This window comes from Streptomyces sp. NBC_00078, from assembly GCF_026343335.1.
Lineage (GTDB): Bacteria > Actinomycetota > Actinomycetes > Streptomycetales > Streptomycetaceae > Streptomyces.
Map to the genome: position 1 here is coordinate 3,661,628 of NZ_JAPELX010000001.1, position 55,928 is coordinate 3,717,555.

At 70.8% G+C, this 55,928-nt stretch carries 53 protein-coding genes, 1 tRNA gene, 1 pseudogene and 1 riboswitch (2 of these 56 running past the window's edge); of the genes and pseudogenes, 23 read left to right on the forward strand and 32 right to left on the reverse strand.

Annotation, left to right across the window (positions count from 1 at the left end; genetic code table 11):
- From OOK07_RS17015 to OOK07_RS17040, 6 genes are all read right to left on the reverse strand, one after another.
- Positions 1-71, reverse strand: partial view of a hypothetical protein gene (locus OOK07_RS17015; RefSeq protein ID WP_406311850.1) — the start only. 1,246 nt of this gene lie to the left of the window's left edge; 71 of the gene's 1,317 nt are visible here — the first part of the coding sequence; its start codon is at positions 69-71; its stop codon lies beyond the left edge, outside the window.
- A complete protein-coding gene (locus OOK07_RS17020; protein WP_266797245.1) occupies positions 68-1,144 on the reverse strand; it encodes a hypothetical protein in 1,077 nt (358 codons plus the stop codon). Before OOK07_RS17020 ends, OOK07_RS17015 begins: the two co-directional genes overlap by 4 nt.
- Complete coding sequence (locus OOK07_RS17025; RefSeq protein ID WP_266797247.1) at positions 1,141-1,968, reverse strand: hypothetical protein; 828 nt, start codon at positions 1,966-1,968, stop codon at positions 1,141-1,143. The genes OOK07_RS17020 and OOK07_RS17025 overlap by 4 nt, the downstream gene beginning before the upstream one ends.
- Before the next feature lie 29 nt (positions 1,969-1,997).
- Positions 1,998-2,705 carry an LPXTG cell wall anchor domain-containing protein gene (locus OOK07_RS17030; protein ID WP_266683566.1) on the reverse strand — a complete coding sequence of 236 codons (708 nt, stop codon included), beginning with the start codon at positions 2,703-2,705 and terminating at the stop codon, positions 1,998-2,000.
- Between the two features lie 407 nt (positions 2,706-3,112).
- On the reverse strand, positions 3,113-3,637 hold the full coding sequence (locus OOK07_RS17035) for an ATP-binding protein (protein WP_266797248.1): 525 nt from the start codon (positions 3,635-3,637) through the stop codon (positions 3,113-3,115).
- 232 nt (positions 3,638-3,869) lie between these two features.
- Positions 3,870-4,247 carry an STAS domain-containing protein gene (locus OOK07_RS17040; RefSeq protein WP_266797250.1) on the reverse strand — a complete coding sequence of 126 codons (378 nt, stop codon included), beginning with the start codon at positions 4,245-4,247 and terminating at the stop codon, positions 3,870-3,872.
- A 237-nt stretch (positions 4,248-4,484) separates the two neighbouring features.
- Here OOK07_RS17040 and OOK07_RS17045 point away from each other — a divergent pair, with 237 nt between their 5' ends.
- Positions 4,485-5,414 (forward strand): RNA polymerase sigma factor SigF, encoded by a 930-nt coding sequence (locus tag OOK07_RS17045; RefSeq protein ID WP_266681121.1) that lies wholly within the window; start codon positions 4,485-4,487, stop codon positions 5,412-5,414.
- Between the two features lie 250 nt (positions 5,415-5,664).
- On the forward strand, positions 5,665-7,239 hold the full coding sequence (locus OOK07_RS17050) for a ricin-type beta-trefoil lectin domain protein (protein ID WP_266797252.1): 1,575 nt from the start codon (positions 5,665-5,667) through the stop codon (positions 7,237-7,239).
- A 54-nt stretch (positions 7,240-7,293) separates the two neighbouring features.
- On the opposite strand, the gene hutI is transcribed toward OOK07_RS17050, so the two are convergent.
- The 4 genes from hutI to hutU form a co-directional block, all read right to left on the reverse strand.
- Entirely contained in the window at positions 7,294-8,463 is a 1,170-nt protein-coding gene (gene hutI / locus OOK07_RS17055) for an imidazolonepropionase (protein ID WP_266681125.1), read from the reverse strand.
- Between the two features lie 26 nt (positions 8,464-8,489).
- Positions 8,490-9,842: a formimidoylglutamate deiminase gene (locus tag OOK07_RS17060; protein WP_266797253.1), complete on the reverse strand. Its 1,353-nt coding sequence runs from the start codon at positions 9,840-9,842 to the stop codon at positions 8,490-8,492.
- Positions 9,839-11,041, reverse strand: a complete 1,203-nt coding sequence (locus OOK07_RS17065; RefSeq protein WP_266797254.1) for an allantoate amidohydrolase — start codon at positions 11,039-11,041, stop codon at positions 9,839-9,841. Before OOK07_RS17065 ends, OOK07_RS17060 begins: the two co-directional genes overlap by 4 nt.
- A gap of 188 nt (positions 11,042-11,229) precedes the next feature.
- The gene (gene hutU / locus OOK07_RS17070) at positions 11,230-12,894 is read right to left on the reverse strand and encodes a urocanate hydratase (RefSeq protein WP_266797256.1); all 1,665 of its coding nucleotides are present in this window, start codon (positions 12,892-12,894) and stop codon (positions 11,230-11,232) included.
- Positions 12,895-13,065: 171 nt separating this feature from the next.
- Here hutU and OOK07_RS17075 point away from each other — a divergent pair, with 171 nt between their 5' ends.
- From OOK07_RS17075 to OOK07_RS17095, 5 genes are all read left to right on the forward strand, one after another.
- Entirely contained in the window at positions 13,066-14,445 is a 1,380-nt protein-coding gene (locus tag OOK07_RS17075; protein ID WP_266683567.1) for a type III PLP-dependent enzyme domain-containing protein, read from the forward strand.
- A 168-nt stretch (positions 14,446-14,613) separates the two neighbouring features.
- Entirely contained in the window at positions 14,614-15,030 is a 417-nt protein-coding gene (locus OOK07_RS17080; RefSeq protein WP_266681133.1) for a hypothetical protein, read from the forward strand.
- Complete coding sequence (locus OOK07_RS17085; RefSeq protein ID WP_266797258.1) at positions 15,027-15,839, forward strand: transcriptional regulator; 813 nt, start codon at positions 15,027-15,029, stop codon at positions 15,837-15,839. The genes OOK07_RS17080 and OOK07_RS17085 overlap by 4 nt, the downstream gene beginning before the upstream one ends.
- Positions 15,840-15,852: 13 nt before the next feature.
- Positions 15,853-16,416 carry a roadblock/LC7 domain-containing protein gene (locus OOK07_RS17090; RefSeq protein WP_266681137.1) on the forward strand — a complete coding sequence of 188 codons (564 nt, stop codon included), beginning with the start codon at positions 15,853-15,855 and terminating at the stop codon, positions 16,414-16,416.
- Between the two features lie 20 nt (positions 16,417-16,436).
- Positions 16,437-16,811: a hypothetical protein gene (locus OOK07_RS17095; protein ID WP_266681139.1), complete on the forward strand. Its 375-nt coding sequence runs from the start codon at positions 16,437-16,439 to the stop codon at positions 16,809-16,811.
- Between the two features lie 2 nt (positions 16,812-16,813).
- Here the strand turns inward: OOK07_RS17095 and OOK07_RS17100 are convergent.
- A pseudogene (locus tag OOK07_RS17100) lies at positions 16,814-17,258 on the reverse strand (hypothetical protein).
- On the opposite strand from OOK07_RS17100, the gene OOK07_RS17105 reads away from it, so the two are divergent.
- Positions 17,154-17,453, forward strand: coding sequence for a hypothetical protein (locus tag OOK07_RS17105; protein WP_266802330.1), 300 nt, complete (start codon positions 17,154-17,156; stop codon positions 17,451-17,453). The pseudogene OOK07_RS17100 and the gene OOK07_RS17105 sit on opposite strands and share 105 nt — an antisense overlap.
- Positions 17,454-17,520: 67 nt before the next feature.
- On the opposite strand, the gene OOK07_RS17110 is transcribed toward OOK07_RS17105, so the two are convergent.
- Together OOK07_RS17110 and OOK07_RS17115 are read right to left on the reverse strand one after the other, a co-directional pair.
- Positions 17,521-18,381 (reverse strand): MurR/RpiR family transcriptional regulator, encoded by an 861-nt coding sequence (locus OOK07_RS17110; RefSeq protein ID WP_266681143.1) that lies wholly within the window; start codon positions 18,379-18,381, stop codon positions 17,521-17,523.
- On the reverse strand, positions 18,378-19,895 hold the full coding sequence (locus tag OOK07_RS17115) for an aromatic amino acid ammonia-lyase (RefSeq protein ID WP_266681145.1): 1,518 nt from the start codon (positions 19,893-19,895) through the stop codon (positions 18,378-18,380). Before OOK07_RS17115 ends, OOK07_RS17110 begins: the two co-directional genes overlap by 4 nt.
- A gap of 142 nt (positions 19,896-20,037) precedes the next feature.
- Here OOK07_RS17115 and OOK07_RS17120 point away from each other — a divergent pair, with 142 nt between their 5' ends.
- From OOK07_RS17120 to OOK07_RS17140, 5 genes are all read left to right on the forward strand, one after another.
- Positions 20,038-21,072, forward strand: coding sequence for an ABC transporter ATP-binding protein (locus OOK07_RS17120; protein ID WP_266797260.1), 1,035 nt, complete (start codon positions 20,038-20,040; stop codon positions 21,070-21,072).
- On the forward strand, positions 21,069-21,710 hold the full coding sequence (locus OOK07_RS17125; protein WP_266797262.1) for an ABC transporter permease: 642 nt from the start codon (positions 21,069-21,071) through the stop codon (positions 21,708-21,710). The genes OOK07_RS17120 and OOK07_RS17125 overlap by 4 nt, the downstream gene beginning before the upstream one ends.
- Position 21,711: 1 nt before the next feature.
- Positions 21,712-22,374 carry an ABC transporter permease gene (locus OOK07_RS17130; RefSeq protein ID WP_266797264.1) on the forward strand — a complete coding sequence of 221 codons (663 nt, stop codon included), beginning with the start codon at positions 21,712-21,714 and terminating at the stop codon, positions 22,372-22,374.
- Between the two features lie 8 nt (positions 22,375-22,382).
- Positions 22,383-23,315, forward strand: a complete 933-nt coding sequence (locus OOK07_RS17135) for an ABC transporter substrate-binding protein (RefSeq protein ID WP_266797265.1) — start codon at positions 22,383-22,385, stop codon at positions 23,313-23,315.
- A 142-nt stretch (positions 23,316-23,457) separates the two neighbouring features.
- Positions 23,458-23,886 carry a hypothetical protein gene (locus OOK07_RS17140; RefSeq protein WP_266683568.1) on the forward strand — a complete coding sequence of 143 codons (429 nt, stop codon included), beginning with the start codon at positions 23,458-23,460 and terminating at the stop codon, positions 23,884-23,886.
- Positions 23,887-24,313: 427 nt separating this feature from the next.
- Here OOK07_RS17140 and OOK07_RS17145 read toward each other — a convergent pair whose 3' ends face one another.
- The gene (locus OOK07_RS17145; protein WP_266797267.1) at positions 24,314-25,702 is read right to left on the reverse strand and encodes a cystathionine beta-synthase; all 1,389 of its coding nucleotides are present in this window, start codon (positions 25,700-25,702) and stop codon (positions 24,314-24,316) included.
- Positions 25,703-25,851: 149 nt separating this feature from the next.
- Between OOK07_RS17145 and OOK07_RS17150 the strand changes: the two genes are divergently transcribed.
- From OOK07_RS17150 to OOK07_RS17160, 3 genes are all read left to right on the forward strand, one after another.
- Entirely contained in the window at positions 25,852-26,904 is a 1,053-nt protein-coding gene (locus OOK07_RS17150) for an SGNH/GDSL hydrolase family protein (RefSeq protein WP_266681149.1), read from the forward strand.
- Between the two features lie 342 nt (positions 26,905-27,246).
- Positions 27,247-28,467, forward strand: a complete 1,221-nt coding sequence (locus OOK07_RS17155; RefSeq protein WP_266681151.1) for an acetyl-CoA C-acetyltransferase — start codon at positions 27,247-27,249, stop codon at positions 28,465-28,467.
- Positions 28,468-28,738: 271 nt separating this feature from the next.
- Complete coding sequence (locus tag OOK07_RS17160; protein WP_266681153.1) at positions 28,739-29,524, forward strand: hypothetical protein; 786 nt, start codon at positions 28,739-28,741, stop codon at positions 29,522-29,524.
- A gap of 27 nt (positions 29,525-29,551) precedes the next feature.
- Here the strand turns inward: OOK07_RS17160 and OOK07_RS17165 are convergent, their stop codons facing one another.
- A complete protein-coding gene (locus OOK07_RS17165) occupies positions 29,552-29,863 on the reverse strand; it encodes a hypothetical protein (protein ID WP_266681155.1) in 312 nt (103 codons plus the stop codon).
- A 104-nt stretch (positions 29,864-29,967) separates the two neighbouring features.
- Here OOK07_RS17165 and OOK07_RS17170 point away from each other — a divergent pair, with 104 nt between their 5' ends.
- Entirely contained in the window at positions 29,968-30,198 is a 231-nt protein-coding gene (locus OOK07_RS17170; protein ID WP_266515704.1) for a DUF4287 domain-containing protein, read from the forward strand.
- 85 nt (positions 30,199-30,283) lie between these two features.
- Here the strand turns inward: OOK07_RS17170 and OOK07_RS17175 are convergent, their stop codons facing one another.
- From OOK07_RS17175 to OOK07_RS17185, 3 genes are all read right to left on the reverse strand, one after another.
- Entirely contained in the window at positions 30,284-31,195 is a 912-nt protein-coding gene (locus OOK07_RS17175) for a Bax inhibitor-1/YccA family protein (RefSeq protein WP_266681157.1), read from the reverse strand.
- A 227-nt stretch (positions 31,196-31,422) separates the two neighbouring features.
- Entirely contained in the window at positions 31,423-32,598 is a 1,176-nt protein-coding gene (locus tag OOK07_RS17180) for a 4-hydroxybenzoate 3-monooxygenase (protein WP_266797269.1), read from the reverse strand.
- Between the two features lie 132 nt (positions 32,599-32,730).
- Positions 32,731-32,817: transfer RNA gene (locus OOK07_RS17185), tRNA-Leu, on the reverse strand.
- Positions 32,818-33,220: 403 nt separating this feature from the next.
- Between OOK07_RS17185 and OOK07_RS17190 the strand changes: the two genes are divergently transcribed.
- Both OOK07_RS17190 and OOK07_RS17195 read left to right on the forward strand, forming a co-directional pair.
- Complete coding sequence (locus tag OOK07_RS17190) at positions 33,221-34,075, forward strand: ABC transporter ATP-binding protein (RefSeq protein WP_266797270.1); 855 nt, start codon at positions 33,221-33,223, stop codon at positions 34,073-34,075.
- Complete coding sequence (locus tag OOK07_RS17195; RefSeq protein WP_266797272.1) at positions 34,075-36,603, forward strand: ABC transporter permease; 2,529 nt, start codon at positions 34,075-34,077, stop codon at positions 36,601-36,603. The genes OOK07_RS17190 and OOK07_RS17195 overlap by 1 nt, the downstream gene beginning before the upstream one ends.
- Before the next feature lie 66 nt (positions 36,604-36,669).
- On the opposite strand, the gene OOK07_RS17200 is transcribed toward OOK07_RS17195, so the two are convergent.
- A complete protein-coding gene (locus OOK07_RS17200; RefSeq protein ID WP_266797274.1) occupies positions 36,670-37,965 on the reverse strand; it encodes a class I SAM-dependent methyltransferase in 1,296 nt (431 codons plus the stop codon).
- Between the two features lie 205 nt (positions 37,966-38,170).
- Positions 38,171-39,589, reverse strand: a complete 1,419-nt coding sequence (locus OOK07_RS17205) for an NAD(P)/FAD-dependent oxidoreductase (RefSeq protein WP_266797277.1) — start codon at positions 39,587-39,589, stop codon at positions 38,171-38,173.
- A gap of 539 nt (positions 39,590-40,128) precedes the next feature.
- Here OOK07_RS17205 and OOK07_RS17210 point away from each other — a divergent pair.
- The gene (locus tag OOK07_RS17210; protein WP_266681171.1) at positions 40,129-40,401 is read left to right on the forward strand and encodes a type II toxin-antitoxin system Phd/YefM family antitoxin; all 273 of its coding nucleotides are present in this window, start codon (positions 40,129-40,131) and stop codon (positions 40,399-40,401) included.
- Positions 40,398-40,667: a type II toxin-antitoxin system RelE family toxin gene (locus OOK07_RS17215; RefSeq protein WP_266681173.1), complete on the forward strand. Its 270-nt coding sequence runs from the start codon at positions 40,398-40,400 to the stop codon at positions 40,665-40,667. Before OOK07_RS17210 ends, OOK07_RS17215 begins: the two co-directional genes overlap by 4 nt.
- Before the next feature lie 4 nt (positions 40,668-40,671).
- On the opposite strand, the gene OOK07_RS43695 is transcribed toward OOK07_RS17215, so the two are convergent.
- The 5 genes from OOK07_RS43695 to OOK07_RS17245 form a co-directional block, all read right to left on the reverse strand.
- Positions 40,672-42,261: a DUF501 domain-containing protein gene (locus OOK07_RS43695; RefSeq protein WP_406311863.1), complete on the reverse strand. Its 1,590-nt coding sequence runs from the start codon at positions 42,259-42,261 to the stop codon at positions 40,672-40,674.
- A 25-nt stretch (positions 42,262-42,286) separates the two neighbouring features.
- A complete protein-coding gene (locus OOK07_RS17230) occupies positions 42,287-42,763 on the reverse strand; it encodes an FtsB family cell division protein (RefSeq protein WP_266681175.1) in 477 nt (158 codons plus the stop codon).
- A 124-nt stretch (positions 42,764-42,887) separates the two neighbouring features.
- A complete protein-coding gene (eno, locus tag OOK07_RS17235) occupies positions 42,888-44,174 on the reverse strand; it encodes a phosphopyruvate hydratase (protein WP_266683572.1) in 1,287 nt (428 codons plus the stop codon).
- A 289-nt stretch (positions 44,175-44,463) separates the two neighbouring features.
- Positions 44,464-45,144, reverse strand: coding sequence for a LysM peptidoglycan-binding domain-containing protein (locus OOK07_RS17240; RefSeq protein WP_266681176.1), 681 nt, complete (start codon positions 45,142-45,144; stop codon positions 44,464-44,466).
- A 3-nt stretch (positions 45,145-45,147) separates the two neighbouring features.
- Positions 45,148-45,333, reverse strand: a riboswitch (cyclic di-AMP (ydaO/yuaA leader).
- Positions 45,334-45,528: 195 nt separating this feature from the next.
- Positions 45,529-46,485 (reverse strand): LysM peptidoglycan-binding domain-containing protein, encoded by a 957-nt coding sequence (locus tag OOK07_RS17245; RefSeq protein ID WP_266797280.1) that lies wholly within the window; start codon positions 46,483-46,485, stop codon positions 45,529-45,531.
- Between the two features lie 205 nt (positions 46,486-46,690).
- Between OOK07_RS17245 and OOK07_RS17250 the strand changes: the two genes are divergently transcribed.
- Positions 46,691-47,929 carry a cytochrome P450 family protein gene (locus OOK07_RS17250; protein ID WP_266681179.1) on the forward strand — a complete coding sequence of 413 codons (1,239 nt, stop codon included), beginning with the start codon at positions 46,691-46,693 and terminating at the stop codon, positions 47,927-47,929.
- On the opposite strand, the gene OOK07_RS17255 is transcribed toward OOK07_RS17250, so the two are convergent.
- The 6 genes from OOK07_RS17255 to OOK07_RS17280 all read right to left on the reverse strand — a co-directional run bounded on the left by OOK07_RS17255 (position 47,894) and on the right by OOK07_RS17280 (position 53,872).
- Positions 47,894-48,907 (reverse strand): nucleoside triphosphate pyrophosphohydrolase, encoded by a 1,014-nt coding sequence (locus OOK07_RS17255; protein WP_266797283.1) that lies wholly within the window; start codon positions 48,905-48,907, stop codon positions 47,894-47,896. The genes OOK07_RS17250 and OOK07_RS17255 overlap by 36 nt on opposite strands.
- 68 nt (positions 48,908-48,975) lie before the next feature.
- Positions 48,976-49,623 (reverse strand): SurA N-terminal domain-containing protein, encoded by a 648-nt coding sequence (locus tag OOK07_RS17260; RefSeq protein ID WP_266681183.1) that lies wholly within the window; start codon positions 49,621-49,623, stop codon positions 48,976-48,978.
- 154 nt (positions 49,624-49,777) lie between these two features.
- Positions 49,778-50,605, reverse strand: a complete 828-nt coding sequence (locus tag OOK07_RS17265; protein ID WP_266681185.1) for a glycoside hydrolase domain-containing protein — start codon at positions 50,603-50,605, stop codon at positions 49,778-49,780.
- Between the two features lie 177 nt (positions 50,606-50,782).
- The gene (locus tag OOK07_RS17270) at positions 50,783-52,267 is read right to left on the reverse strand and encodes a serine/threonine-protein kinase (protein ID WP_266801967.1); all 1,485 of its coding nucleotides are present in this window, start codon (positions 52,265-52,267) and stop codon (positions 50,783-50,785) included.
- A gap of 38 nt (positions 52,268-52,305) precedes the next feature.
- Complete coding sequence (locus OOK07_RS17275; protein WP_266797285.1) at positions 52,306-52,944, reverse strand: hypothetical protein; 639 nt, start codon at positions 52,942-52,944, stop codon at positions 52,306-52,308.
- Between the two features lie 199 nt (positions 52,945-53,143).
- The gene (locus tag OOK07_RS17280) at positions 53,144-53,872 is read right to left on the reverse strand and encodes an HNH endonuclease family protein (protein ID WP_266681189.1); all 729 of its coding nucleotides are present in this window, start codon (positions 53,870-53,872) and stop codon (positions 53,144-53,146) included.
- A 189-nt stretch (positions 53,873-54,061) separates the two neighbouring features.
- On the opposite strand from OOK07_RS17280, the gene OOK07_RS17285 reads away from it, so the two are divergent.
- Entirely contained in the window at positions 54,062-54,247 is a 186-nt protein-coding gene (locus OOK07_RS17285) for an antitoxin (protein ID WP_266681191.1), read from the forward strand.
- A 130-nt stretch (positions 54,248-54,377) separates the two neighbouring features.
- Here OOK07_RS17285 and mfd read toward each other — a convergent pair whose 3' ends face one another.
- Positions 54,378-55,928, reverse strand: partial view of a transcription-repair coupling factor gene (gene mfd, locus OOK07_RS17290; protein ID WP_266797286.1) — the 3' end only. 2,022 nt of this gene lie beyond the right edge of the window; the window shows 1,551 of its 3,573 coding nt (coding positions 2,023-3,573); its start codon lies beyond the right edge, outside the window — the gene reads right to left on this strand; the stop codon is at positions 54,378-54,380.

The following is a 55,928-nucleotide window of genomic DNA, read 5'->3' on the forward strand; positions in this document are numbered from 1 at the left end:
AGCACCAGCACGGCGGCCGCCGCGACCGGCCTCCCCGTGCCGGCCGGTGTGACTCTCCTTCGCTTTCTCACGTGGGTCCCTTCCTGGTGGGAGTCGTAGGACTCGTCGGGCTGTCGTCGTGCGGTGCGGAGAGCCGGCCGGTCGTCCCCGGATCGGAGTCCGGGGTGAACCACGGCAGGGTCGTAGGGGTGGCGGGCGCCTCTTCCGCCCGGCCGGCGAACTTCGGTAGGTGAAAGGCGAGTTCGGGCAGGCGCAGCCCCCGGTGCCGGATCCCGCCGGCACGCCGTGGCCGTACCCGGTCCACGACGGCCATCCCGGTGCGGAACACCGCGGCGGGCACCACCAGGCAGACCAGGAACCAGAACAGGGTCACTCCCCAGGGCCGGCCCACGCCCCAGGGCTGTTCGGCGAGGACCTTGCCGCCGTACTTGAGTGAGACGGTGTAGTCGCCGTGCGCGCCCGCCGTGAGTTCGACGGGGAGCTTCATCCGTGCCTTCCTGCCGGGCTCGATGGTGCCGCGCCACTGCTGGTCGTCCCACTGCGGGGCGAACACGCCGTGGGAGGTGCCGACCTGGAAGACGGGGTTCCTGACCGGGGTCGTGCCCGCGTTGCCGACGGTGAAGACGAGCGTGCGCGAGGCCGGAGCGCCGAACCAGGTGAGCAGGCCGCCGGAGCCGTCGAGCCGGGTGTCCGTGAGGACCGACAGCCGGCCGCCGGACGCCACGGCGGGCAGCGGTTCGACCGCGTGCCCGGCCACCTGGAGGACCGCGTCGGCCTGCGCCTTCGCGCCCTCGACGGTCGCCACGTGCACCACGCACGGGCAGGGCACGGGCGGTTCGGTGACGGGCAGCTTCTTGCCGAAGGATCCCCCGGCATCGGTGGTGACGGCTCTTCCGTCGGCGTTGGCGCAGGAGTTGGTGCCGCCGATCACGCCCCGGGACGGCACGGACTGTCCGCAGACCAGCATCATCAGCAGGGCGTGCGAGCGCCAGCCGCTGCCGCTGACGGTGATCGAACCACCGGTCCCGGCCTGGGACTTGGAGAGCCTCACGCTCGGTCCGTCCGCCGCGGCCGTGCCCGCCAGAGGCAGCAGGAGCAGCGCGAGCACCGCCAGCAGCGCCGGTATCCGCAGCTTGCCGTTCACATCACCGCTCCCGTCAACTCGGCTTCCGTACGCGGGGATTCGAGCGCCTCGCCATCGCCCGTACGGCGCCTGCGGCCTCGTACGAGAAGCAGCGCGGCGCCTGCCGTCACCGTCCCGGCGGTCCCCGCCACCACGCCCCACGGCACGAACCGTGCCGATGCTCCGGCCGAGTCGTGTGCGCCGCCCGCCGCGGTCACGGTCAGCCGGACGTCGACCGAGTCCAGGGCGGGACGGCCGGGCCAGGGCTCGGTGAGCCGCAGACGGTGGCCGGGCGGAAGGCGGACGGGCAGGGTGCGCGGGGCGCGGTCGAGGACCGGGCCGAAGAGCCCGTCGGCGTGCACGGCGAGGCTCGGCACGAGGGCCGTGGTGCCGCGGTTGACCACGTCGTACGTGATGCGGTCGCCGCGCACCGCCACGTGCTCGACGGTGAGCGCGGACAGCGCGGGTCCGCCCACCCGCAGCCGGACCGGGACCGTGGTCCTGCGGCCGTCCTGGTCACGGGCGACGATCGCGCCGGTGCGGTCGTCGCGCCCGCTCACCGTGAAGGGGACGTCCGCCCGGGTGCGGGCGGGCACCCGGACCCGGCTGTCGGCGAAGACGACCGGGACACCGGTGCCGCTCAGCCGTACCGTGACCGCCCGCCCGCTCCGGTTGATCACCGACACCGTGTCCTGCTGAACCGTCCCGGGCGCCCCCTCGGCGTAGAAGGACGGGCGTGAGCCGCCGGCGGGCGCCAGGGACCAGCCGTCGGCGGCTGATGCCGACGGGGCGACGGTCAGCACCAGCAGCAGGGACACGAGCAGAACACGGGCGGCGGACGACATCCGGCGGCTCCAGCGGTGATGGCAGCGGTTCAGCGGCGGGCCGGCTGGTTCCTCCGCGTGATCCACAGCGCGCCCGCCGCTCCGGCGAGGAGCACCGTGCCGCCGAGCGTGCCGAGGGCGATGGCGGAGTCGTCGGGGCCGGTCTGCGGGAGGGAAGAACCTCCCGCAGAGCCGCTGTCGGATGCCGCGCCGCCGCCCTGGCCGGTCCCGCCGGAGGAGCCGCCGCTCGCCGCCGTCACGTCCAGCGTGAGGGCCGGGCCGGGATTGTTGGACGGCGTGCAGGTGGTCGTGGTGCCGAGCGCCTTGATGGTGAGGATGCCCGGGGTGAAGGTGACCTTGCCGGTCTTCTTCGGCGTGTAGGTGCCCGTCAAGTCGTTGATCTTGATGGGAGTGTTGGCCGGGATGGCGGCCTGGTTCGCCGGCCCGGAGACGGCCACGGTGCCGCTGTCGGCGCCGCCCAGCCTGATGGTGGCGCTCGGGCTCATCGCACCCTTGCCCAGTTCGACCGGGCTGGAGGAGACGCCCTTCTGCCACGACATGGTGAGCTTGTAGCCGCTGCCGCTCTTGACGCCCTTGATGTCGATGGGCGAGACGGCGCTCTTGTTCCCGATCGGCGTCTTGCACTGGTAGTTGACGTCGACGACCGATGCCTCGGCTGCGGGGGCGGCGAGCAGCACCGCCGAGCCGGCCAGGGCCGCGGCGGACGCGAGCGCGGCGGTTCGTTTCCGGTACGACACGGTTTCCGCTCCCTCTTCGAGTTCCTCGTCGAGTTCCTCTTCGACTTCCTGACGGCACATCAGATCGGGCCGTCAAGGTACGCCCGGGGTCTTGAGGAAGGAAGAGACGGTGCGGGCCGGAGTTGTGGGGATCCGGCGCGCACGAAAAAGGGTTCGCGTGGAGGGGGCAGCCAATGGGTAACCATCGGTAACCCGAGCCGCCCGGTCGAGCCGGCCCGACGGGAAGATGCCGGCCGGGCCGCGGCGGCCGGCCGGCGGCGCATGTCCTCCCCGCGCCCGGGAGGGGATTCGCTCCGGAGCGCGAGGTCTCGTTCACAGCGGGTGGCGGCTCGCGCGGGTTCGAGCCACTTGCCCGCGTCGGCGCGTGCGGACGAGGGCGGGCAGCCGTGGGTGCCCGGCAGAGCGGACTACGCGGGTGCGCCCAGCTCCGCCCACACGGTCTTGCCCGTCGCCCCGGGCGTCCGTACCACGCCCCAGTCCAGGCACAGGCGCTGCACGATGAACATGCCGTGCCCGCCGGGGCGGCCCGCGCGGTGCGGGGTACGGGGTGCGGGCTGGCCCGAGCCCTTGTCCGAGACCTCGATGCGGATCACCTTCCTGTCGCAGGAGATCCACAGCTCGTCCGGGCCCTCGGCATGGAGACAGGCGTTGGTGACCAGCTCGGAGACGACCAGCAGGACGTCCTCCGCGGCGGCCCGCTGGTCGGCGGTGGCGGCCGGCAGCCACTCCCACGCGTACAACGCCTGGCGGGTGAAATCTCGGGCGAGCGGCACGACGCCGCTCTCGCCGTCGAAGTTCAGCCTGCGGACCTGGCCGCTCCCGGACGACACGGGCGCAGCCGACGATTCGGCCGCATCACCCTCGGACCCCCCGGAAGCGCCGCTGGGCTTCGGGCCGCGGTCGCCCGGCGAGTATGGCCGGGTGGTGCTCATCAGCGCTTCACCTCACCGATTCACCAGTTCACGATGTAAGAGTCAGTACGTGGATCGACGGTGGATCCGTCGCCATGCTGCCGACATGTTCAGGGTGTCTCCTGCCCGACCGAACCGGCAGAACACCCCCTATTCGGCACGGAGGGCCGGACGCCCGGAAATTGCCGGTCCCGCAGGGGACCGCACAGGGGGTCTGGGGGCATGACACCGCCTCGGGGGCCGGCCGCCGCACTCAGCCGGCTTCGTCGGCCAGGGCCGCTTCGAGGGTGTCGTGGACGGTGAAGACCGCTTCCGCCCCGGTGATCTCGAAAACGCGCGCCACCAGGGGCTGCATCCCCGCGAGGTGCACCCCGCCTCCGGCGGCCTCCGCCTTGAGGCGGGCGCCGAGCAGCACATTGAGTCCGGTGGAGTCACAGAACTCCAGCCGTGAGCAGTCCACGACCAGCCGGTTGAAGCCCTTGGCAAGGCATGCCTCAAGTGGCTCACGCAACAGATCGGCGGTGTGGTGGTCCAACTCACCCGCCGGGGTCACGACGGCGCTGAGGCCTTCTTCCCTGACCTCCACCATTAGCCGGCCAGACTGTGCGCTGCCGACCGTCCCACGGTCCATGCCGTCTATCTCCCGACGTCGTGGCTGCTGACTCACGCCCTCGAACACTACGCCTTCCTCACACTCTCCGACACCCGAACAATCGCCCGCAAACGGACATATCCGCACGTAGCGCACTTGCGGTGGGTGCAGGAAAGCGGGTAGGGCTAGTAGAGATACGTAACCGACACGGCCGGCTTTGGAGGCGCCGCACACCGCAGTGCACAAACTGGCTTCGGCAGCCGTATGCCGAGAACGATGGAGGACATCATGTCACCCCGGCTCGACGCATCGCACACCCAGGAGGCGACGTCGACTCCCCCTCCGGAACATCTGGATCCCATCGAGAGCATCGAGAGCGACGACCCAGACGCGCTTGCCGGGCTTGCGGGTCTTCCGGAGATCCCCCCGTTCGACGAAGTGGGACCGGTGGACGCCCGAGCGCTGTCCAAGACCCTCTTCGAGCGGCTGGAGTCTCTTGAGGAAGGCACGTACGAGTACTCGTACGTGCGGAACACGCTCGTCGAACTGAACCTCGCCCTGGTCAAGTTCGCCGCCTCCCGCTTCCGCTCGCGCAGCGAGCCGATGGAGGACATCATCCAGGTCGGCACGATCGGCCTGATCAAGGCCATCGACCGGTTCGAACTCGCACGCGGGGTGGAGTTCCCCACGTTCGCGATGCCAACCATCGTCGGTGAGATCAAGCGCTTCTTCCGTGACACCTCGTGGTCCGTGCGCGTGCCGCGCAGGCTGCAGGAGCTCCGGCTCGACCTGGCCAAGGCCGGCGACGAGCTGGCCCAGAAGCTCGACCGGGCGCCCACCGTGGCGGAACTCGCTGAGCGCCTCGACCTCTCCAGGGACGAGGTCGTCGAGGGCATGGCGGCGTCGAACGCGTACACCGCCTCGTCGCTGGACGCCCAGCCCGAGGAGGACGACGCCGAGGGCGCGCTCGCGGACCGGATCGGGTACGAGGACCACGGGCTCGAAGGCATCGAGTACGTGGAGTCGCTGAAGCCGCTGATCGCCGAACTGCCGCCGCGGGACCGGAAGATCCTCTCGCTGCGCTTCGTCGCGGGTATGACCCAGTCGGAGATAGGCGACGAGCTCGGCATCTCGCAGATGCACGTGTCGCGGCTGCTGTCGCGGACGCTGGTGCGATTGCGCAAGGGACTGACGGTCGAGGAGTGACACCTCCCTGGTGGGGCAGCCCCTCGTGGGACGCCTCCCTCGTGGGACGCGTTTTCTGAGCGCGGCGCCGCCCGGAATGCCGGGCGCGCCGCGCTCAGCCGCGTCCGGACTGCCGGCGTGCTGTGCTCAGCCGCGTACTGGGTTACCCGCAGAAACCCTTTCCCCAGAGGTTTCCATCCCTCACTATGGGCCCCCGTACTCACCGGTAGGCCAGGACTCCGGCGGGCGCAGGGCGCAAGGAGGCGGGTGGATGGCTCGGGTCGACGGGACCGACAAAGGTGTCGAGACCGGGGGCGGCCGGGGGTCTGGGGGTATCCCCCAGAAAGCGGTGTATGCGGACGCGCCCGACGCGCGGCTGACCGAACTGCTGCGCACCAGCTCCGCCACCGTCTATCCGGCCCTGCAGGAACTCCGCGCCCGCCACCAGCCGGGCGTCCTCGCCTATGCCCGGCTGTGCACGGCGAGCGAGTCCGCCGCACGGCAGCTGGCCGCGCAGGCCTTCACCCTGGCCGCCCGGCAGACCGCGCGCGGCACCGAGCCCCTTGTCCCGCTGCGGCTTCAACTCCTGCTGCTGACCGGGCGGCTGGCCGCGTCCTGGGCGGGCGACGAGCGGGCCGGCGGCCTCGACCCCGGTCTGCTGCTGGTCCTGAGCACGGGGGGCGCCGCCGGCCGCGTACCGCCCATGCTCACCGCCTTCCAGTCGCTGCCCTCGCGCGTCCAGGGTCTGGTCTGGTACGGCGTCGTTGCGCGGGAGACGGACGACAGGACAGCCGGCTTTCTGGGCCTGACCCGCGAGGACGTGAGCCACGAGAGGGCGTCCGCACTGCAGGCCATGGGCCAGGCCTGTCTGCGGGCCCGCCTCGCCGCCTCGGACGACCCGAGCTGCGGCAACTTCGGCCGGCTCATCGCGGAGTCCGTGCGCCCGGACAGCCCGCGCGAGAGCGCCGACCTGCACGCCCACGTGGCCCGGTGCCCGCACTGCACCACGGCCTACGCGGAGCTGTCGGCCCTGCGGGACTCCCCGCGCACCGTGCTGGCCGAGGGGCTGCTGCCCTGGGCGGGCACTGCGTACGTCACGCGTGAGGCACCGCGCCCAGGGGCCCTCGCGGACGTGTCGGCCTGGCCGCCCTCGCGCCGCTACCTGCTGGCCTCGGTGGCCCTCGGCGTCGCCCTGACTCCCCTGCTCGTGTTCCTGCTCACGCAGGGCGGTTCGTCGTCCTCCCCGTCCCCGCAGGCGGCGGGCGCCCTCAGCACACCGCCGGGCCGGCCACAGGTCACGGTCACGGCGACGGTCTCGCCCACACCGTCCCCCTCGGCGACCGCCGAGTCGCCGGCCCCGACGAGGAGTTCCTCCCCCTCCGGCAGGCCGTCGGCGTCGCCGCGCCCCTCGCCCGCTCCGACCCACGCCCCGACCCACGCCCCGAACGGCGCCTACGCCCAGGTCGTGAACGTCGCCACCGGCTTCTGCCTGGACATCCGCGACGGCGACCTGGAGAACGGCACGGACGTGGTGACGGCACCCTGCTCCTCGTCCCGCACACAGCGCTGGCGCGTCGACTCCGCGCGCGGGGTCGTCCAGTCCTCCGCCGATCCCGGCTTCTGCCTGGACAGCCGCGGTGACGTGGACAAGGGCGCGGGCATCTGGGACTGCGGCTCGGTCGACGGCGACAACGGCCAGAACCTGAGATTCACCGTCGACACCGACGGAGTGATCCGCCCCGCGATCGCCGTCGAGACCGCCCTCACTCCGTACGACGGCGACGGGGTGGCACTGCGTCCACTGAGCGGGGGCGGACAGCAGAGGTGGCGGGCCGGGGCTGTCTGATCGCCTCCTGGCTGCCGTCCATTGCCCTCTGATCGCCGTCTGACTGCCGTCTGGTCAGGCCTGTTGTACGCCTCGGCGCCACACGGCGGTGACCAGGGGCACTCCCGGCCGGTAGGCGAGGTGTACGTGGCTCGGGGCGTCGAGGGTGATGAGGTCCGCGTAGGCGCCGGGCGTCAGCCGGCCGATGTCGTCGCGGCGCAGGGCCCGCGCTCCGCCCGCGGTGGCCGACCAGAGCGCCTCGTCGGGGGTCATCCCCATGTCGCGTACCGCGAGGGCGATGCAGAAGGGGACCGAGGAGGTGAAGGACGAGCCCGGGTTGCAGTCGGTGGAGAGGGCGACGGTGACGCCGGCGTCGAGGAGACGGCGGGCGTCCGGCCACTCGGCGCGGGTGGAGAACTCGGCGCCGGGGAGGAGCGTGGCGACGGTGTTGCCGTTCGCCAGGGCGTCGATGTCCGCGTCGGTGAGATGGGTGCAGTGGTCGGCGCTGGCCGCGTCGAGTTCGACGGCCAGTTGCACGCCGGGGCCGTAGGAGAGCTGGTTGGCGTGGACGCGCGGGTGCAGGCCCTTGGCCTTGCCTGCGGTGAGGATCGTGCGGGCCTGGTCGCCGTCGAAGGCGCCCTTCTCGCAGAACACGTCGATCCAACGGGCGTACGGTGCGCAGGCGTCGAGCATCTCGCCGGTGACGAGGGCGACGTAGGCGGCGGGGTCGTCGGAGTAGTCCGGGGAGACGATGTGGGCGCCGAGGTAGGTGACCTCGTCGGTGTGCGCGGCGGCGATGCGCAGGGCGCGGGACTCGTCGGCGACGGTGAGGCCGTAGCCGGACTTGGTCTCGAAGGTGGTGGTGCCCTGGCGGAGGGCCTCGGCGAGGTAGCGGGTGAGGTTGGCCTCCAGCGCCTCGTCGCTCGCGGCCCGGGTGGCGGCGACCGTGGTGCGGATGCCGCCCGCCGTGTACGACCGCCCGGACATACGGGCGTTGAACTCCTGCGTCCGGTCGCCCGCGAAGACCAGGTGCGAGTGGGAGTCGACGAAGCCCGGGACGACCGCCCGGCCGCCGGCGTCGACGCGGTTGTCAGTGGCGGGTGCTTTGCTTGATTCACCGGTCCACGCGATGCGGTCGCCGTCGATGACGAGCGCCGCGTCCTGGATCAGTCCGAGGGGACCGTCACCGAGGGAGGGGTCGTTGGTGACCAGCGTGGCGATGTTGGTGATGACGGTGCTGCTCATGGCGTCCTCAGGGATGACGGTGGGTTTCAGGCTCGCAGCGCTTCGACGGCGTCCGCGAGCGCTGTCGGCACATCCGGTACGAGTGTGTGGGCGCCGTCCCGCACGACGTGCCGGCCGCCCACGACCGTATGGCGCACGTCCGCCGCTGAGGCCGCGAATACCGCCGTCTCCGCGCCGAGTCGCGGCAGCGGCCCGGCCGTCCTGACCGAGTCGAGCGCGATCGTCGTGAAGTCGGCGAGCGCGCCCGGTTCCAGGACGCCCGCTCCTTCCCAGCCCAGGGCTGCATGGCCGTCCGCCGAAGCCGCGCGCAGGAGTGCCGCGGCGGTCCAGTGACCGCGGGTGCGGGTGCGCAGGCGCTCGTTGAGCTCCATCGCGCGGGCCTCTTCGAACAGGTCGATGACGGCGTGGCTGTCGGATCCGAGGGAGAGCGGGGAGCCTGCCTTCTGCAGGGCGACGGCCGGGCCGATGCCGTCCGCGAGGTCCCGCTCGGTCGTCGGGCACATGCAGGTGCCGGTGCCGGAGCCGCCGATGAGCGCGATGTCCTCGTTCGTGAGGTGCGTGTTGTGGACGCCGGTGGTGCGGGGCCCGAGCACGCCGTGCTCGGAGAGGAGCTGCGTGGGCGTGCAGCCGTGGGCGGCCCGGCAGGCGTCGTTCTCGGCGGTCTGCTCGGACAGGTGCACATGCAGCGGTGCCCGCCGCTCCTCGGCCCAGCGTGCCACGGTCGCCAACTGGCCGGCGGGCACGGCCCGTACGGAGTGGATGGCCGCCCCGATCCGTGCGTGATCCCGTTCCTTGAGAACTGAACAGCGTTCGGCCCAGGCCTCCGCGCTGCCGTCGGAGAAGCGCAGCTGGTGGGTGTTGGGCGCCTCGCCGCTGCGCTCGTTCAGGATTCCGGCCGCGAGATAGGCGGTGTCGAGGAGGGTGATGCGGATGCCGGCGTCGGCGGCGGCCTCGATGAGCGCTTCGCCCATCGCGTTGGGGTCGGCGTAGGGGGTGCCGCCGGGGGCGTGGTGGACGTAGTGGAACTCGCCGACGCTCGTCACGCCCGCCAGCGCCATCTCGGCGTACACGGCGACGGCGAGTGCGTGATAGGTCTCCGGGGTCAGCGTGTCGGCGACCGAGTACATGACCTCGCGCCAGGTCCAGAAGGTGCCGGAGCCGACCTGGACGGTGGAGCGCAGGGCGCGGTGGAAGGCGTGCGAGTGGGCGTTCGCCAGCCCCGGGAGGGTCAGGCCGCGCAGGATCTCGGCGCCGGGGGGCGGGGTGGGCGCGTCCGTGCGGACGGCGGCGATGCGGCCGTCCGCCACCTCCAGCGCCACGCCGGGCTCGACGTGGGTGTCGAGCCAGGCGTGCTCCAGCCAATACGTCCGCGTGGTCACCTGCAGGCCAGCCCTTCCAGTACGTCGGCGAGTGCGAGCACCCCGGCCACGCAGTCGTCCTCGGCGGCGAACTCGGCCGGGGAGTGCGAGACACCCGTGGGGTTGCGCACGAACAGCATGGCGGTCGGGATGCTCCCGGAGAGGATTCCGGCGTCGTGTCCCGCACCGGTACCCAGGACGGGGACCGTGAGGCCGGTGTCCTTGCCCAGGACGCGGGCCAGTTCGTCCCGCAGGGCATGGTCGAACTCGACGACCGGCGTGAAGGACTCACGGACGACGTCGAGGTCGACGCCGTGTGCGGCGGCGTACTCGCGGGCGGCCCGCTCGACACCGCCGACCACCTGGTCGAGGCTCTCCTGGTCGGCGGCGCGGGAGTCGAGCCAGCCGCGGACCAGCGAGGGGATGGCGTTGACGCCGTTCGGTTCGACGGCGATCTTGCCGAAGGTGGCGACGGCTCCGGCGAGTTCGGCCTCGCGACGGGCGGCGAGGACCGTCTCGGCGTACGACAGCATGGGGTCGCGGCGGTCCACGAGCCGGGTCGTGCCGGCGTGGTTGGCCTCGCCCCGGAAGTCGAACCGCCAACGCCCGTGCGGCCAGATGGCACTGGCGATGCCGACCTGGTCGCCGGACAGGTCGAGCGCCCGCCCCTGTTCGACGTGCAGCTCGACGAAGGCACCGATGCGTCCGAGGCGCTCCGGGTCCGCCCCGATGGCGTCGGGGTCGTAGCCGGCGGCCTCCATGGCCCTGGGCAGCGTGATGCCGTCACCGTCCGTCAGCCGGTGCGCCTGCTCGACGGTCAGCTGCCCGGAGGTGAGCCGCGACCCGACACAGGCCAGTCCGAACCTGGCGCCCTCCTCGTCACCGAAGTTGACGATGGCGAGGGGCTTGTCGAACTGCGCTTTCCTGCTGCGCAGTTCATCGAGCGCGGCGAAGGAGGAGACGACGCCGAGGGGCCCGTCGAAGGCGCCTCCGTCGGGCACGGAGTCGAGATGCGACCCCGTGACGACGGCGTCCCCGGCGCCCGGATCGCCGAGCCAGGCCCACTGGTTCCCGTTCCGGTCGACCTCGTGGCTCAGCCCGCGTGCCTCGGCCTGCTCCCTGAACCAGGCCCGGCACTCGGCATCGGCCCCGGTCCAGGCGAAGCGACGGTAGCCGCGGGAGTCGGGGTGCCGCCCGATGGGCCGCAGCTCACGCCACATGGAGTGGAACGAGCCGCCACCAGGCTGTGAACCGCGAGGCTGTGGGCAGTCGTTCCGCGGGGCGGACCGGGTGGGCACAGCCGCACCCGCACCCGCTCCTGCACCCGCACCCGCTCCCGCTCCCGCTCCCGGCGAGGAGACCGCAGTCCCCACCGGACGGCTGCCGCCCCGCTCATCTTCCGGAAGGATCACGCGTCGTCACCCTCGCGCATGGGAATCCGCACACCCCGCTCCTCGGCAACCGACTCCGCGATGTCGTACCCGGCGTCGACGTGCCGGATGACACCCATGCCGGGGTCGTTCGTGAGCACGCGGCGGATCTTCTCGCCGGCGAGCTTGGTTCCGTCGGCGACGGAGACCTGCCCGGCGTGGATGGACCGCCCCATGCCGACGCCACCGCCATGGTGGATGGAGACCCAGGACGCACCGGACGCCACGTTGACCATGGCGTTCAGCAGCGGCCAGTCGGCGATCGCGTCGGAGCCGTCGAGCATGGCCTCGGTCTCGCGGTAGGGGGACGCCACGGAACCGCAGTCGAGGTGGTCACGCCCGATGGCCAGCGGAGCCGCCAGCTCACCGCTCGCGACCATGTCGTTGAAGCGCTCGCCGGCCTTGTCCCGCTCGCCGTAGCCGAGCCAGCAGATACGGGCGGGCAGGCCCTGGAAGTGGACGCGCTCCCCCGCCATCTTGATCCAGCGGTGCAGGGACTCGTTCTCCGGGAAGAGGTCGAGGAGGGCCTTGTCGGTCTTGGTGATGTCGGAGGCCTCGCCGGACAGGGCCGCCCAGCGGAAGGGGCCCTTGCCCTCGCAGAACAGCGGCCGGATGTAGGCGGGGACGAAGCCCGGGAAGGCGAACGCCCGCTCGTACCCGGCGAGTTGGGCCTCGCCGCGGATCGAGTTGCCGTAGTCGAAGACCTCCGCGCCGGCGTCCATGAAGCCGACCATCGCCTCGACGTGCCTGGCCATGGACTCACGGGCACGGGTGGTGAAGCCGGCCGGGTCCTTGGCCGCGGCGTCCGCCATGTCGTCGAAGTCGACGCCCACGGGCAGGTAGGACAGCGGGTCGTGGGCGGAGGTCTGGTCGGTGACGATGTCGATGGGGGCGCTCTCGGCGAGCATGCGCGGCAGCAGCTCGGCGGCGTTGCCCAGCAGGCCGATGGAGAGCGGGCGGCGGGCGTCACGGGCCTCGACGGCGAGCTGGAGGGCGTGCTCCAGGCTGTCGGCCTTCACGTCCAGGTAGCGGTGCTCGATGCGGCGCTCGATCGCGCGCGGGTCGACGTCGACGCAGATCGCGACGCCGTCGTTCATGGTGACGGCGAGGGGCTGGGCGCCGCCCATGCCGCCGAGGCCGGCGGTGAGGGTGATGGTGCCCGCGAGCGTCCCGTTGAACTTCTTCGCGGCGACGGCGGCGAAGGTCTCGTAGGTGCCCTGGAGGATGCCCTGGGTGCCGATGTAGATCCAGGAGCCGGCGGTCATCTGCCCGTACATGGTCAAGCCGAGGGCCTCCAGACGGCGGAACTCCTCCCAGTTGGCCCAGTCGCCGACGAGGTTGGAGTTGGCGATCAGCACGCGCGGGGCCCACTCGTGGGTCTGCATCACGCCGACCGGGCGGCCGGACTGGACGAGCATGGTCTCGTCCTGCTTCAGCCCCTTCAGCGTCCGCACCATCGCGTCGAAGGAGCGCCAGTCGCGGGCCGCCTTGCCCGTGCCGCCGTAGACGACGAGCTTGTCGGGGTGCTCGGCGACCTCCGGGTCGAGGTTGTTCTGCAGCATCCGGAGGGCGGCTTCCTGCTGCCATCCCAGGGCGCTCAGTTCCGTACCGCGCGACGCTCGTACGGGGCGGGGTCCTGACATGGTCTGCCTCCTAGCGGAATGTTGCCATCGTTATTCACATCTTGACTCTCTGAATAGAGCTAGTCAATACATGGGTGAGCCAGCGGGGGCGGGCCGTGGGTGTTTGGCTGGATGTACTGGATGGGCCGGCCGGACGGAATCGGGGCCGGCGGCGAGATCACGGGGGACGCGATGGACAGCGGCAAGGACAGCCGGGTGAGCGGCACCGACAGGACGGCCCGGCGCGACGAGGCGGTGCGGGCCGCCGTGGAACAGGGACTGCTGGGGCCCGGCACCCCCCTTGTGGGACTGCTGGACGTCGTCGGCATACGGGAGTCGGCTACGGAACTGCGCGCGGCGTTCGACGCGGTCGTGGCGCCCGGCACACCGGTGCTGCACGCCTTCGCGGTGAAGGCGAACCCGCTGGTGCCGGTCTTGCGGCTGCTGCACGAGGAGGGCATCGGCGCCGAGGTGGCGAGCCCGGGCGAGCTGGCGCTGGCGCGGGCGGCGGGGGTGCCGCCGAACCGCACGGTGCTGGACTCGCCCGCGAAGACACCGGCCGAGCTGCGCGAGGCGCTGGCGCTGGGCATCGCCGTCAACGCGGACAACCCGCAGGAGCTTCAGCGCATCGACGCCCTGATGCGGTCGGCCACGAGCCGCTCCCCGCTCGGGATCCGGGTGAATCCGCAGGTCGGCGGGGGTTCCATCGTGGCGACCTCGACCGCCACGCCGACCTCGAAGTTCGGGGTGGCGCTGCGGGACGAGGGGGCGCGGGAGTGGGTCGTACGGGCGTATGCGGACCGCCCGTGGCTGACCCGGCTGCACGCGCACACCGGGTCCCAGGGCATTCCGCTCTCGCTGATGGCGCAGGGCGTGGCCGAGACGTACGCGCTCGCGGAGGAGATCAACCGGAGGATCGGACGGCCGCAGATCGACACCCTCGACATCGGCGGCGGGCTGCCGGTGAACTTCGGCTCGGACGAGACGACCCCGACGTACGCGCAGTACGCGCGGCTGCTGAGCGAGGCGGTGCCGGGTCTGTTCGGCGGCCGGTACGGACTGGTCACCGAGTTCGGTCGGTCGCTGCTGGCCAAGCACGGGACCGTGGTGGCCCGGGTGGAGTACGCCAAGAGCGCGGGCGGGCGGGCGGTCGCGGTCACCCACGCGGGCGTGCAGGTGGCGACGCGGACGGTGTACGCGCCGGGGTCCTGGCCGCTCAGGATCGCCGCGTACGACGGCAAGGGACGGCCCAAGGAGGGGCCCCGGGTGGTGCAGGACGTCGCCGGCCCCGCCTGCTTCGCGGGCGACCTGCTGGCCGAGGCGCGCGCGCTGCCGCTGCTGGAGCAGGGGGACTACGCGGCGGCGCTGGACACGGGGGCGTACTACTTCGCGCACCATTACGCGTACAACTCCCTTGCCCGGCCCGGCATCCACGGCTTCGCACCGGACGGGTCCGGGGGCGTGGCCTTCGCGACCGTACGGGAGCCGCAGAGCGTCGACGAGATCGTGGCCGAGTCGGGAGGGGCGCACGCGGGCTCGCTCGCCACCCTCCGCGCTCCTGACCACCGTTGACGCACCTCGGCCCATGTGGTGGGTCAACTGCTTCGAAATCAAGGCAAGTTGACCCACCTTAGTCGCCTGGCGCATGTTCCACCGGAAAATGCCATATCCCTCACCCCTCGCGCACACGTTGCGTAGTTTCGGTGTCACTCAGCCGAACCGCAGGCGGGAGGGGAGCCGGTGCCTGGAATCGACGAGTGTCTGCTGGAAGCCATGCGACTGCCCGGTGCCAGGGGCGCCGCACTGATCGACTGGACCAGCGGACTGGCCCTGGGCACCGTCGGGGAGTCCCCCGGCGGCGACCAGGAGACGGCCGCGGTGGAGGCCGCGGAGATCGCCCGGCTGGCCGCCGAGCAGCACGCGTTCGCGCCCGACGATGCCGTCGAAGGCGGCGCGGCCGGCGCGGCCGCCGATGCGGATCCGCCGGTCGAGGACCTGATCGTCAGCAACCGGGACAGCTATCACGTGCTGCGGTTCGTGGGGGCGTCCTTCGACGGGAGCCTGTTCCTGCATCTGTGGCTGACCCGCGCCGAGGGCAACCTCGCGCTGGCCCGCATCCGCCTGGGCGAGATGGCAGAACGGCTGGTGCTGGCATGACCACCGTCCGGCACGCCGAGCACCCTCGCCTGCCCGTTCGGGACAAGGGAGCGGCCCGCGAGCGGGCGTGGAGCGGCGTCTCGCCGATGCTGACCAGGCTCGCCGCCGAGCGTGCCACCGGCGCCCTGGTCCGCGAACGCGGCACGCTCCATCTCGCCGAGGGCCTGGTGGTGCACGCCGAGAGCCCGTACGCACCCGGCCTGGACGTCCTCCTCACAGCCCACGGCGCGCTGACTCCCGAGGCCTGGCAGCGGGCGCTGGGGGAATCGGACGACGGCCGCGGGGTGGGCCGCCGCCTGATCGACGACGGCCGGCTGCCGCCGGGGGCACTGGAGCTGTGCCATCTGACGGCGCTGTACGACGCCGCGTACTTCGCTCTCGCTCCGAGCAGCACCCCGGGCCGTTTCCGCTACGGCACCGCTCACCGGTTCGGCCCCGTCCGCCCCGTCCCGGTGGCCGACCTGGAGCACGAGACGCTGCGCCGCCGCGACCTCCTGCACCGCATCTGGCCGGACCCGGGCACGGACGAGGTCCCCCTGATCCGCGCGGACCCCGTCGCGGCCCCCGCCCTCACCCGCCGCCAGCGGACGGTGCTGGCCGCGGTGAACGGCAGCCGTACGGCGGCGGACATCGCCCGCGAGCTGGGCCGCCTGGCGTTCCACACGCTGGTGGACGTGCGCCGGCTGTCGGCGGCCGGGGTCGTCTCGGCCCGCGGCGAGCCACCCCCGCCGACCGGCTTCGACCACCTGCCGCCCGATCCCCACATCACCTTGCTGAAAAGGCTCAGAGATGCGCTGGAGGCCCTTTGAGAGGAGACACCGGATGGCCGCCGACCCGCAGGTCCTCGACGAGCTTCGCCGTCTGAGAGCCCGCGTCCCCCAGCTCACGGGCGCCCTCGCGACCGGCGTCGACGGGCGCGTCCTGGCACAGGACACCCCCGGTGTCGACCCGGACGGCATGGCCGCGCTCATCGAGAGCGCGCACGGGGCGGCCGTGAAGCTGGCGGACGCGACCGGCCAGGGCGAGCTGCGCGAACTGGTCGTGCGGGGCGTGTACGGCTATGTGGCGACGTACGCGGCGGGCGACATGGCCGTGCTGACCCTGCTCGCCCAGGACCGCGTCAGCCTCGGCCGGCTCCTCCTGGAGGGCCGCCGGGCGGCCGCCCGCATCGGCGAGTTCGGGGGCGCCCGCAGGACACCCGCACACCACGCCCGGCCGGCCGGGGAGGCGAAGCATGCCAAGGCCGCCAAGGACCCGAAGGCGGCCGAGCCGAAAGCGGCCGAACCGGGGGCCGGACCGGCCGCCAAACCGGCCGCCGCACGGACCAGAACACCGCGCGCACCCCGCACCACCACCGCCAACGCGCGCACCACCACGGAAAGTTGAGAGGACCGAGGAGCACCGTCATGGCCAATACCGAAACCACGCTGAAAGAGGCGCTCGCCTCCATCGAGGGCGCCACCGGCGTCGCACTCGTCGACTACACCAGCGGCATGGCCCTGGGCACGATGGGCGGGAGCAAGGGCTTCGACCTCAATGTCGCCGCCGCCGGCAACACCGATGTCGTCCGCGCCAAGATGCGCACCATGGAACACCTCGGGCTCAAGGGCCAGATCGAGGACATCCTGATCACCCTGAGCGACCAGTACCACCTGATCCGCCTGATCAGCGGCCGCGGCGGCAACGGTCTCTTCCTCTACCTGGTGCTCGACGCCAAGCGCTCCAACCTGGCCATGGCCCGCCACCAGCTGAAAACGATCGAGGCCGATCTGGAGATCTGAGCTCACACGAGCGCCGCGGTGCGGCGTCGCGCCCCGCCCGGGGCCGCGTCGCCCGCGGCGATGCCCGTGCTGCGGTACGCCCGGACCGCCTTGCCGGCCGGGCGGCCGCCGTCGGCGAGCCAGTCGACCCGCACCCACAGCAGCGCGCCCCTGGCCCGCTCGCGCCGTCCGAGCCAGGCGGCCTTGAGCCGCAGCCCGGTGCCGCATCCGGCGAGCAGCATCCCCCCCGGCGGCAGGCACCGCGAACGAGCAGGCCAGCGCCACCACGAACGCCAGCAGCAGCCACCAGCGGTGCCCGCGGCGCCAGTTGCGCACGGTGACCGCCCGGTCCTGGAGGACGTCGTGCCTGCCCGCGCGGGCGGCCGACCGGGCGAGGCCGGCGTACCGCCCGCGGCGGGCGCAGGCGACGACGGCCGCCGCGACGACGAACAACGCCGCTCCGCCCATGACCCCGATCCGCCGGCCCGTGATCCCCGGCACCAGAACCCCGACGCCCGCCGCGAACACCCCGGCCCACCACAGGGGCGCGGCTCCGGCCCGTACGACGACGGCCACCCGGACCAGACCCTGGGCTCTGCGATCTCCACGTGCCACGTTCCGCCTCCTCGCCGTACGGCACATGCCTTTGGCGGCGCAGGCTAGTGAGCCAACGTGAGACGAGCCTTAAAGCGGCCTCACTCCAGGTCCCGCTCCAGGTCCCGCTCCGGGCTCACTCCACGAACAGGCCGCGCGCCGCCGCCCGTGCGTCGAACTCCTCCAGGCGGGCCTGTGCGTCCGGCAGGTCGTCGCACATCGCCTCCAGCAGGACGCGGCCCAGCAGCATCGGCGCGCAGGCGGTGTCGAAGGCGAGGCCCGTGCCGACGGCGGCGGGCAGGAGGAGATCGGAGACCTTGGCGACCGGTGCGAAAGCGGAGTCGGCGACGGTGACCACGGTCAGTCCGGCTTCCCTGGCGAAGGCCAGCGTGTCCACCACCTCGCGCGGATGCCGGGGCAGCGCGAAGCAGAGCAGGGCGCTCGCGCCGGCCCGTACGGCGGCCTCGATGCGGTCGTGGATCATCGTGCCGCCCTCGTTCAGCAGCCGTACGTCCGGATGGACCTTGGCGGCGAAGTAGCCGAAGCCGTAGGCCTGGGAGGCGGCGGCGCGCAGTCCGAGGACGGGCAACGGGCGGGAGGCGGCGAGGAGGCGTCCGGCCTTCTGCACCGGTCGCGGGTCGGCCAGCAGCTCCGCGAGGTGCCTGAGGTTCTCGATCTCCGCTTCCACGGCCTGCTGGTACTCGTTGTACGAGCTCGCGTCCGCCGCCTGTTCCGCCGGGGCGACCTCGCGCAGGTGCTTGCGCAGGGCGGGGTAGCCGTCGAAGCCGAGGGCGACGGCGAAGCGGGTCACGGACGGCTGGCTGACCCCCGCGAGTTCGGCCAGCTCGACGCTGGACAGGAACGGGACCTCGGCGGCACTGCGCACCATGCTGTGTGCGATGCGTCGCTGGGTCGGCGTCAGCCGGTGTCCCTCGAAGAGCGCCTGCAGCCGCCCCGCAGGACTGTCCACCACGCTCATCTCTCCCTCCACGCTCATGACTCGTTCCCCCTCCAGATGTCCGTGAACCGGTCCAGCAGTGCGGCCGCCGCCGTCACGTCGTCCGTGAGCGGCCGGTCGGCCTGGTCCCCGCCCAGCACCGACTCGGCGAGCTCCAGCGCGCCGTACACCGGGAGTTGCGGTTCGGGCCGCAGGCCGCGCTGGTGCAACGCCCGTACGGCGGCGACGAGTTCGCAGCCGACGACGAGCCGGAACGCGCGGCAGGCGCGCAGCGTCTGACGCGCGGCGAGCGAGGCGAAGCTGGCCTGTTCCTCGACGCCCCGGGAGAGTACAGCGTGGCCGAGCGACGCGGGGGCGGAGAAGGCCCGCAGGTCGCCGAGGGCGGCCCCGGCGGCGTACTCGAGGATCATCACGCCGGAGGAGGCGGGCACGTCGTCGGCGAGGAAGGGACGCAGGCGGGTGAAGCCGGGCTCGTTGAGCGAGGACAGCCGGGAGGTCGACAGGCGGGCGACCTGGGTGACGGCCAGCCTGAAGTGGTCCAGGGCGAGGGCGAGTTGGGCCTGGTAGAAGCCGCCGTGGTGGTAGGCCGCCATGTCCTGGGCGGAGATCAGCGGATTCTCGGCGGCCGCGTTGATCTCGATCGCCACGACCTCCTCCAGGGCGTCCGCCGCGTCCAGCGCGGGGCCGTGGATCTGGGGCAGGCAGCGGAAGCCGTACGGGTCCTGGATCCGGCCGAGCGGCGGGGTGGGCCGGTCCGCCGCGCCGATCAACTCCCGCATCCGCCGGGCTACTTCGCTGGAGCCCCGGTGCGGGCGGGCGGCGTGCACGGGGGCCGCGTACGCCTCGTGCGAGCCGTCGACGGCCAGCAGGGACAGGGCGCCGACGACCTGGGTGGCCTGCACGAGCCCGCGCAGTTCGTGCAGGGCCAGGGCCGACTGGCCGAGAGTGAGGGCGTTGCTGCTGATGAAGGCCAGCGCGTCGTTGTTGTCGAGCTGCTGCGGCTTGGGCGCGCCCGGTCCCCGCCAGGGGTGTTCGCCGGCGAGTGCCAGTCCTGCCTGGGCGAGGGCGGCGATGTCGCCGGTGCCGACCGAGCCGAACTCGTTGACGGCGGGGTGGGCACCGCTCTCCAGTGCCTCGCACAGCGCGGTGACGACGGTGGGCCGCAGGCCCGCACCGCCCGCGAGGAGCTGGTTGGCCCGGACGGCGAGCATCGCCCGCACCTCCCGCGCGGGCAGCTCGTCCCCGATGGCGCCGGCATGGCTGCGCAGCAGTCTGAGGCCGTGCTCGGCGGCCGCCTCGGTGGGCACGTCCTCGTTCCGGTTGGCGCCGACGCCGGTGGAGCGGCCGTAGACGCGTCCCGTCGCGGCGATCCGGCGGGCGGCGTCCCAGGAGTCCTCCACGCGCCGCATCGCCTCGCTCCCGGGTACGGGCCGCGCGGTCCCTTCGGCCAGGCGCACGACGTCCAGGACACCGAGACCGACTCCATCGAGGACGATGAGACCGGCGCCCCCGGACAACGACATTCGCGACGTGTCCACGATCTGAGACGACATATAACCCCAATCTCCCCTCAATCCGGACATTCGATCTTGCTCTCCGAGCATCTGTTACCTCGGATTAACGCGGAACCGTTGACAAGCTATTCAGATACCAAGAACTCTGCATGACGTTATACAGCCGGGCAAGGGACAACTCATGATCCAGTTCGACGCGGTCCACAAGCGCTTCCCCAACGGCACGACAGCTGTCCACGACCTCTCCCTGGAAATGCCGGAAGGGGGCGTGACGGTCCTCGTCGGATCTTCCGGTTGCGGCAAGACGACCACCCTGCGGATGGTCAACCGGATGATAGAGCCGACCTCCGGGACCATCCGGGTCGGCGGCAAGGACGTCACCAGCCAGGACGCCGCCGAACTGCGCCGCTCCATCGGGTACGTCATCCAGCAGTCGGGCCTGTTCCCGCACCGCACGGTGCTGGACAACATCGCCACCGTGCCGCTGCTGCTGGGCCACGGCCGCCGCAGGGCCCGCGCCCGGGCGGCCGAACTCCTGGAGACCGTCGGCCTCGCCGCCGACGCCGGCAAGCGCTACCCCCACCAGCTCTCCGGCGGCCAGCAGCAGCGCGTGGGCGTGGCCCGCGCACTGGCCGCCGACCCGCCCGTCCTGCTGATGGACGAGCCCTTCGGCGCGGTGGACCCGGTGGTACGCACCCAGCTCCAGGACGAGCTCCTGCGCCTGCAGAAGGAGCTGAACAAGACCATCGTCTTCGTCACGCACGACGTCGACGAGGCCGTGCGCCTGGGCGACCAGATCGCGATCTTCAAAACCGGCGGCCACCTCGTCCAGTGCGCCTCCCCCACCGAACTCCTCGCCCGCCCCGCCGACGACTTCGTGGCCGACTTCCTCGGCGCCGAACGCGGCCTCAAGCTGCTGTCGCTGAAGACGCTCGCGGCCGTCCCGCAGGGCCCGGCCCCCGAGGGCGGCGCCTGGACCCTCGTCCTCGACGGGGCGCGCAGGCCGCTGCACTGGGCCGGCAAGGACGCCGAGGTCCCCGTACGGCCCCTCAGGGACGGCGACTCCCTGCTGTCGGCCCTCAACGAGTCCGTCGCCTCCCCCTCCGGCCTGATCGCCCGCGTCGACGCGGACGGCGTCCTCACCGGTGTCTCCTCCCGTGACGACATCCACCAGCACGCGGGCCAGGCGCACACGGAAGCCCGGGTGGCCGCATGACCATCGACTGGTCGTGGATAGGGGACCACACCGACGACCTCACCAGCCTCACGGTCTCCCACCTGCAGGCGGCGATGACCGCCGTCTTCTTCGGCGTCCTGATCTCGCTCCCGCTCGCGGTGGTCGCCCACCGTGTGCGCCCCCTGCGCGGCTTCCTGCTCGGCTTCTCGAACATCCTGTTCACGATCCCGTCGATCGCGATCTTCGTGCTCCTGCTGCCGATCAGCGGCCTGACCCGCACCACCACGGTCATCGGCCTGACCGTCTACACCCTGGTCGTGCTGCTGCGGAACACCGTCGAGGGCCTGGACTCGGTGCCCGCGAAGACCAAGGAGGCGGCCAAGGCGATGGGCACGCGCCCTCTGCGCACGCTCCTCACCGTCGAGTTCCCGCTCGCGCTCCCCGTGATCATGGCGGGCGTCCGGATCGCGACGGTCATGTCGATCTCCCTGGTCTCGGTCGCCACCTACATCGGCGACGGCGGCCTCGGCCAGCTCTTCACCGACGGCTTCCAGCGCAACTTCCCGACCCCGGTGATCGTGGGCGTGGTCCTCACGATCCTCCTCGCGGTGGTCGCGGACGCCCTGCTGGTGGCTCTCCAGTACGCCCTCACCCCGTGGAAGAGGCGGCGAGCCTGAGATGTACGAACTCTTCAAGAACCTCGGCGGCTGGCTGACCAGCGGCGCCCAGTGGACCGGCCCCGACGGCATCGCCCACCGCCTCGCCGAACACCTCCAGTACTCGCTCCTCGCGACCCTCATCGCGGCCGCGATCGGCCTGCCCCTCGGCCTGCTGATCGGCCACACCGGCAAGGGCGCGTTCCTCGCGATCAACCTCTCGTCCTTCGGCCGGGCGCTGCCCACCGTCGGCCTGGTCGTACTGGTCTTCCTGGCCGGCGGCCTGTCGATGCTGCCGGTGTACGTGGCCCTCGTCGCCCTCGCGGTCCCGGCGATCGTCACCAACACCTACGCCGGCATGACGGCCGTCGACCCGGACGTGAAGGACGCGGCGCGCGGCCAGGGCATGCGCGGCCACCAGGTCCTGTTCCAGGTCGAGCTGCCCCTCGCGCTCCCCCTGATCATGACCGGCCTGCGCCTCGCCCTCATCCAGGTCGTCGCCACCGCCACGATCGCCGCGTACGTCTCCTTCGGGGGCCTGGGCCGCTACGTCTTCGACGGCCTCGCCCAGCGCGACCTCGTCCAGGTACTGGGCGGCGCGGTGCTGGTCGCGGCGGTCGCCGTACTCCTCGACCTGCTCCTGAGCACCCTCCAGCGCTTCCTCTTCCGCCACCGCACCGCATAGGACCCTCGATGAACCGACGCACCCTCCTCGGCGGCCTCTTCGCAGCGGCCTCCGTCCCCGCCCTCTCCGCCTGCGCCGGCGGCGTCACCTCCCTCGACGGTCGGGGAGGCTCGGCCGGCGGCGGAGGCTCCAGCAAGGGCGGAGTCACCATCGGCACCGCCAACTTCACCGAGAACCAGGTGCTGGGCTACCTCTACGCCGCCGTTCTCCAGCAGGCCGGCGTGAAGGTGAACGTCCGCCCCAACCTCGGCACCCGCGAGATCGTGATCCCCGCCCTCAGGAGCGGCGACATCGACCTCCTGCCCGAGTACCAGGGCGCCCTCCTCAACTACCTCGACCCGAAGGCCACGGCCGCGGAGGAGGGCGCCATGCAGAACGCCCTCACCCTCGCGCTGCCGAAGGGCCTCCAGATCCTGCCGTACGGGACGGCCGAGGACTCCGACGCCTTCGTCGTCACCCGTCAGACGGCGAAGAAGTACGGCCTGACCTCCCTCGCCGACCTGAAGAAGCAGAACGGCAGGCTGGTCGTCGGCGCGGCCCCCGAGGTGAAGAAGCGCCACGTGGGCGCGGTCGGCCTGAAGGGGGTGTACGGCGTCGAGTTCAAGGAGTTCAAGTCGCTCGACTCCGACGGCCCGCTGGTCAAGGGAGCCCTGAAGAAGGGCGATGTGGACGTGGCGAACCTCTTCACCACCGACACCGACATCGAGGCCAACGACTGGGTGGTGCTGAGCGACCCCCTGAACCTGATCCCCAGCCAGCACATCGTGCCCCTCATCGCCGACCGCAAGGCCGACGACACGGTCCGCAAGGCCCTCGCCAGGCTCGGCAACGTCCTGACCACCGCCCAGCTCACCGAGCTGAACCGCCAGGTGGACAAGGACAAGAAGGACCCGGAGGACGTGGCGAACGCGTACGCGAAGCAGCACGGCCTCGCGAAGTGACCTGAGCCGAGCCGATCAAGAGGCCCCACCGGCCCGCCGGCCCGCTCACGGCGAACCCGGCTCCGGACAGGGGGGCTATCCCCAGTGCGGCGAGAGCCCCGGTTCCTTACCGTGGATTCCCATGACGGGAATGGAGACGGGGATGGACACGCGGGACGCCGAAGTCAAGAAGGAACTCAACGCCACCCTGCAGGCGCGCAGGGAACTGGGCGAGGAGTACGAGTCCGCACTGGTCGATTCGTTCCTGGAGAAGGTCGACCAGCGCATCGACGGAGCGGTCGAGCGCCGGGTGCGCCGGCAGCTCGCCGAGCAGCAGATGGTGGTGGCCCGGGGTTCCCGGGCACCGAAGCCGACGGACTCCTGGAGCGAGCGCTTCGGCTTCGGCATCGTCACGCTGGTCCTGGCGATCCCACTGTCCGCGATCGGCGGCGGCATCGCTCATCTGCCCGGCCTGCTCGTCGCCTGGGCGGGCATCGTCGGCGTCAACGCCTTCCAGGCCGTACGCGCCAACCCCGGCCTGTTCGGCGCCCGCCGCAAGTCCTCGAAGGACGAGGACCGCTGGGAGGAGTGACGGCCCCGGCCCGGACACCGGCGCCGACGGCGGCCGGTGCTGCTGGGGCGGGACGGGCCACGACAGCCTCGTAGCACTCTTGGCATGCGCAGCGCTCGTGGCAGAAGTATGCGCGGGGACCGCCGCACCCCCGTTACCGGGGGGCGGGACGACGGCGGTCCCCGCGAGGGACGTTGACCAGGTCAGGCCGGGTCTTACGTCCGGGCGTCCATGGAGGTCCGGGAGCCGCTCCGGAGGTCCTAGGACGTTCGGTGCCGGCTGGGGCGGGGAGCCGCTCCCGCCCTGCCGACACCCACTAATGTGCCGGACCCGTGTTAAGCGTGTGCTGCGTGCACGTGACGCCCTCGTACCACTTCCACGAAGTCGCGAATCTCGTTGATCACCGCAAGTTCGCCGTGGCCACGGGCCGTTCACCGCAGGTTCGCCGCTACTTCTCGCCCTTGGCGAGGAAGGCCAGCAGGTCCTGTCGGCTGATCACGCCGGTCGGCTTGCCCTCGACCAGGACGATCGCCGCGTCCGCCGACCCCAGCACCGACATCAGGTCGCCGACCGGCTCACCGGAACCGACCTGCGGCAGCGGGGCGGACATGTGCTTCTCCAGCGGGTCCTCCAGGGAGGCCCGCTTGGTGAACAGGGCGTCGAGCAGCTCCCGTTCGACCACGGAGCCCACGACCTCGGCGGCCATGACGTCCGGGTGGCCGGCGCCCGGCTTCACGATCGGCATCTGCGAGACGCCGTACTCGCGCAGCACGTCGATGGCCTCGCCGACGGTCTCGTCCGGGTGCATGTGGACGAGGGACGGGATGGCGCCGTGCACCTTGTCGTTGAGCACGTCGGCGACGCGGGCGCTGGGGCCCTCGTCCTCCAGGAAGCCGTAGTCGGCCATCCATTCGTCGTTGAAGATCTTCGAGAGGTAGCCGCGTCCGCTGTCCGGCAGCAGCACCACCACGACGCCGTTCTCGTCGAGCCGCTCGGCGACCCGCAGGGCCGCCACGACGGCCATGCCGCAGGAGCCGCCGACGAGCAGCCCCTCCTCCTTGGCCAGGCGCCGGGTCATCTGGAAGGAGTCCTTGTCGGACACCGCGACGATCTCGTCGGCGACCGTCCGGTCATAGGCGCTCGGCCAGAAGTCCTCACCGACGCCCTCGACCAGATACGGCCGCCCGGAACCGCCGGAGTACACGGAGCCCTCGGGGTCGGCGCCGACGACCTGCACCCCGCCGTCACTGGCGTCCTTCAGGTACCGCCCGGTCCCGGAGATGGTGCCGCCGGTCCCCACACCCGCCACGAAATGGGTGATCTTCCCCGCCGTCTGCTCCCACAGCTCGGGGCCGGTGGAGTGGTAGTGGGAGAGGGGATTGTTGGGGTTGGAGTACTGGTCGGGCTTCCAGGCGCCGGGCGTCTCACGCACCAGCCGGTCGGAGACGTTGTAGTAGGAGTCGGGGTGCCCGGGATCCACGGCCGTCGGGCACACCACGACCTCCGCCCCGTACGCCCTCAGCACGTTGATCTTGTCGGTGCTCACCTTGTCGGGGCACACGAAGATGCACTTGTACCCCTTCTGCTGCGCCACGATGGCCAGCCCGACCCCGGTGTTCCCGCTGGTCGGCTCCACGATCGTCCCACCGGGCTTGAGCGCACCGCTCTCCTCCGCCGCCTCGATCATGCGCAGGGCGATGCGGTCCTTCACGGAACCGCCCGGGTTGAAGTACTCGACCTTGGCCAGGACGGTCGCCCGAATGCCCTCGGTCACGCTGTTGAGCCTCACCAGCGGGGTGTTGCCGACGAGGCTGATCATCGAGTCGTGGAATTGCACCGTTGTCTCCGGATGCTTGCAAAAGAAGTGGTCGTGATTGTTCCGTCAGCCTACGGCTCAAGAGAGCCGTTCACGCGCCGTTGAGATTGGCGGGCGGTCGGTACGGGGCAAGGAGTGGATGTACGGCTACGAGGAGGTGGCGGCGACGCATGACGAGCATGTCGAGGGCGAGGGTGGCCCGGCGGATCGCGGCCGGAGCGGCATACGGCGGCGGCGGGATCGGCCTGGCGGGCGCGGCGGCCATGGGTCTGCTGCTGGCGGAGGTCCGGATGGCCAGGCGGCACGTGGGCAACGGCTCCAGCGGCCGGGTCCCGGTGGCGGACGGTCTCTACGGAAACTCGTACGCCACCCCCGACGAACCTCCCCTGCGCCTGACGATGCTCGGTGACTCCACGGCCGCGGGCCAGGGTGTCCACCGGGCGGGCCAGACTCCGGGCGCACTGCTGGCCTCGGGACTCGCGGCGGTGGCGGAGTGCCAGGTGGAACTGCACAACGTGGCCCTCCCGGGGGCCACGTCCGACGATCTGGACCGCCAGGTGGCCCTGGTCCTGGCGAACCCCGCCCGGGTGCCGGACGTCTGCGTGATCATGATCGGCGCGAACGACGTCACCCACCGCATGCCGCCCACCCGCTCGGTGCGCCATCTGTCGTCGACGGTGCGGAGGCTGCGTACGGCCGGCGCGGAGGTCGTCGTCGCCACCTGTCCCGACCTGGGCACGGTGGAGCGGGTGCAGCAGCCGCTCCGCTGGCTGGCCCGCCGGGCGTCCCGCCAGCTGGCCGCGGCCCAGACGATCGGCGCCGTGGAACAGGGCGGCCGCACGGTGTCGCTGGGTGACCTGTTGGGCCCCGAGTTCGAGGCGAACCCCCGCGAACTGTTCGGCCCCGACAACTACCACCCCTCGGCCGAGGGCTACGCGACCGCCGCGATGGCCGTCCTGCCCACCGTCTGCGCGGCCCTGGGTCTGTGGCCGGCGGAGGAGGAGCGCCCGGACGTCTCCCGCCGCGAGGGCTTCCTCCCGGTCGCCCGCGCGGCAGCGGAGGCCGCCTCGGAGGCAGGCACGGAGGTCACGGCGGCGATGCCGACGGGCCCCCGTGGCCCATGGGCCCTGCTCAAGCGGAGGCGCCGCCGCCGGGTGGCGGAGCCGGAGCCCACGGGCACGTCGAAACCCACGTCCGCCCCTTCCCGCCCGTCCAGCCTGTAAGGAGGTCGGCGCCCGTCAGCCCGTCCAGCCTGCGAGGAGGTCGGCGCCCCTCAGCCCGTCCGGCGTTTGAGGACGAGGCCGTTCAGGCCGATGGGGGGCTGGGGGCCGCAGCCCCCAGGGACGTCCGCCCCCGCCGACCTGCACCCTCTCCGGCCTCACCGCCGGAGGCCAAAGCAAGCGCTTAGAAAACTGCGGCCAGGGTCACACCCCGACACCCGTGACCGAGCTCATACGTACGGGTAACTTCCAAGAGCAGCCCGACACCCCCGTACTCCCGCCCGTCACCCGAACACCGCCCCTCAACGAGGCGCTACGCGCCGCCCCTTCTTGTCTGGAGCCGTGATGCCCGAAGCCGTGATCGTCTCGACCGCCCGCTCCCCCATCGGCCGCGCCTTCAAGGGCTCCCTCAAGGACCTGCGCCCCGATGACCTCACCGCCACGATCATCCAGGCGGCCCTGGCGAAGGTCCCCGAGCTGGACCCGAGGGACATCGAAGACCTGATGCTCGGCTGCGGCCTCCCCGGCGGCGAGCAGGGCAGCAACCTCGGCCGCATCGTCGCCGTGCAGATGGGAATGGACCACCTCCCCGGCTGCACGATCACCCGTTACTGCTCCTCGTCCCTGCAGACCTCCCGCATGGCCCTGCACGCCATCAAGGCCGGCGAGGGCGACGTCTTCATCTCGGCCGGTGTCGAGATGGTCTCCCGGTACGTCAAGGGCAACTCCGACAGCCTCCCCGACACGCACAACCCCCTCTTCGCCGAGGCCGAGGCCCGCACCGAGGCGGTCGCCCAGCAGGAGGGCACCACCTGGCACGACCCGCGCGAGGACGGCCTGGTCCCCGACCCGTACATCGCGATGGGCCAGACCGCGGAGAACCTCGCCCGCATCAAGGGCGTCACCCGCCAGGACATGGACGAGTTCGGTGTCCGCTCGCAGAACCTCGCCGAGGAAGCCATCAAGAACGGCTTCTGGGAGCGCGAGATCACCCCGGTGACACTTCCCGACGGCACGGTCGTCTCCAAGGACGACGGCCCGCGCGCCGGCGTCACCCTGGAGGGCGTCCAGGGCCTCAAGCCGGTCTTCCGCCCCGACGGCCTGGTCACCGCCGCCAACTGCTGCCCCCTGAACGACGGTGCGGCCGCGGTCGTCATCATGAGCGACACGAAGGCCCGCGAGCTGGGCCTCACCCCGCTGGCCCGCATCGTGTCGACCGGCGTCTCGGGCCTGTCCCCCGAGATCATGGGCCTCGGCCCGGTCGAGGCCTCGCAGCAGGCGCTGCGCCGGGCCGGCCTCACCATCGAGGACATCGACCTGGTCGAGATCAACGAGGCGTTCGCCGCCCAGGTGATCCCCTCCTACCGCGACCTCGGCATCGACCTCGACAAGCTGAACGTCAACGGCGGCGCCATCGCCGTCGGCCACCCCTTCGGCATGACGGGTGCCCGCATCACCGGCACGCTCATCAACTCACTCCAGTTCCACGACAAGCAGTTCGGCCTGGAGACGATGTGCGTCGGCGGCGGCCAGGGCATGGCGATGGTCATCGAGCGCCTGAGCTGAACCTCTCGGTAGCCAACTAGGCACCCACCGTGAGCCGATGGCCCGGAGTCCGGGAAACCCCGAGCCTCCGGGCCGTTTTGTGATCCAATCTCCCCCAGGATGTGACCTATCTCCCTTAGCGGAGGGATTTACGCAGGTCAGCCCGTTACCGCGCTAAACCTCAAGCCCAAACTCCTGCCCGTTTCGTGACGTTACGCACTGACAGCTGGTTAGTCCGCCCTTCAAGCTGATGTAGGAAGTCGGGGGTCGACTTTGAACCGGGAGAACGTCAGTGAGCGCCATGCCGATCGCCTTGCTGGTCATCACGGCCGCCACGGGCGCCGTGGGCGTCGCCGTCCTGCGCACGCTCATGGTGCTGCGCCGTGAGGTCGCGGTACTGCACACCCAGCTCGCCGAGAACCGCCCCGCGCGCGGTCTCGTGCCGGCCGCCCGTCTCTCCTCGGAGGCCGACGAGATACGCGCCGCCGTGGCCGAGGCCCTCGCCGAGGAGCGCGAGCGCGAACTCGCCGAGGCGCGCGCCTTCTGGGCCGCCCAGGAGACCCGTGACGTCTCTGACGCGCCCTCGCTGCTCGGTCTGGCGGACAGCGAGCTGTTCCTGCCGCGGCAGAGCGATTTCCTCGGCCTGGAGCCGCTGGAGCCGGTGAGTGAGCCGACCGGGGACAGCGACGAGTTCGCCGGGGACTCCCCCGAACTGGCCGCCGCCCGCCGCCGCCATCCCTCCCACCCGGACTTCGTGCCGGTCCAGTCACCGGTCGTGAACGACCATGAGCGCACGGTGGCCACACTGGAGGAACTCGCCGCGTCCCGCGTGGAACTGGCCGACGTCCGCCCGGGCCCGCTGGGCACGCTCGACGTCTACGTCTTCGCCGACGGCACCACCCTGTGCATGACCCCGGGCCACCGCGAGACGGCGGAACGTCTCGCCGCCGCCCTGCGCGCCGGCGAAACGCCCTTCCTGCTGGGCGGTTCGGGTATCTCCGGCGCCTACACGCTGACGTTCGAGTGCGGCGAGGAGAACGTCTACATCCTGGCGGACCGGGTCATAGCATCCCTGTAGGGGTCCCTGTAGGGGTCCCTGTAGGGATCACACCCCGGCCCGCTTCTGCGCCTGAGCCACGAGTCCCACCGCTTCTTCGACCGAGCCCTCGTCCGTCAGTACGAGGGCCAAGTCATGGACGGCGACGGTGATCTGGTCGGCAGCGGCGAACATCCCGGCGTCCGGCATCTCGCGCGGCTCCACGCCCGGCTGTTCCAGGGCCTGCGCCCACCGGGCCAACTCCCTGGCCAGCGCCAGTGCCTCGGAGGCACCCCCGCGTTGCAGCCGGCTCTGCGGCGCGGCCCTCAAACGGTCGGCAAAATGATCCACAGCTCGCGTCAGGGGTGTCGTATCAACCACGGCAGGAGCCTACGCGGCGCCGCAGGACTGTTGCCAACAGGCGAACGCTCAGGCACGGTGACCTGAAGGACCGGCTTACATCCCCTTTGCGTTCGGAGGCGCCGATGTCCCACGTCCTCTCTGAGGAGACCCACCGCAACATGCTCGCCCGCATCCCCCACTGCACCGGTCGTGAAGTGTCCGACTGGCTGCGCACCGTCGAAGAAGGCCCCGCTCTCTTCCGCTTCGAGGAAAAGGTCAGCTGGCTCCGCCACGAGCACAACCTCGCGTACGGCCACGCGAAGGCGATCATTCACGAGTACGACCTGAGGAGGGCGGCGCGCAAACTGCTCTAGCGCGCACCACGACATGGCGAAGGGCCCCGGTGGAGAAAACACCCGGGGCCCTTCGCGACAGCCGCTGCGCGGACTGCCGGGCGGACTAGTCGTTGCTGTTGAGGATCGCGATGATCCGCAGGAACTCCATGTAGATCCACACCAGCGTCAGCGTCAGGCCGAAGGCGGCCAGCCACGCCTCCTCGCGGGGCGCGCCGTACGCGATGCCGTCCTCGACCTGCTTGAAGTCCAGGGCGAGGAAGCACGCGCCGAGCAGGATGCCGACGACGCCGAAGAAGACGCCGAGCGGGCCGCTGCGGAAGCCGAGGCCGTCACCGCCGCCGAAGACGGCGAACAGCAGGTTCACCATCATCAGCAGCACGAAGCCGATCGCGGCCGCCATCACGAAGCCGTAGAACCGGCGGTTGACGCGGATCCAGCCCGCCTTGTAGGCGACCAGCACGCCGGCGAACACCGCCATCGTGCCGATCACGGCCTGCATGGCCGCGCCGCTCGCGATGCGCTGGTCGACGATGCTGGAGACCACGCCGAGGAAGACACCCTCGAACGCGGCGTACGACAGGATCAGCGCCGGCGAGGCCTTGCGCTTGAAGGACTGGACGAAGGCGAGGACCATGCCGACCAGCGCGGCGCCGATGCCGATGCCGTAGGACCGGCTGATGTTGGCGTCGTCGACCGGCAGCAGCGCCCAGGCGAGCGCGGCCGTGACGATCAGGGTGCCGAGCGTCGTCGCCGTGCGCAGCACGACGTCGTCCATCGTCATCCGGCCGGTGGTGGCCGGGGCCTGCGGCGGGGCACCCTGCTGCAGGCCCTGCTGGGCGTAAGGGTTCTGCGCGTAGGGGTTGCCGGCCGGCTGGGCGTACGGATTGCCCTGCGCGTACGGGTTGCCCTGCGTGCCGACGGCGGGTCCCCCGGCCTGCGGCGCGGCGTTGAAGCCCGCGTAGCCGTTGTCGCGGCTGAACCCCCGTCGCGAGAAGACCGGGTTTCTGCTCCTCATTGCACTCCTCCGTGGCCGCACTGCGCGGGCCTTGGCATCAAGGGTAATGGACAGGCAAAGGATTGACCCTAGTGCTTGGGGAGGATCTTTCCCTCGTCGTGCTGCGCAACACGCTACGCGGGTCCGTGATTCCCCCCACCGCAGGGGCCCATTCATGACCGATCCGCGACATGGCCGGAACCGGCCGGAGATCACTCCCTTATGTCACGTGTACCTCGCCCGGCCCTTCACTCCAGCGGGAAGCCCGTGTACCCCTCGGCCAGGTCGGTCTCGGCTGCGCGGGAGGTCGCGATGCGGTCGAGGCGGGCGAGCTGGAGCCGGGCGTCGAAGGGGGTGGCGCCGGGGGCCGGGTGCAGCATGGTCGTCATGTCGTACGAGAACCGCTCGGCCTGCCAGACGCGGCGCAGGCAGGTCGCCGAGTAGGCGTCCAGGAGTTCGTCCGAGCCGGTCTCCTTCCGGTGCGTCAGCGCCCGCGCGAAGGTGACGACGTCCCCCACGGCGAGGTTCAGCCCCTTGGCGCCCGTCGGCGGCACGATGTGGGCCGCGTCGCCGGCGAGGAAGAGGCGGCCGTGACGCATGGGCTCGTGGACGTAGGACCGCATGGGTGTCACCGACTTCTGGGTGATCGCCCCGCGCTCCAGCCGCCAGGCGTCCGCCGTCTCGAAGCGGCGCTCCAGCTCCGCCCAGATCTCGTCGTCGCTCCACGCCTCGGCGTCCGTGCCCTCGGGTACCTGGAGGTAGAGGCGGGAGACGGACGGGGAGCGCATGGACAGCAGGGCGAAACCGCGGTCGTGGCGGGCGTAGACGAGTTCGTCGTGCGAGGGCGGCACGTCGGCGAGGATGCCGAGCCAGCCGAAGGGGTACGTCCGCTCGAAGATCCGGGTGAGTTCGGCGGGGACCGCCTTCCTCGCGACCCCCCAGAAGCCGTCGCAGCCGACTACGTAGTCGCACTCCAGGACGTCCTCGCGGCCCTCGTGGCGAAACCGCACCCGCGGGCTGTCGCCGTCCGCGCCCTCGACGGCCAGCGCCTCGGCCTCGAACAGCAGCGGTCCGCCCTCCTTGAGCTGCAGGGCGATGAGGTCCTTGCACACCTCGGTCTGGGCGTAGACCATCACGGACCGTCCGCCGGTGAGGGCGGGGAAGTCCACGCGATGACGCCGCCTGGCGTACCGCAGCTCGATGCCGTCGTGCCGCTGCCCCTCACGGTCCATGCGCTCACCGGCACCGGCCGCGCGCAGCACGTCCACCGTGCCCTGTTCGAGGATCCCGGCGCGCTGGCGCTGCTCGACGTAGGCGCGGTCGCGGCTTTCGAGCACGACCGAGTCGATTCCGGCGTTGTGGAGCAGCCGGGCCAGGAGCAGTCCGGCGGGGCCGGCTCCGACGATGCCTACGGTGGTGCGCATCCCGCATCCTTTGTTCGTCCAGTGAAAATTACTTCACCAACTTTCGAAGGGAGTTTCCGCCCGACCGGGCCCGCTGTCAACGGGTCGCGCGGTGAAGTCTTCGATGCAGGATGCAGTGAGCGAACGACGTGATGGTGCCCGGAGCCGGACTTGAACCGGCACGCCCGCGAAGGGGCAGCGAGGTTTAAGCTCGCCGTGTCTGCATTCCACCATCCGGGCAGGCCATGGGCTCCGCATCGAGGTTCCGAGCCTATCGGGATACATCCCCCGAACAGCGGAACGTCGGACCGATGTTGTCTTATTTTATTGACTTCTGAGGGTGCATCAGCCCGTGGCCTGGGCCATCCGCACTTGCCAATAGCCTTACGTGCGGCGGTCGCCCGCGCATACGGAATGACGGAATTTCACCGCCCGAACGAGGGCGCTCCACCGGTTCTTGACGCAAGCGCTTACCCACCGCGGCTGTCAGGGGTGCCCGTCATCCCCAGGTATGACACGAGGGCCGGGGGTCCGACCCGAGTCTGCCTTCGGAACCGGAACAGCGGCTGACTACACGGCAAGGATCAGCCACCACGATGGAACACGTCCCTTCAAGACGTCGTCCCGCGAGGAGCTACTTCCCGTGACCACCACACCCTCCCCCAGACTTCGTCCGGGGGCGCCCCCAGCCGGCCGGGCCACCAGCACCGTGGCCGCACGCGCCACGGATCTCTCGAAGATCTACGGACAGGGCGAGACCCAGGTGGTCGCCCTCGACCGGGTCTCCGCCGACTTCCACCAGGCAGAGTTCACCGCGATCATGGGCCCCTCCGGGTCGGGCAAGTCCACGCTGATGCACTGTGTGGCCGGACTCGACACCTTCTCCTCCGGCTCCGTGCGCATCGGCGAGACCGAGCTCGGATCGCTGAAGGACAAGCACCTCACCAAGCTGCGCCGGGACAAGATCGGGTTCATCTTCCAGGCGTTCAACCTGCTGCCGACGCTGACTGCCCTGGAGAACATCACTCTCCCGATGGACATCGCGGGCCGCAAGCCCGACAAGCAGTGGCTGGACACCGTGATCCGCATGGTGGGCCTCAGGGACCGGCTCGGTCACCGGCCCGCCGAGCTCTCCGGCGGCCAGCAGCAGCGCGTCGCCGTGGCCCGCGCCCTCGCCTCCAAGCCGGACATCATCTTCGGCGACGAGCCGACCGGCAACCTCGACTCCCGCGCCGGCGCCGAGGTACTGGGCTTTCTGCGCAACTCTGTAAGGGAGTTGGGGCAGACCGTGGTCATGGTGACCCACGACCCGGTGGCGGCGGCCTACGCGGACCGGGTCATCTTCCTGGCCGACGGCAGGGTCGTCGACGAGATGATCCAGCCGACGGCCGAAAAGGTCCTCGACTTCATGCGGCAGTTCCCTTCGGGCGGTCACACCGGTGACTCCGCCGCGCGGCCCCAGACCCCCGGGTTCGACACGAAGGGCCGTACCAGCTGATGTTCCGCACCGCCCTGCGCAACGTACTCGCGCACAAGGCCCGGCTCCTGATGACCGTGCTCGCCGTGATGCTCGGCGTGGCGTTCGTCTCGGGGACGCTGGTCTTCACCAACACCATCTCGGACGCGTACCAGAACAGTTCGGCCAAGGGCTTCGGCCAGGTCGACGTCGCCGTGCAGGCCAAGTCCCAGGAGGACAAGGGCAACACGATCAGCAAGACGCCCGAGCTGACCCGGGCGGTGCTCGACCGGAGCGCGAAGGTGCCGGGGGCCGCGTCCGCGATCGGTGTGGTCAACGGCTTCACCGCCATCGCCGACAAGGACGGCAAGCTCATCGGCGGCGGCTTCCAGTCGCAGGGCGGCAACTACTGGGGCACGAAGGACCCGCGCTACCCGCTGACGTCCGGCAGCGCGCCGCACGGCAGGAACCAGGTCGCCATCGACTCGCAGACGGCACACCGCGCCGGGTACAAGGTCGGTGACACGGTCCGGCTCTCCGTCGACGGCCCGGTCCTCACGCCGACGATCACCGGCATCTTCACCACGGACGACGGCAACGTCGCCGCCGGCGGCAGCCTCGCCCTCTACGACACCCCCACCGCGCAGGAGCTGTTCGGCAAGGCGGGCACGTACGACGAGATCGACGTGAAGGCCGCCTCCGGCACCTCCCAGACCGCGCTGAAGGCCGGACTGGACAAGGCGCTGGGGACGAAGCTGGTGGAGACCACCACCGCCAGGCAGCTCGCCGACGACCAGGCCGAGCAGATCTCCGCGTCGATGAGCGGGCTGAAGCAGGGCCTGCTGGTCTTCGCGGGTATCGCGCTCTTCGTCGGCACGTTCATCATCGCCAACACCTTCACCATGCTGGTCGCCCAGCGCACCAAGGAGCTGGCGCTGCTGCGGGCGGTCGGCGCCTCCCGCCGCCAGGTCACCCGCTCCGTGCTCATCGAGGCCTTCGTGGTCGGTGCGATCGCCGGCGTGACCGGACTGGTCGCGGGCATCGGCGTCGGCGCCGGCCTGCGCTCCCTCATGAACACCCTGGGTGCCACGGTCCCGGACGGGCCGCTGGTCATCTCGCCCGGCACGATCGTCAGCGCCCTCGTGGTCGGCATCGTCATCACCATGCTGGCCGCCTGGCTGCCCGGCCGCCGGGCCGCGAAGATCCCGCCGGTGGCCGCGATGAGCAGCGTCCACGCGAAGGCGACGACCAAGTCCCTGGTGCTGCGCAACACGCTGGGCGCGCTGTTCAGCGCCGCCGGCATCGCGGTGGTCCTGGCGGCCACGACGATGGACGGCTCGGACGGGCAGGCGCCCATGGGCCTCGGCGCGGTCCTGCTCATCATCGGCGTCTTCATCCTCACGCCGCTGCTGTCCCGCCCGCTGATCGCGGCCGCGTCGCCGCTCCTGAGAGCCTTCGGTGTCTCGGGCAAGCTGGCCCGCCAGAACTCGGTGCGCAACCCGCGCCGTACGGCGGCCACCGCCTCCGCGCTGATGATCGGGCTGACCCTCATCACCGGTATGACGGTGATGGCGGGCAGCCTGCAGAAGTCGATCGACAAGATGGCCTCGTCCGCCATCAGGGCCGACTACGTGGTCTCCATGGCGAACGGCAACGAGCTCTCGCCGGACGTCGACAAGAAGCTCAACGCCACCGCCGAGGTGACCGCCACCAGCCCGCTGCGCAACGTCTATTCGCGCATCGACGGCACGGGCGAGTCCCTGACCGGGGTGAACGGCGCGGCGATCGCCGGCCTGACCGATCTGAAGGTGGACAGCGGCGCCCTCAAGGTGGGCGGCACGCGGGCTGTCGTGGACAAGGAGACGGCCAAGTCCCACGGCTGGAAGGAGGGTTCGAGCTTCACCGCGCACTACGAGGACGGGAAGTCGTCCCGGCTGACGGTCTCCGGCGTCTACGAGGGCAACGAGTTCATCCAGGGCATCCTGGTCGACAGCGGGACCGTCACGCCGCACATGACCGACCCCGGCGACATGCAGGTCCTGGTGAAGACGGCCGACGGCGCCTCCGGCACGGCCAAGGACAAGCTGGAGAAGGCCCTCGGCACCAACCCGGCCATCAAGGTGCAGAGCAGGCAGGACCTGTCCGACGACATCGCGAAGGTGTTCACGCTGATGCTGAACATGCTCTACGGCCTGCTCGCCATGGCGGTGATCGTCGCGGTCCTCGGCGTCATCAACACCCTGGCCATGTCGGTCTTCGAACGCTCGCAGGAGATCGGCATGCTCCGCGCGATCGGCCTGGACCGCAAGGGCATCAAGCGCATGGTCCGCCTGGAGTCCCTGGTGATCTCCCTGTTCGGCGGTGTACTCGGCATCGGTCTCGGCGTGTTCTTCGGCTGGGCGGCCGGCGAACTCATCGGCACCAAGATGGCCACGTACGAACTGGTCCTGCCCTGGACGAGGATGGCGGTCTTCCTCCTCCTGGCCGCGACGGTCGGCATCCTCGCCGCCCTGTGGCCGGCCCGGCGCGCGGCCCGCCTGAACATGCTGACGGCCATCAAGTCGGAGTAGCGGTACGGCGGTCGGGGCCCGGTCCGGTGACCGGACGGGGCCCCGACCGCATGCTCGTACGGGGTCTCACGCACCCCACGTACGGGAGCGCAGCGGCATCCCCGACGCGCCGTCCTCCGGCGCTCTCACCGCCAGCACCTGGTTCACGCCGATGCGGTTGCGCTCGAAGGCGAGGGCGCAGGCGGCCATGTACAGCAGCCAGACGCGGGCGCGCCCCGGACTGGTCAGCCGTACCGAACGTGCCCAGTCCGCCTGCAGGTTGGCCACCCAGCGGCGCAGGGTGAGCCCGTAGTGCTCGCGGATCGACTCGACGTCGCGCACCTCGAACCCGGCACGTTCGAGCTGGGTGACCGTGGTGCCGACCGGGGCGAGTTCACCGTCGGGGAACACATACGCGTCGATGAACTCGTCGATGCTGTACGCCGATTCGTCGCGCTCGGGCCGGCGGGCGATCTGGTGGTTGAGCAGCCGGCCGCCCGGCCGCAGCATCCGGTACAGGTCCTCGGCGTACTCCAGGTACCGCTCGGCGCCGACGTGTTCGGCCATCCCGATGGACGAGATGACGTCGAACGGGCCGTCGGCGACGTCCCGGTAGTCCTGCACCCGGATCTCGACCCGGTCGGTCAGCCCCTCGTCGGCGATGCGCTTGCGGGCGTACGCGGCCTGTTCCTGGGAGAGCGTGATGCCGACGACACGTACACCGTGCTCGCGCGCGGCGTGGATGGCCATCGAGCCCCAGCCGCAGCCGACGTCCAGCAGACGCTGACCGGGCGTCAGGCCGAGCTTGCGGCAGACGAGTTCCAGCTTGTCGCACTGCGCCTGTTCGAGGGTGGCGTCGGGGGAGGGCCAGTAGGCACACGAGTACACCATGGACGGGCCGAGGACGATCTCGTAGAAGTCGTTGCCTACGTCGTAGTGATGGCTGATGGCGCGTTTGTCGGTGCGTCTGGTGTGCAGATGGGTGCGGGCTCTGCGGACCTCCTCGCGGGGCGGTGCGGGCGGCAGCGGCAGTCCCGCGACCTTCACCAGCCCGCGGACGGCGGCCCGCACCTGCGGGTCCCTGAGCGCCTCCAGGAGGCTCCTGGGGTCCTCGCCGCGCTCCCACACCAGCGTCGAGATCAGGTCGAGGGCCGTGTAGAGGTCGCCCTCGATGTCGAGGTCCCCGGCGACCCAGGCGCGGGCGAGACCCAGTTCTCCCGGTTTGAACAGCAGCCGGCGCACGGCCCGGCGGTTGCGCACGACCAGCGCGGGCGCGCCCGGCGGCCCGGCCTCCGAACCGTCCCAGGCGCGGATGCGCAGGGACAGCGGCACCCCCAGCAACTGTTCGACGAGGCTCTTCAGCCGCAGCGCGGCGTCAGCCATGGCGCACACCTCCGTGAGGAGCGATCCCGGAATGTCCAACACCACGTAAACAAAAAAGCGGTGGCTGCGCAGTCCCCCACTGGCGTTACGACTGGGCAAAAAAGATGTAGCAGCCATACACCAAGGGTTCGTTCCGGGAAACGCCGAAGGGGCCTCCCGCACCACGGATGGCGGGAGACCCCTCGGGTCGTTCAGTGACCGAAGGTCAGGAGGCCTTGGCCTTCTCCTCGGTCTTCTCGGTCTTCTCGGTCTTCTCGGTCTTCTCCGACTTCGCCGCGGCGGCTACCGGCACCGGCTTGGCCGCCTCGTAGAACTCCTCGCGGGGGTGCTCCATCGCGCCGAGGGAGACGACCTCGCGCTTGAGGAACATGCCGAGGGTCCAGTCGGCGAAGACACGGACCTTGCGGTTCCAGGTCGGCATGGCCAGACCGTGGTAGCCGCGGTGCATGTACCAGGCGAGACGGCCCTTGAGCTTGATCTTCATCTTGCCCATGACGATCATCGCGACGCCCTTGTGCAGGCCGAGACCCGCGACGGCGCCCTTGTTGCCGTGGCTGTAGTCCTTCTGCGGGAAGCCCCGCATACCGGAGATCACGTTGTCGCCGAGGACCTTGGCCTGACGCAGCGCGTGCTGGGCGTTCGGCGGGCACCAGGCGTTCTCGTTGCCCGCCTTGCGGCCGACGAGGTCGGGGACCTGGGCGTTGTCGCCGGCGGCCCAGATGTAGTCGGTGCCCTGGACCTGGAGGGTCGGGGCGCAGTCGACGTGACCGCGGGGGCCCAGCGGCAGGCCGTAGCGGGACAGCACCGGGTTCGGCTTGACGCCCGCGGTCCACACGATGGTGCTGGAGTCGACCTCGAGGCCGTTCTTCAGGACGACATGCCCGTCGACACACGAGTCCATCGAGGTGGAGAGGTAGATCTCCACGCCGCGGCTCTCCAGGTGCTCCTTGCCGTAGGCGCCCAGCTTCGGGCCGACCTCGGGAAGGATCTTGTCGGCGGCGTCGACGAGGATGAAGCGCATGTCCTCACGGGACACGTTCTTGTAGTACTTGGCCGCGTCGCGGGCCAGGTCCTCGACCTCGCCGATCGTCTCGGCGCCCGCGAAGCCGCCGCCGACGAAGACGAAGGTGAGCGCCTTGCGGCGGATGTCCTCGTCGTTCGTCGAGTCGGCCTTGTCGAGCTGCTCGAGAACGTGGTTGCGCAGGCCGATGGCCTCCTCGATGCCCTTCATGCCGATGCCCTGCTCGGCGAGGCCGGGGATCGGGAAGGTGCGGGAGACCGCGCCGAGCGCGATCACCAGGTAGTCGAAGGGCAGCTCGTACGCCTCGCCGACCAGCGGGGCGATCGAGGCGACCTTGCGGTCCTGGTCGATGGTGGTGACCCGGCCGGTGAGAACCTCCGCCTTCGGCAGCACGCGTCGCAACGGGACGACGACGTGGCGCGGGGAGATGTTGCCGGCGGCGGCTTCGGGGAGGAAGGGCTGGTAGGTCATGTACGACCGGGGGTCGACGACCGTGACGGTCGCCTCGCCGTAGCGCATCTTCTTCTGGATACGCCGAGCTGCGTACAGGCCTACGTACCCACCGCCTACTACGAGGATCCTGGGACGCTCCGTGGTGCTCATGCCATCGAGTATCCACCCGCCCCAGGGGGGTCGCTCGTGCGCCCCTTCACAAGCTCTTGCAGAGGGTGTGTTATCCTCCGCGACCCACGTGACGCAGGCCACGGCAGGCCGGGGGGTTCCGAGAGCGGTACGTCCTGTTGTCAATGCCGCGTGAGCTGCCCCTCCGGGTCCGGAAGGTGGTCGTGAGGCCCTCCGAAAGACTTCCGCGGGAGGCCCTCTCGCGCCCCCTCACCTGCCCCTATTGAACGCGTTCAAGGGCATACTGACCCCCGGAAGGCCCAACCGGGCGCCCTTTGGTGCTTCCACCGGGCGGAATTCCTTGTGAAGAACTTCACGAACTTTCCCGGCGGCGCGTCACCGAAGGGTCCCGAGAGGCCCCACGACCGCGCTCATACGCTATCCGACCTGCTCGTCCGAGAGCTACTGATCGGTAACGAAGGAGACCTAGACCACCGACCACGCGATGCCGTCGAGCATCACCAACGAACGCGACTCCCCGAACATGGTCGCGTGTACACGCATGCGTGTACACTGACGCCATGACTGAGAACACCGTGACCGTGCGGGAAGCCCGCGCGCACCTCGCCGACCACATCAACCGGGCCGAGGAAGGCGTTCCGACCGTCATCATGCGTAACGGCGCTCCGGTGGCAGCCGTGGTTCCGATCGCCGACTTCGAGGCACTGGAGGAAGCGGCCGACGTCATGCTGGCCCGCGAAGCCGAAGCGGTGCTGGCCGAGGGCGGCCCCACAGTGACGATGGCCGAACTGTTGGCGGACCTGTTCACCGAGCAGGACGGCGATGCGGCGTGAAGTACGCCTTCCGGTTCACCACGGCGGCGCAGCGGCAACTCCGGGCTGTCAGCCGGCCCGACGCCATGCGCATCCTGACCGCGCTGACCGCACTCGGTGACGACCCGTACCGCCAGGACGCCGACGTCAAGAAACTCACCGGCCCGTCCGGGCTCTACCGGCTCAGGGTCGGCAGCTACAGGGTCGCCTACCAGATCAACGACGGTGAGCTCGTCATCCTCGTCGTCAAGGTAGGCGACCGGCGGGACGTGTACCGCAACCTGTAGGCGGTCAGGCCAAAGACCAGCCGATCCCGTCGAGGATGTCGTGCTCACTCACCACGACCTCCTCCGCCCCGATCCGCTCCATGATCGAGAGCAGTACGAGGGCCCCCGCCGCGATGACGTCCACGCGCCCCGGGTGCATGGACGGGACGGCTGCCCGCTCGGCGTGCGTGGAGTGCAGCAGCCATTCGGTGATCTCGCGGACCTTGTCGAGGGAGATCCGGGAGTGGTGGATGCGGTCCGCGTCGTACTCGGGCAGGTCCTGCGCGATCGACGACACGGTGGTGACCGATCCGGCGAGTCCGACCAGCGTGCGCGCCTCGCGCAGCGGGACCGTCTCCTCGGCGAGGTCGAGGGCCCGCTCGATGTCGGCCCGCATCGCCGCGATCTGGTCCTCGGTGGGCGGGTCGGTGACCGCGCCGTCGCTCACGAGGTGCCGCTCGGTCATCCGTACACAGCCGATGTCCACCGAGCGCGCCGCGCGCACATGGTCGTCGCCCACGACGAACTCGGTCGAGCCGCCGCCGATGTCCACGACCAGGTAGGGGCGGGTCATGTCGTCGCGGCCTGTCAGCTCCTTGGTGGCCCCGGTGAAGGAGAACTCGGCCTCCTGCTCACCGGAGATGACCTCGGGTTCGACGCCCAGGATGTCCACGACGCCCCGTACGAACTCGTCGCGGTTCGAGGCGTCCCGGGAGGCCGACGTGGCCACGAACCGCACCTTCTCGGCGCCCAGTTCGCGGATCACCTCCGCGTAGTCGCGGCAGGCGGCGAACGTCCGCTCCAGCGCCTCGGGGGCCAGCCGGCCGGTGCGGTCCACGTCCTGGCCCAGCCGGACGATGGTCATGCGGCGGTCGAGCTCCAGCAGTTCGCCGGTCGCCCCCGCCCCGGAGGCGCCAGTGGACACAGCGACGTCCGCGACGAGCAGGCGGATGGAGTTCGTACCGCAGTCGACGGCGGCGACCCGGCTGAAGCCCTCGGGGACGAGCGGCCGTTTCGCGAAGACGCCGCTGCGGATCGCGGTGGCGTCCGTGGCCTCGTCCTGCGCCTCGCCGGGGAACTCGTCCGCCGGGTCCGGGGCCTGCAGCGGCTGCACGCACGGCCCCTTGCGCCACCACTCCGGCAGCGTCGCCAGTGCCTCGTCGCCGAGGGGGTTCACGCCCGGACCCGCGGCCAGCGAGTGGCCCACCAGCACATGCAGGCACTTCACCCGGTCCGGCATGCCGCCCGCGCTCGGGAAGCCCTCCAGGACCTCGATGGCGTCACGACGCGCGATGTAGTCCTCATGCGCGGAGCGGTACGCGGCGGCGAGTTCCGGATCGGACTGCAGCCGCTCCGTCATCTCCTTCATGACGCCGTTCGCCTCCAGCGTGCCGATCGCCGAGGCGGCGCGCGGGCACGTCAGGTAGTACGTCGTCGGGAAGGGCGTGCCGTCGGGCAGGCGCGGCGCCGTCTCCACGACGTCCGGCTGACCGCAGGGGCAGCGGTGCGCGATGGCGCGCAGCCCGCGCGGCGGCCGCCCTAGCTGCTGCTTGAAGGCCTCGACATCCGCGTCGGTGGGCTCGGTGCGCGGGGTGGGCGGCGGGGGCGTTTCCATGCCTGTGCTGAATTCCTCTGTCGGTTCACTGGTCGGAGGCGTCTGACTTGTCGACCCCGTCCCAGACGTTCGTGTACCAGGGGCGGTCGGCAGCGCCGAGTTCGGCCCGCGACTGCTTGGCGGCGTTCGGGTCGATGACGATGTAACCCGTCTCGCCCGGCATCAGATAGTGCAGCCGCAGCCGGATCTGCTGCTCGGCGTACGCGTCGTCCTGCCAGCGTGCCTTCAGGTCGCGCAGCTGCTCGACCCGCTCCTTGGCCTGTGCCTTCTGCCGCCGGAGGTCGGCGATGTCGGAGCGCTGGGAGACGTACTGCCTTATGGGATACGCGAGGGCGACGACCAGCGAGCACAGGACCAGGGCGAGCAGCGCCGCCCGGCCGGTGAGGCGCGAGCGGCGGGCCTGGCGCTTGGTCTGGGAGCGGTAGACACGGGCCGCCGTCTGCTCGCCGAGCAGCTTGATCCTCGTCGCGGTGGAGAACCGGTCCCGGTCCTTCACGGCCATCTTCCCCGCCTCCCGTTCACACGCGCGTACGTCCCCGCACACGGTACGGGACCGGTACGGGGACGTACGTACGACTGGCTGAGGACTGACCCCGGAGGGTCAGACCTGAAGGTCGGCCCTGAGGTCAGACCTTGAAGCGCGGGAAGGCCGAGCGGCCCGCGTACTCCGCGGCGTCGTCGAGGATCTCCTCGATGCGCAGCAGCTGGTTGTACTTGGCGACGCGGTCCGAGCGGGCCGGGGCGCCGGTCTTGATCTGGCCGCAGTTCACCGCGACCGCGAGGTCGGCGATGGTGACGTCCTCGGTCTCGCCTGAGCGGTGCGACATCATGCACTTGAAGCCGTTGCGCTGGGCCATCTCGACGGCGTCCAGGGTCTCGGTCAGCGAGCCGATCTGGTTCACCTTGACGAGCAGGGCGTTGGCGGTGCCCTCCTCGATGCCGCGGGCCAGGCGCTCCGGGTTGGTGACGAACAGGTCGTCGCCGACGATCTGGACCTTGTCGCCCAGCTTGTCGGTGATGACCTTCCAGCCGGCCCAGTCGTCCTCGTACAGCGGGTCCTCGATGGAGACGAGCGGGTACGCGGAGACCAGCTCCTCGTAGTACTCGGTCATCTCGGCGGCCGAGCGGGACTTGCCCTCGAACTCGTACTTGCCGTCCTTGTAGAACTCGGACGCGGCGACGTCGAGCGCGAGCGCGATCTGCTCGCCGGGGATGTAACCGGCCTGCTTGATGGCCTCGATGATGAGGTCGAGCGCGGCGCGGTTGGACTCCAGGTTCGGGGCGAAGCCGCCCTCGTCGCCGAGGCCGGTGGACAGGCCCTTGGTCTTCAGCACCTTCTTGAGGGTGTGGTAGACCTCGGCGCCCCAGCGCAGGGCCTCGGAGAAGGACTCCGCGCCGATCGGGGCGATCATGAACTCCTGGATGTCCACGTTCGAGTCGGCGTGCGAGCCGCCGTTCAGGATGTTCATCATCGGCACCGGCAGCAGGTGCGCGTTCGGGCCGCCCAGGTAGCGGAAGAGCGGGAGGTCGCTGGCCTCGGAGGCGGCGTGGGCGACGGCCAGGGAGACGCCGAGGATGGCGTTGGCGCCGAGGGAGCCCTTGTTGTCGGTGGCGTCCAGGTCGAACATGGCCTGGTCGATCAGGCGCTGCTCGGTGGCGTCGTAGCCGACGAGCTCCGGGCCGATCTGCTCGATGACGGCGAGGACGGCCTTCTCGACACCCTTGCCCTGGTAGCGGTTGGGGTCACCGTCGCGGAGCTCGACGGCCTCGAAGGCGCCCGTGGAGGCGCCGGAGGGAACGGCGGCACGACCCGTGCTGCCGTCGTCGAGGCCGACCTCGACCTCGACCGTGGGGTTGCCTCGGGAGTCCAGGATTTCCCGGGCTACGACGACGTCGATGGACGGCACGAGCATCTCCTTCATGGATGTGACGCGGCTACGGCTGAAGCGCAGTGGCTCTGCGAGACGAGCCTAACCGCCTCCGGCCGATCGGCCACGCTGCCGACCACCCCTTGAGCAGAACCGAGAGTAAATTGTTTCCGAACGGAACAAAGCGTGGACGCAAAAAGAACCCCGCCCCGGTGCGTACGGGGGAACACGCACCGGAGCGGGGAGCCCGTGGGGACGGGGGGAGGCCCTCACCTGTCCTCCATGGTGGAGGACACGGTCGGGCGGGCGCTGTGGTTCAGCTACCGGCAGGCCGTCACTTCAGGTGCAGCTGCTGGCCCGGGTAGATGAGGTTGGCGTCGGAGACGATGTCCTTGTTCAGCTTGAACAGCTTCTGCCAGCCGCCCTTGACGCCGTGCTTCTCGGCGATCGAGCTGAGGGTGTCACCCTTGACGACCTTGTACTCGCCGTCGCCCTTCTTGACCTTCTTGCCGGTCGGGGTGGTGACGGTCTTCTGGCTCTTCTCGGTCTTCGCGGCCGGGCGCTCGGAGGAGCGGGAGGCGGCCTGCGAGTCGGCCGAGCGGTTGGCGGTGCTGGAGCCGGAGGCACCGGCGCCGTTGTAGGCGGCGCTGGACAGGCCCGTGCCGCAGACCGGCCAGGCGCCCTTGCCCTGAGCGGCGAGAACCTTCTCGGCGACGGCTATCTGCTGCGCCTTGCCGGCCTGGTTGGCCTGCGCGGCGTACTGCGTGCCGCCGTACGCGGCCCAGGTGGACGCGGAGAACTGCAGGCCGCCGTAGTAGCCGTTGCCGGTGTTGATGGACCAGTTGCCGCCCGACTCGCACTGGGCGACGGCGTCCCACTCGGAGGCGGTGGCGGCGGAGGCGTTGCCGGCCGCCATCAGCGGGGCGGCGATGGCGACACCGGTGACGCCGGCGATCGCGGCGGCGCGGGTGGCCTTGGACGGACGACGGTGCTTGCCCTTGCCGGAAAACAGCATGGTGGATCCCCTCACCGACGCCTGCGAGGTGAGCTGTCGGGTTCGGGCCGGTTGAGTTGCCCGGCCGCGCACCTCCCGGTGCGCGGCTTAACCCCAAGCCGGTTCCGGCGTCGGAGGCCGTGAGGCCTCAACTGCCGGACCCGGCACCTACCTTGGGTCCCCCGCTCCTGCCTACGGCGCTTTACGCGACGACTGTTCCCGTACGGCCGCTGGCAGGATTCGGCGTTGCGGCAGCCGGGGCTCGTGTTGACGAGCGGTGACGACCGTAGACACGCGATCGAGGGAATTTCAAAGACGATCAGGGCTTCTGAGACTCATCCCACACTTTCACCAAACCGGACATTCCGGAGCGAAGCGTGACGCGAACTCCCGTTGCTTTTCGCCCTATTCGGCAGGGAGTCGCAGGGTCTGACCGGCGACGATGCGGTTCGGGTCGCTGCCGAGGGCCTTCTCGTTCTCGGCGTAGAGCGCGTGCCACCCGCCGTCCAGGCCAAGGGAGTCGGCGATGGAGGCGAGGGTGTCGCCGGCGTGGACCGTATACGTGTCGTCGGTGCGAGTGTCCGCCTTGGTCCCCTCGGCGCTCGCGCCGCGGTGGCGGCCGGTGCCGAGCGCGCCGGTGTCGACGAGGCTCCAAGAGCCCACTTCCTGCTGAACGTTGTCCGAGTCGCCCCCCTTTGCCCGGTCTGCGGACGAGGCGTCGCTGCGCTGCGCCTCGCGCGAGGCCGTCTTGGACGGGGAGGCGGAAGGTGAGGCCGACGTACCGGATTCAGCCGAGTCGCCCTTCGCGTCCTCGGAGGCGGAAGGCGAAGTGCTGGACGACGCACCGGAGGACGAATCCGACGAAGATGACCCACTGGATCCATTGCCGGACGAGTTGGACAAACCGGTGGAGTCGGATGCACCGGAGGAGTCGGACGAACCCGAACCGCCGTCCAGAATGCCCGTGTCGATGTCGGCCGAGTCCGAGTCCTTGTTCAGGCCGGAGGTCAGTCCGCAGAGGTGGAAGGCGCCGACGCCCTGGTCGTCCAGGAGCTTCTCGGCGACGGCTATCTGCTGGTTGCGGCTGGCCAGGTCTGCACTGGGGGCGTAGTCGAGGCCGCCGTACTTCTCCCAGTTCTGCTGGGTCAGCTTGAGCCCGCCGTAGAACCCGTTGCCGTTGTTCTCGCTCCAGGCGCCGCCGGTCTCGCACTTCGCCACCTTGTCCCAGGTGGTGCCGTCGGCGGCGTGTGCGGAGGCCGCCCCCAGGAGCGGGATGGCGATGGCGGAGCCGGTCACCCCGGCCGCGACGAGAAGTGCCGGAGCCTGACGGGGGCGACGGTGTCGACCGTTCCCGGAGAGCATGCGGGGGCCTTTCGCGAGACAGCAGTGACCTGCGCGGCGCCTGGTGCACGGCACCGCGTTGGTGGGTGAACGTATCTGCAGTCGATCACTTGTCACAAGTTAATGCCGCGTAGATCACGTGAAGATCACGGAGTTGAATACGTGTCATCTTCGCCCGGTCCGCCGCGGCGGGGCGTTCACCAGCGGCTCCCGATACGGTCGTCCTGTGAACGTCCCGAACACCGCCCCCGAACTCTTCACCTGGGAATTCGCCGGTGACCCCTACCCGGCCTACGCATGGCTGCGCGAGCACTCCCCCGTCCACTGGACGAAGCTTCCCAGCGGGGTCGAGGCATGGCTGGTGACCCGCTATGCCGACGCACGTCAGGCGCTCGCGGACGGGCGGCTCTCCAAGAACCCCGACCACCACGCAGAGGACGCACAGGGCAAGAACAGGACCGGTATCCCGGGTGAGCGCAGCGCCAATCTCATGACGCATCTGCTCAACATCGACCCGCCGGACCACACCCGGCTGCGGCGCCTCGTCTCCACGGCGTTCACCCCGCGCCGGGTGGCGGAATTCGCGCCACGTGTGCAGGAGTTGACGGACGGTCTCATCGACCGGTTCGCGCCGCACGGCGAGGCCGATCTGATCCACGACTTCGCCTTCCCCCTCCCCATCTACGCGATCTGCGACCTGCTCGGCGTCCCCCGCGAGGACCAGGACGACTTCCGCGACTGGGCGGGGATGATGATCCGCCACGGCGGCGGCCCGCGCGGTGGCGTCGCCCGCTCCGTGAAGAAGATCCGCGGCTATCTCGCCGAGCTCATCCACCGCAAGCGCGGCGACCTCGGCGATGACCTGATCTCGGGCCTCATCCGCGCCTCCGACCACGGTGAACACCTCACCGAGAACGAGGCCGCGGCGATGTGCTTCGTGCTGCTGTTCGCCGGCTTCGAAACCACCATCAACCTGATCGGTAACGGGACGTACGCGCTGTTGCGCAACCCCGCGCAGCGAGGGCGGCTCCAGGAGTCGATCGCCCGCGGTGAGACCGGGCTGCTCGACACCGGTATAGAGGAGCTGCTCCGCTACGACGGCCCCGTCGAACTGGCCACCTGGCGCTTCGCCACCGAGCCCCTCACCGTCGGCGGGCAACGCATCGCCACCGGCGATCCCGTCCTGGTCGTCCTCGCCGCGGCCGACCGCGACCCCGCACGCTTCTCGGAGCCCGACACCCTCGACCTCACCCGCCGGGACAACCAGCACCTCGGATACGGCCACGGCATCCACTACTGCCTCGGCGCGCCCCTGGCCCGCCTCGAAGGCCGCACCGCCCTCGAAACCCTGCTGCGCCGCCTGCCCGACCTCGAACTCGCCGCCGACCCCACCGACCTCCGCTGGCGGGGCGGCCTCATCATGCGCGGCCTACGAGAGCTGCCCGTGCGGTTCGCCGCCGCCTGAGCGTGCCCGGTCCTCCGTCTGTCTGATCGCGTCCCGGTAGGCCCGGCCGGCCGCCCGCAGGGCCGCCTCCGGGTCCACGCCCTCCGCCTCGGCACGCACGGCCAGTGCGAGCAACTCGTAGCCGATGCCCTCGGCTCGGGGCAGCGGGACCTCGAAGCCCGCGGTCCGCACCCGCGAGGCCAGCTTCGCCGCGAGAGCCAGTCCCGGCTGGCCGAGGGGGACGCCCTCCGTCACGGAGGTGCGCTGCTTCTCGACCGCCTTGGTGCGCAGCCAGTGCTCCTTGACCTCCTCGGGCGTCGACGCCGTCTCGTCACCGAAGACGTGCGGGTGGCGGTGGATGAGCTTGGTGACGATGCCGGCGGCCACGTCGTCGATGGAGAAGGGGGCCTCGGGGTCCTCCTCGGCTATACGGGAGTGGAAGACCACCTGGAGCAGGACGTCGCCCAGTTCCTCGCGCAGTTCGTCGCGGTCGCCCTCCTCGATCGCCTCGACGAGTTCGTACGCCTCCTCGATGCCGTACTTCGCCAGGCCCTTGTGGGTCTGCTGGGACGACCACGGGCACTCGGCGCGGATCTGGTCCATGACCTGTACGAGGTCCAGGAGACGGGCGCCGGGGAGGTCGTAGGAGGCGGGGAGCAGCTCCAGCTCCGGCATGTGCACGCGTCCGGAGCCGGCGAGGCGGGCCAGTCCGTCGGTCAGGTCCGGCTCGCCCTCGCCCGTCGCGACGACGACGACCGTCCGCCCGCCCGCGCACGCGTCGACCAGTTCCCCGGCGGCGGGGGCGGCCTCGTCGACCGCTATGCCCGCCTCCCGCAGATACGGCAGCTGCGGGTGGGCGGCGTCCGCGCACAGCACGCGGTCTGCGGCCTGCAGTGCCTGCCAGGCGGGCCAGGACAGCAGGCCGGGCGCGACGCGGTGGCTGGTGGTGAGCAGGACGATGCGGCCGGGGCCGGCCTCTGCGGAGCTGGTTTCGTTCACGATCCGAACGTAACGCACCCCGCCGACGGCCCCCGAAGTTATCCACAGCGGCGGGCCCCGGGGGCCCGTTACGCCGTCTGCTGCGTCCCCGTCGCCGTGACCTCACGCACCCAGGGGGTCTTCGCGTCCACGCGGCTGCTCTTCTGGACGTCCCAGGCGCCGTAGCGCGGGTTGACATCGACGTGGAGTTCCCTGGACGCCTTGGACAGGGCGTTCCAGAAGGCCGGCTTGCTGGTGTCGGTGCCGAGCGTCCGGGCCAGCTTCTGGGCCTCCAGCTGGAGGCGGAGGTTGTCGTCGAGGCGCTTCGGGGCGACGCCGTACTGCTGGAGCCAGGCCGTCTCCAGGGCCCTGGAGCCGCCGACCTGCTGCTCCAGGCCGGTGCGCATCCGCTGGACCTCCATGGCGGTGACGTTCACGCCCGAGTCCTGGGCGGCGCGATGCAGCACCCGGTCCAGAACCATCCCGTGCAGGGTGTCGCGGGTGACGCCGCCGGTCTGCGCGACGGCCTGCTTGTACTGCGCCTGGTCCTTCACGGCCGCCCGCTGCGCCGTGCGCACCTCGTTCACCCGGGTCTCCAGTTGCGCCACGGTGATCCGTTGGCCGCCGACGACGGCAGCCGCGCCGGGATGCGCGTCGCTTCCGCAGGCGGTGAGGACGGGGGCCGCGGCGGCGATCGCTGCGGTGAGGAGGAGCGCGGTGCGACGGCGGCGGTGCAAGGAAGCCTCCCGAGGAGATTGTGCGACGGTGCACAAGGTCTTGCGGTGATCGATGGTAGGCAGTGACCAAGCTCTGGCCAACCCATTCGACCAACGATTCACCGCGACTTCGGGCACCGCCGCGCTCAGCGGCGTCCCCGCGCGCGTACGCGGGTCAGCCGGTGATGGCCACCGGCGCGTCCCACGCGTCCCGGTCCACGGTGATCGTGTAGCCGCCGTGCGTCTCCTTGCTGTTGACCATGTACTGGTGACCGCGGCTGTGGCTGGTGAACTGGGTCGAGCCGAACGGCCAGTCCGAGGTCGTGGTGTTCTGCTTGTCCCACAGCGCGTACCAGAGGTTGCCCGGCAGGTCGGTCTTGTCCTTGGCGTTGGCGATCGCCTTCGCGCTGGAGCTGGTGAAGCCGTAGTAGCCCGCGCGGTACGTCTTGGCGTGCAGAGCCTTGTCGAAGGCGCGCACATAGGTGAGCACGGCGTCGTTGCACGACGTGTTCGTGATGTCGTACGACTCCATGTCGAGGTAGACCGGGCTGCCCGCCTTCATGCCGAGCGCCGATGCCTTGGAGACGGCGTCCGCCGCGTCCTTCGCGCCGAGGGAGGCGGCGGTCGCGGCGGTGAGCTTCTCGGGGTTGGAGCCGGACTGGCAGGGCGGCTGGGCGCCGACGTAGAGCGGGATGAGCTTCCAGCCGACCGTGCTGACCGACTTCACCCAGGAGGCGGTGAGGTTGGGCTGGGAGCAGCCGCGGTTGCTGCCGCCCACGTAGACGGCGGCGGCTCCGTAGAAGCCGGTGTGCCAGGCCTTCATCGCGGAGAGGGAGGGCGCGGCGCAGGTGTCGAAGGCACGTCCGGTGTACGTCTTCTGCGCGGGCCAGGTGGTGGCGGCCATGGAGGTCTGCGCGGCGATGCCGGCTCCGGCCACGACGGCGGCACCCGCGACACCCCAGGTGACGTATCTGCGCTTCTTGGACTGCCGATGGCCTGCCATGTGTCCCACCCCTGGTTGTGCGTTGCATGTGGCGTGTGCTGCATGCGGTGTGCGTTGCCCTGCGGATGTCGTGCGTCGCCTGGCGAAAAACGCACCGCAACCTATCCGGATTCGTCCATGCGTTCGGGAAACTGAAACCCTGGAAGATCACAAGAATCTCCCAGGACTCGGCAAAATCTAGCCGCGCACCTGTCCCAGCCACTGCAGCGTCCGCCGTACCTCCGCCGCGAGCGGGTGTCCGGGGCCACGCAGCCGGTCCACGTCCAACAGCAGGCGCGCCAGGGTCTCGTGGGCGGCGGCCCGGTCGCCGAGGGCGAGCAGGAGGAGGCCGATGCGGCGGCGGACGTCGTGGGCCGGCCCGGGGTCGCCGGCCACGTACTGGTTCTCGTAGTACGGCAGCAACGCGCGGTACTCGGCGAGCGCGGCCGCCGGTTCGCCGAGCGACTCCAGGCACTGGGCGGCCTCGTAGCGGAAGCGGAGCGACTGCGGGTCTGCCTGGCCGGCCTCGGTGGCGCGTTCGTCGGCGAGGCGGCGCAGTTCGGGCAGCGCGCGCCGGTACTGGCCGTCGTCCATGAGGGTGGCCGCGTACTGCTTGCGCAGGGTGCGGACGACCGGGGAGTGCTCACCGTGCTGTTCGGCCGCGGCGGGCAGGATCGCGCCGAGGATGTCGACGGCCTGGGTGATGCGGCCCTCGCCGAGGAGGCGCTTGACCTCGTCGACGGCGCGGGCGACGTCGGGCTTCTCCGGCGCCGGCGCCATCGGGGCGGGCTGGGGCGCGGGGGTTCGCGCACGGTCCGGCCAGGGCGCGTGCGGGCGCAGGAAGGGACGCGTGGGGTCGAGCGGCGCTCCGGTGGGCATTCCGCGCGCGGGCAGGAGCAGCGCCAGGTGCTCGTACACCTCCTGCGCGGAGGCCGGGCGGTGCTGCGGGTCCTTGGCTAGCAGGCGCAGCACGAGCGCTTCCAGCGCCTCGGGCACCTCGGGGCGCAGGCGGCGCACGGGCAGCGGCGCCTCGTACAGGTGCCGGTGCAGCACGCCGAGTGCCGTCGAGCCCGCGAACGGGACGTCTCCGCTGAGGAGTTCGTGCAGCAGTACCCCGAGCGCGTACAGGTCGGTGTACGGGCCGACCGCGCCGCCCATCGCCTGCTCGGGCGCCATGTAGGCGGGCGAGCCGATGGGTGTGCCGGTGTGGGTGAGACGGGTGGTGTCGGCGTCCATGACGGAGGCGACACCGAGGTCGAGGACGGTGACCGTGCCGTCCTGCTTCACCATCACGTTGCGCGGCTTGAGGTCGCGGTGGACGATCGGCACGGCGTGCACGGCGCTGAGCACGGCGCACAGTTGCGCGGCGACCGCGACCGCCCACTGCCACGGGTACGGGCCGTGCTCGGCGAGGTGGTCGGAGAGGTCGGCGCCGTCGACGTACTGCATGACGAGGAACAGTTCCTCGCCCTCGCTGCCCGCGTCGTGCACGGTGACGAGTCCGGGGTGGTCGACCTGCGCGGTCACCCGGCACTCCCGCACGAAGCGGCGGCGCAGCTCGTCCGCCTCCTGGCCGGCCACCTTGTCGGGGCGCAGCAGCTTCACCGCCACACGCCGGTCGAGCCGCTGGTCGTAGGCCGTCCACACCTGTCCCATGCCGCCCTGCCCGATGAGGGTGGACAGTTCATAGCGGCCGGCGACGACACGTCCTGCCGCCGCGGTCACCTTCCGCCCTCGGGGTGGCCGTCGGAGTGGCCGTCGGAGTGGCCGTCGGAGTGGCCGGGGTGCCGGCGCAAGTAGTCGCTCAGCTCGTCGAGTTCGGCGCGCACCTGGTCGATACGGGCGGGCGCGGGGCGCTGCGGCGGGGGCGGTACAGGGGTGGTGGGCAGCGCGGTGTTGGGCACGGGGGCGGGTATCGGTGCGGCCGGCGTCTGCGGCTGGGTGGCCACGTACGGCGACGGGGGCTGGGGGTAGCCGTAGCCCATGCCCTGGACCGGGGGCACCGGCAAGCCGGTGGGGTGCGGCCCGTGGTGGCGTATGTCCGCGTACAGGTAGTAGCCGGCGCAGGCCGCGGCGTTGAGCAGCAGGATCGTCATGCCCGCGTTGCCGCTCGGCGTGCTGAAGTCGTCGGTGTGGTCGGCGGCCAGGAGGGAGAAACTGATGCCGAGGACCGCCAGCGAGCCGCCGAAGATCCACCAGTCGCTCCGCCTGCGGGTCACGATCGCCGCCCGCAGCGGCGCCACCCACGCCAGGAATCCGATGCTGAGGATCGGCACCGCCACGAAGATCACACGCAGCACGACCAGCACCCCGGTCGAGGGTCGACGCGGCGGGGACGGGGCGTAGCCGTGGCCCTGCATGGCTGCTCCTGGAGGCCTGATGGGGACGAACGTGAGTACCGGGTCCGAGCGTATAGGCCGACAAGGACAACCGGTCCCGGGTTGTACCGAACGAAGCCCGTCGGCGGCATCGTCGACCTGCACGCGCCGGACGGCTGACTCAAAGAGGGTGCCGCATCCCGACGTCGGGCTCGACGTGGACGGTTTCGCGGCCGCCGGATCAGCCCGCGTGGAAGCGGGCGGGTGCCTTCGTCGGGTTGCCGCCGGAGGGCAGCTTCTGCCCCGGGCACGCCTTGAGCACCTTCTCCATCGCGGCCTTCTCCGCCGCGGTGACCCACAGCCCGTACTTCTTCTTCACGGCGACCTGTGCGGCGACGTACGTGCACCGGAACGTCTTGCTCGGCGGCACCCACGTGGCCGTGTCGCCGTCGCCCTTGGAGCGGTTGGTGCTCGCGTCGACGGCGAGGAGGTTCAGCGGGTCGTTGGCCAGGGCTATGCGCTTGCTGGCGTCCCAGTACTTGGCGCCCTTCTGCCAGGCATCGGAGAGGGCGACCACGTGGTCTATGTCGACGAGGCTGCGGCCGCGCCGGTAGGCCACCTTCTTGCCCGAGTAGGGGTCCGACTCCAGTACGCCGTACGACACCTTGCAGGTGCCGCCGGTGAACTTCACGTCGTCCAGGTCCCGTTTGAGGATGTCGTCGCGGGTGTCGCAGCTGTTGGAGTCGGTGTCGGCCCAGGCGGTGCCGAACCTGTCCCGGGCGTAACCCGTCTTCGGTGCCCGCCCCTTCACGGTCAGCGACTCGGCGGCGGTCAGGGCGGCGCCCCCGCCTGCTCCCCCTCCCCCGGCCGGCTCCGGCCCACTGGATCCGGTCTTCGTATCGGCCTTGCAGCCGGCCACGGCGAACACCAGCACGACGGCCGTCGCAGCCCCGCCCCTCAGACGCCTCACGGCGCACCCTCCCCTTGCCACCGGGTTTCGCCCCCGCATGGGGCGTCTTCCCTTGTACGGCTTCGCGCACACCGTAGCGGGAGGGCGCACGGGGTCGTTCACGAGGTCCAGACCACTACCCATACAAGTGGGCGCTTGGGGTATATCGGTCGTATCGTCGTTGTTGAGCGATCCCGGAAGGAGCTCTGTATGGGCATCTTCGACAGGTTCAAGAGCAACCGCCAGGTGCAGGACAAGGCCAAGGACATGTCCGACGCGGCGGAACGCAAGGCCAACGACAAGACCGGCAGCAAATACGAGAGCCAGGTCGACGACGCGCAGCAGAAGATCGAGGGCCGGATGGGCATGGACCGGGACAGGCCCGAGCAGCCGTAGCGCCGCCGAACGGGCCCTGGAACGGGGGCCGTCCGCGGAGTCCGGCCCCGGCGGACGGCCGCCGGGGCCCGGCCATCTGCCGGGCCGGTCGGCGGCGCCCTCCTGCGGAGCCCTGGGAGCCCTGGGAGCCCTACGAGCCCAGGATCGATGTCAGGAACTCGCCCACCCAGCCCAGCAGTTCACGCCCGACGAGCGGCTTGCCGCCCACCTTGGCGGTTTTCGGGCGGGGTACCAGCAGCTGGTGGACGGCGGGCTTGATGACCGTGCCCGGGTACAGGCGGTTGACCCTCAGCTCCTGGGATTCCCTCAGCTCCACCGGTGCGAAGCGGATGTTGTTGCCCTGGAGGACGATCTCGCCGACCCCGCAGGCGCGGGCGAGCATGCGCAGGCCGGCCACCAGCAGCAGGTTCTCCACCGGTTCGGGCAACTTGCCGTAGCGGTCGACGAGTTCCTCGCGTACGGCCTTGATGTCCTCCTCCGTGTTGGCGGAGGCGATGGCGCGGTAGGCCTGGAGGCGGAGGCGCTCGCCGGGGGCGTAGTCGTGCGGGACGTGCGCGTCGACCGGGACCTCGATCTTGACCTCCAGGGGCGGCTCCTCCTCCACTCCGCCCTCCAGCGACGCCCGGTAGTCCGCGACCGCCTCGCCGACCATGCGGACGTAGAGGTCGAAGCCGACGCCCGCGATGTGCCCGGACTGCTCGCCGCCGAGCAGGTTTCCGGCGCCGCGGATCTCCAGGTCCTTCATCGCCACGTACATGCCCGCGCCCATCTCCGTGTGCTGGGCGATGGTCGCGAGGCGCTCGTGGGCCGTCTCCGTCAGCGGCTTCTCCGGCGGGTACAGGAAGTACGCGTAGCCCCGCTCGCGGCTTCGGCCCACCCGGCCACGCAGCTGGTGCAGCTGGGAGAGGCCGAAGTTGTCGCCGCGCTCCACGATCAGCGTGTTGGCGTTCGAGATGTCGATGCCGGACTCGACGATCGTGGTCGAGACGAGGACGTCGTACTTGTTCTCCCAGAAGTCGACGACGACCTGTTCCAGGGCCGTCTCGGACATCTGGCCGTGGGCCGTCGCGATGCGCGCCTCGGGGACGATCTCGCGCAGGCGGGAGGCGGCCCGGTCGATCGACTCGACCCGGTTGTGGATGTAGAAGACCTGGCCCTCGCGCAGCAGTTCACGGCGGATCGCCGCGCCGATCTGCTTCTCCTCGTACGGCCCGACGAAGGTGAGCACCGGGTGGCGCTCCTCGGGCGGGGTGGTGATCGTGGACATCTCGCGGATGCCCGTGACCGCCATCTCCAAGGTGCGCGGGATGGGGGTGGCGGACATCGTCAGCACGTCCACGTTGGCGCGCAGCTTCTTCAGCTGCTCCTTGTGCTCGACACCGAAGCGCTGCTCCTCGTCGACGATGACCAGGCCCAGGTCCTTGAACTTGGTCTCGGAGGAGAACAGGCGGTGGGTGCCGATGACGACGTCCACCGAGCCCTCGCGCAGCCCCTCAAGGACCGCCTTCGCCTCGGTGTCGGTCTGGAAACGGCTCAACGCCCGTACGTTGACGGGGAATTGGGAGTAGCGCTCGGAGAACGTCCCGAAGTGCTGCTGGACGAGGAGAGTGGTGGGTACGAGGACGGCGACCTGCTTGCCGTCCTGGACCGCCTTGAAGGCGGCACGGACCGCGATCTCCGT

Excerpts from the sequence above, each read along its gene's own strand:
- OOK07_RS17135 (WP_266797265.1), top strand. The coding sequence starts at position 22,383 with ATGAACCGACGCACCCTCCTCGGCGGCCTCTTCGCAGCGGCCTCCGTC.
- OOK07_RS17045 (WP_266681121.1), top strand. The coding sequence starts at position 4,485 with ATGGAGGACATCATGTCACCCCGGCTCGACGCATCGCACACCCAGGAG.
- OOK07_RS17140 (WP_266683568.1), top strand. The coding sequence starts at position 23,458 with ATGGACACGCGGGACGCCGAAGTCAAGAAGGAACTCAACGCCACCCTG.
- OOK07_RS17050 (WP_266797252.1), top strand. The coding sequence starts at position 5,665 with ATGGCTCGGGTCGACGGGACCGACAAAGGTGTCGAGACCGGGGGCGGC.
- OOK07_RS17230 (WP_266681175.1), bottom strand. The coding sequence starts at position 42,763 with ATGGCCGTGAAGGACCGGGACCGGTTCTCCACCGCGACGAGGATCAAG.
- OOK07_RS17115 (WP_266681145.1), bottom strand. The coding sequence starts at position 19,895 with ATGTCGTCTCAGATCGTGGACACGTCGCGAATGTCGTTGTCCGGGGGC.
- OOK07_RS17040 (WP_266797250.1), bottom strand. The coding sequence starts at position 4,247 with ATGGACCGTGGGACGGTCGGCAGCGCACAGTCTGGCCGGCTAATGGTG.
- OOK07_RS17195 (WP_266797272.1), top strand. The coding sequence starts at position 34,075 with ATGTTCCGCACCGCCCTGCGCAACGTACTCGCGCACAAGGCCCGGCTC.
- OOK07_RS17275 (WP_266797285.1), bottom strand. The coding sequence starts at position 52,944 with ATGCAGGGCCACGGCTACGCCCCGTCCCCGCCGCGTCGACCCTCGACC.
- OOK07_RS17285 (WP_266681191.1), top strand. The coding sequence starts at position 54,062 with ATGGGCATCTTCGACAGGTTCAAGAGCAACCGCCAGGTGCAGGACAAG.
- OOK07_RS17095 (WP_266681139.1), top strand. The coding sequence starts at position 16,437 with ATGGCCAATACCGAAACCACGCTGAAAGAGGCGCTCGCCTCCATCGAG.
- OOK07_RS43695 (WP_406311863.1), bottom strand. The coding sequence starts at position 42,261 with ATGGAAACGCCCCCGCCGCCCACCCCGCGCACCGAGCCCACCGACGCG.
- OOK07_RS17090 (WP_266681137.1), top strand. The coding sequence starts at position 15,853 with ATGGCCGCCGACCCGCAGGTCCTCGACGAGCTTCGCCGTCTGAGAGCC.
- OOK07_RS17180 (WP_266797269.1), bottom strand. The coding sequence starts at position 32,598 with ATGCGCACCACCGTAGGCATCGTCGGAGCCGGCCCCGCCGGACTGCTC.
- OOK07_RS17175 (WP_266681157.1), bottom strand. The coding sequence starts at position 31,195 with ATGAGGAGCAGAAACCCGGTCTTCTCGCGACGGGGGTTCAGCCGCGAC.
- OOK07_RS17210 (WP_266681171.1), top strand. The coding sequence starts at position 40,129 with ATGACTGAGAACACCGTGACCGTGCGGGAAGCCCGCGCGCACCTCGCC.
- OOK07_RS17075 (WP_266683567.1), top strand. The coding sequence starts at position 13,066 with ATGGACAGCGGCAAGGACAGCCGGGTGAGCGGCACCGACAGGACGGCC.
- OOK07_RS17085 (WP_266797258.1), top strand. The coding sequence starts at position 15,027 with ATGACCACCGTCCGGCACGCCGAGCACCCTCGCCTGCCCGTTCGGGAC.
- OOK07_RS17240 (WP_266681176.1), bottom strand. The coding sequence starts at position 45,144 with ATGCTGTTTTCCGGCAAGGGCAAGCACCGTCGTCCGTCCAAGGCCACC.
- hutI (WP_266681125.1), bottom strand. The coding sequence starts at position 8,463 with ATGAGCAGCACCGTCATCACCAACATCGCCACGCTGGTCACCAACGAC.
- OOK07_RS17110 (WP_266681143.1), bottom strand. The coding sequence starts at position 18,381 with ATGAGCGTGGAGGGAGAGATGAGCGTGGTGGACAGTCCTGCGGGGCGG.
- OOK07_RS17130 (WP_266797264.1), top strand. The coding sequence starts at position 21,712 with ATGTACGAACTCTTCAAGAACCTCGGCGGCTGGCTGACCAGCGGCGCC.
- OOK07_RS17125 (WP_266797262.1), top strand. The coding sequence starts at position 21,069 with ATGACCATCGACTGGTCGTGGATAGGGGACCACACCGACGACCTCACC.
- OOK07_RS17170 (WP_266515704.1), top strand. The coding sequence starts at position 29,968 with ATGTCCCACGTCCTCTCTGAGGAGACCCACCGCAACATGCTCGCCCGC.
- hutU (WP_266797256.1), bottom strand. The coding sequence starts at position 12,894 with ATGTCAGGACCCCGCCCCGTACGAGCGTCGCGCGGTACGGAACTGAGC.
- OOK07_RS17205 (WP_266797277.1), bottom strand. The coding sequence starts at position 39,589 with ATGAGCACCACGGAGCGTCCCAGGATCCTCGTAGTAGGCGGTGGGTAC.
- OOK07_RS17245 (WP_266797280.1), bottom strand. The coding sequence starts at position 46,485 with ATGCTCTCCGGGAACGGTCGACACCGTCGCCCCCGTCAGGCTCCGGCA.
- OOK07_RS17265 (WP_266681185.1), bottom strand. The coding sequence starts at position 50,605 with ATGGCAGGCCATCGGCAGTCCAAGAAGCGCAGATACGTCACCTGGGGT.
- OOK07_RS17120 (WP_266797260.1), top strand. The coding sequence starts at position 20,038 with ATGATCCAGTTCGACGCGGTCCACAAGCGCTTCCCCAACGGCACGACA.
- OOK07_RS17200 (WP_266797274.1), bottom strand. The coding sequence starts at position 37,965 with ATGGCTGACGCCGCGCTGCGGCTGAAGAGCCTCGTCGAACAGTTGCTG.
- eno (WP_266683572.1), bottom strand. The coding sequence starts at position 44,174 with ATGCTCGTGCCGTCCATCGACGTCGTCGTAGCCCGGGAAATCCTGGAC.
- OOK07_RS17150 (WP_266681149.1), top strand. The coding sequence starts at position 25,852 with ATGACGAGCATGTCGAGGGCGAGGGTGGCCCGGCGGATCGCGGCCGGA.
- OOK07_RS17155 (WP_266681151.1), top strand. The coding sequence starts at position 27,247 with ATGCCCGAAGCCGTGATCGTCTCGACCGCCCGCTCCCCCATCGGCCGC.
- OOK07_RS17035 (WP_266797248.1), bottom strand. The coding sequence starts at position 3,637 with ATGAGCACCACCCGGCCATACTCGCCGGGCGACCGCGGCCCGAAGCCC.
- OOK07_RS17025 (WP_266797247.1), bottom strand. The coding sequence starts at position 1,968 with ATGTCGTCCGCCGCCCGTGTTCTGCTCGTGTCCCTGCTGCTGGTGCTG.
- OOK07_RS17065 (WP_266797254.1), bottom strand. The coding sequence starts at position 11,041 with ATGTGGCGTGAGCTGCGGCCCATCGGGCGGCACCCCGACTCCCGCGGC.